Genomic DNA, 42,593 nt, shown 5'->3' on the forward strand with positions numbered 1-42,593 from the left:
GTCGACCGGCGGCCCGGCGGGTGGCGCAACGGGCGCGACCGGCGCGACCGGCGCTCACTCGGGCGACCCGCTGGGAGGCCCGACCATCTGACCTCCCGCACGACACCTCGACTGGCCGCCGGCACCTCGCCGGCGGCCAGTCGGCATTGAGGGGTGGAGACCAGCCTGCGCATTCAGCTCCACGAGCCAGCTCCCGGCAGCTCGACCCATTGCGCTCTCAGGCACTCTCCCGCAGCGTCGACCCGAGAAGTCGACAGCCCTCACCGGCCGGGCCGACCAGGATCTCGCCCAGTGCCACCAAGGCTGCCGCGTGCTCCGGCCCCAATCGACACACGAACTCCGGCCACACCTCCGGCGAGAGCAGAGCAGCGGCCACACACGCCGGATCGACGAACCAGCCCTCCGAATCGTGGCCGAGCAGGGACATGATCAGGTCCACCACCATCGCGTCGAGCTCGTCGGGAAGCGGCTCGATCTCGCGGCCGTCCTCGTCGTACTCCGCGTGTCTCAGGTAGTCGTCCCCGACCAGCGCGTCACGCCACACCTCCTCTGCCATGTCGGTGACGATCGGCGCGTTCTGCCCCGGCGTGAGCAGGCCGATCGTCCACGCATCCCCACTGCGCTTGATCACCTCGAGCCACTCCTCCGGACGAGCAGCCACCTCCTCGGCCACCTCCTCACGCACCCCGCCGGGCGGCGTGCTGAACAGCCGCACGCCCTCACACGTGACGATCCGGCCGATCACGTGGCCGTCGTACATTCGACTGCTTGCGGCGCCCAGGTTGATCGTCGTGACCTCCGAACCGCTGCTCAGGTCGGTCCACCGGAGCTCGTGCTCGGTCTCGAAGGCCAGGCGGTAGCCACCCATCGGCGCATCGCTCCAGGAACTGAGGTCGCCCGCACGCTCGGCGACCGCGGGACGACGTCCGAGGAACTCCGCCAGCCCGCCGAGGTCATGGACGGCGAGCTGGTGCGCGATCCAGTCACGATCACCGATCCTCGTGCGCAGGCTCATCGGCGTGCTCCGCGGCGACTCTCCCCTCGCTTCGACGGTCAGGTCGACGGCCCGAACCGTTCGTTCCAGCGAGCTTCGCGTCATCTGGCTGCCGGACTGCTGGACCGTCCATCGCGCGTAGACCCACGGGGGCAGCACCGAGGCGAAGAGGTGGAGCTGGATGAGTCGGTCGAGGCGCCATGGTGCCCACATGAACTCGCCGTCCGGGCCGCAGGGCGTGTCGACCATGATGTCGATGGCACCCGCGGCATCACCCGCGGCCTCGCGCTCGTTCGCTGCGTCGATCGCGGCGACGTACGGCTCGAGCTCGTCGCGCTGAGCGGAGGGAGCACGCACCCGGGCGGTCCGGCTGTTCTTGCTGGGACGGTTTCGACGGCGGCCGTTTCGGCCTCGGGACTTGTGCATGCCCACGAGTGAACGCCCTCGGGCTCGGCCGCCGCCAGCCCCCATTTTCAATCTGTGGATAACCCCTCACTGCGCGGGTGGAGACGTCGCTGCCCACGGGTGATCGATCGGAAGTAGTCCTCCTGGGATTGATGCACCGCGAAGTCGATCGGCCCCACCGTCGGCGCGACATCGGGCGCATCCGGCGGACACACGTGCACCCGCTGCCAACGACGCAGGCGGTCCCAGGAGTCGTCGAGGTACGTCGCCGCACAGTGCAGGCAGACGCCCTCCCGACGCCCGTCGTCTTCGACGAGGATCGTCGCCTCGAGGCGATAGGTGAGCGGATCGACGTGCCCCGTGGTCTCGGCCAGGGGCTGTCGGTCACGCGGCAGGATCAGCGCGCACGTGCACACGTCGCGGTCGATCGACTGCCACACGAGGGGTCGATGGATGCCGGCCCGTCGGTCGGCCAGGATCGCCTCGAGCGTCGCCCGTTCGGCGTCGATCTCCTCCCCCTCCACGAGCATGCTCACCTCGAGCAGCGCGAGGTAGTGCGCACCAAGGCCCACCACCAAGGCGTCGTACGCCGATCCGTGGACGCGGTAGTCGCGTGGTCGTGCCATCTGTCTCTCCCGTCGTCAGGAGCAGCCTTTTGGGCTGCCCCGCCTTGACCGCGTGCGCGGCCCGGGTCTTCTCCGGAGGGCACCGTGTCGGGAGACGCGGTTGCCGGTCGGCCACGTCCGGAGGCGTGCGGCCGACGAACCATCACCACGAATGGCGATGCTCTGGACCCGTTCGACACCGTCGTGGTGCCGACGAGCAAGAGCATGCACGAGACCACCGACAAGCTCCACCGAAGCGTGCTGGTCTAGACCGATTCGTCCCGAATGTCAGTGCTCCCGTGCACAGTCCGTGACGTTCGAAGCTGCACCAACTTTCAACACGGGGGTCGAGATGTTCGACAACGTCGCGCCACACGGCGCAGAGCAACAGCCCGCACAGGTCGACGAGGCTCAAGAACCGCCACCCGTCCGGGTCTGCCGCACGTGCAGCGTGCAGTCCCAGACGGTCGGAGACTTCTGCCCACACTGCGGCAAGAGCTACCTACACGCGCGTCGCATGCCCAGTCGCCGCGCACTCACCATCGCTGGTGTCGCGCTCCTGCTCGTGGCGGGCGCCGTCACGGGGATTGCCGTCAAGGTCAGTCATGATCGTTCGGAGGAAAGGGCCGCCGCAGTTGCTGACAAGCGTGACGCTGAGGCCGCGGCCGCACAGAAGGAAGCCGAGGCCCGCGAGCATTAGGAGGCCGAAGCCGCTGCCTTGGAGGAGGCTGATCAGGCGGAACGCGGAGCGCGCGCTGAGTTGATCAAGCAGATGCAGGCCTCGATCACCAAGGATGCCAAGAAGCGTGTGGACGAGGGGGTGTTGGAGGGCCCGATCTTCTACACCTCATGCGATCCGCTCGGTGGAGGGTCAGTCGATGATCTGACCGCGTTGACCACGACATTTGAGTGCATCGGGGTGAATGAGAAGTTGAAGGCCGGTCAGGTCAGAGGTTGGGCCTTCTCGGCCACGATGAACTGGGACGAAGGCTCGTGGACCTGGAGTCTGGGCAGCTGACCACCTCGAGCGCCCTGCCATCCGGGCGCACTGCCTGACCATGAACACGGAACCCGCCGACGGGGGTGCGGCGGGTTCCGGCATGTTGGGGCGCACGGGCGCATGACCCAACAGGTCTCCCGGCTTCGAGCGGGTCGGACGGCAGTCCCACCACACCAGCCAGACCGACTGATGCGGGGTGCTCTCACTTCTTCTTGGAGAAACGGATGTCGCCGTCGGGTTGTCGTTCGTGGTGGTAGGCAGGGTCGTGGATGCGGTGGTGATGGTGGCAGCAGAGCAGGATGCCGTTCTTGACGGTTGTCTTGCCGCCCTGAGACCACTCAACGAGGTGGTGGACTTCGCACCACTCGGCTGACGCGTCGCACCCGGCCGCCCGACACTTCTTGTCGCGCAGCCGGATCACCTTGCGTTGGACCGGGGTGTGCAGCCGGGAGGCCCGGCCCACATCGAGGACCTGCCCGGCGGCGCCGAGGACCATCGGGATGATGGTGGCGTTGCACGCCAGGCGGCGGGCGGTGGCCGCGGTGATCGGGGTGTCGGCGTCGTAGCCGAGGCCGCCTGAGGCGAGTTCGGTGCGCAGCTGGTCCAGGGTGATCGTCACGACCACCGTGGTCGCGTCGCCGCCGTGGTCGGGCAAACGACCCGGGTCGACGCGCTCCAGCAGGTCTCCCATCGCCCGGGCCATCAACGTGGCGTAGGGAACCCGGCGGCCATCGGACTCCGCGGCCTGCTTGCGGGGCTGGGCGAACGCCTCCAGGTAGCGCTTGAGCCGCTTGGCCACGGCATCCGGGAGCCGCCCACTGATCCGGGTGGTGCCGTCACCTTGAGGCCGCAGGGAGAACTTCGCCTTCTCCGCGGCGTGCTTCTCCTCATCGGCCAACCGCTTCGCCTCACGCTCCTCCGCGGAGTCCGGGTCGACCACGTCGGCCAGGTGTCGACCCAGCTTTCGCAACCCGGCGGGGTCGAGTCGCTTCGCCTCCGTCAACAAGGTCCGCTCGGCCTCCACCAGCTGGGCCGCAGACAGCTCGTCACGGACCTCGTCCAGGGCGTTCGCGATCGCACGTGCCTGTTCCAGGGTGACCTCGCCGGCGCCCAGCGCTGCGGCGACCGCGTGCCAGCGTTCGGCGAGCAGCTTGGCCAACGCCTGGTCGGCGCGAGCCTCCCGCTTGTCCAGGTTCTGGTCATGGCTCAACCACGACGCCGGGTCCTTCGCGCCCGCGTCGTCGGCCACGTCACCGGCGGTGGCCAGCACCGCCAACCGCACCGCAGCCAGCCGGGCCTCCGCAGCCACCAGGCCCCGCAACAGCTCACGCTTCTGCGGCATCGGCACATACAGCGGCTCGAACCCGGCCAGTTCGTCGATCGCAGCGCACACCGAACTCAGACTGTCGGTCATCGGGTGCATCATCACGATCAAGCCTTCCGTTCGCAGGTGTGTATTCACTGCGACGCCGGAGGCCCCTCGGGGCTATTACTCACCGTGATGCATCTGACCCATCAAACTTCGCCCGCGAACCCCTCACGAGGCCGGCCACTTCGATTGATGAACTGCTAACAAACGTACACTCATTTGAATAGAGGCGCAATACCATTCTCTGAATTTGTTTGGGTTGGTGGCCACCCTGGACGACACGATCACCACGTTCACGCGACTGATGGACGAGGAGTCAGATTGAACGCCGCACGCCGATTGCCCAAGCTGGCCTGGGATGCGCTGCTTTTCGAGATCGCTGTATGTCGCTCACTCTGACGGTGGATCGCGCGCCGCCCCGACATCCCTGCGGGAGCCGCGCCAGTCCGCTACGCGCAGCTCGTCGGCCGATGCTGTGGCTGTGGATCTTCGGCTCCGCCGTCGAGGTCGTCGAGGTCGTCGTGGTCGACGTGATGGTCCACCGATGGCTGCCGGGGCTGAGGATCCCACTGTTGATCATCGGCATCTGGGGCTTTCTCTGGACGCTCGACATGTACGCCGCCTATCGCGTACGACACGTGGTGATGGACACTCACCTGACCTTGCGCGGCGGCCTGCGGCCCCAGGTCGTCGTACCCCTCGAGGCCGTCGACGTCGCACGCACCGCCGAGCACGAACTGCCCGGCATCACCAAGACCCTGCACAGCGAGGACGGGCTGCTGCTCCTGGGCGTGAGCAGCAGGACGAATGTGGAGCTCGTGCTCCACGGTGCCGTCGCCCTCGCCACGTCGCAAGGCGAGATGACCGCTGACCGGGTTGGGCTCTGGGCGGACGAACCGCGCGAGGTCGCGCGGATGCTGGGTCAGCGACTGCCCACCTCTCACGGCATTCCGGGTGACCGAGGTGACCAGTCTCTGCCGACAGTTCAGTCCTGAGGCTTCAAGCGATAGCTGAGGAACACGTTGCCGAGGGACGACGTACCGGAGTCGACGAGCTCGAGACGGGTGAGCGGCACGGTCTCGTCGAAGAGGCGGCGTCCTTCACCGGTGATGGCGGGGTGCATGGTGAGGGTGAGTACGTCGATCGCGCCGGCGGTGAACAACGACCGCACGGTGTCGACGCCACCCGCGACGGAGATGTCGCCGCCCTCGCCCTGCTTGAGCTGGTTGACGTAGTCGACGGGGTCGCCGGAGACGTGGGTGGAGTTCCAGTCGAGGTCGTCGCCGAGCGTCGTACTGATGACGTGCTTGGGGATCGGGTTGATGAACGAGCCGAACGGGTCGTCGGCGCCGACGGCGTCGCTCTGCCAGAACTCGCGCCACTCCTCCCAGAGCTTGCGGCCGATGACCAGGTCGGAGACCGGGGCGAGGGCGGCGCCCATGCGCTCGCCCTCCTCCTGGCCGAAGGCGTCGAACTGGAACTGGTCGGGCGCCTCACTGACGCCGTTGACCGAATAGAACATGTGGGCGGTGACATTGCGGGACATGGTCGAGCCTTCCGTCGCGGTTTGATGTCAGTCTTGACCATGTCGTACGACGAAACTCATCGCCACTACATTGTGGTGGTCGAGCGGGGCGAGGAACGAGTCCGAAAAGTCGAGACAACGACTCGAGCTCAGCAGCGGGCGATGCTCGATGGATAAATGCCACCGCCGAGGCCGCGGCCATCCAGCTCACCGATGCCGACGGAGAGCTGATAGCCCGGTCGCCACAGCAGGGCCTTCGTGGCCGAGACCCGGCCACGGGCCGCCTTGACCCTGACCTGCGCCGTGTTGCCGTTGCGCGAACGGTAGAGCCCGCCGATGTGGGTGTGCGTGGCCCGCCTGTTGTCGAGGCGGACCTTGATCCGGTATCCACCGGTCACCCGGACCTTGCACACCTGCGTCCTGCCGCCGTGGACGGAGGCCCCGGAGGTCCAGGCCGCGTTGGCCGGCGAGCCGACCAACGTGATGGACGCGGCGACGACGGGTGCGAGGGCTGCGATGGCGATCGTGCGGATCGTGGTGCGGGTGTGCTGTGAGGTCATGCGTCGCATTCTCCCCCGCACGGCGCCGGTGAAACTCAGCGCTTCCAGCGGACGACGCCACTCCTGGCGTCGAGCATGATCGAGACCGACGTCGCCGTGCCGCCCTGGGGGACCACGAAGACAACGCTCCCCTTCAGCGACCTGCCCGCCTTCAACCGCGGCTTGGCAGGCAACGCCGCTCTCCTGTCGACGTCCGCGAAGCGTCGGTCGGGTTGGACCAGCCCGGTCGAGGTCTCGAGTGAGACCTCCATCGCCCCTGCCGGCTGCCACCGCGTCGTCCCGGTGTTCTCGATCGTGACGCGTACGGCGACCAGTCGCTTGCCCTTGGCCAACTTCCCGCCTTGTGCCCGTCGTACGTCGACCACGGAGCGAACCGTGATCGCCAGGTCCGGCCTGGTGCCGGCGCCTGTGACGGCAACTCGGTCGCCAACGTCGTGCTGGCCGTTCCCGAGCTCACTGGTGAAGACACCCGTCAACTGATCGCCGAGCCAGGGTGCAGCACGCGGAACACCGAACACGAGTGCGAGGGCGAGCGGCACCAGGATGAGTGCCCGCATGGCGGCGCGCCTCCGGCGTGATCGTCGCCGCGGCCGGTGGGCCATGCCGGTCGGCGGCAGCACGACGCCGGTCAGGTCTCCGCCGCGGATGACCGCGCGACGAGGGTCAGTCGCCGGAGGAAGCGTCACGGCGGCCTGCCGGGCAAATCTCGTGACGGCATCGGGGTGCAGTGTCGGGGGTCGCGACGCCAACATGTCGACGAGGTTCGCGGTGGAGCAGACCATGACGTCACCCGCCCAACCCTCGACCGACTCTTCCCGCACGAAGCACAGCGCACCCGTGACGGGGACGCCGCCCAGGGCCTCAGAGACCGCCAGCGCAGCGTCCGCCGCGCCCGTCACGGCACTCTCGCGGCTGCGGCCGTTCTGCTTGAGGGCGTCATCGCGTACGACGACCGTGCCCGACCAGTTCTTGCTGTCGATCGCGAAGACGCCACCCGGCCCGAGGGCCACATGGTCGATGTTGGCTCGCGGACGACCCGGCCAGGCGACGTCGTGTATCACGACCCAGCCCGCTGCCAGCAGGGGTTCGAGCACATCGGCCGTGGCGCTCTCGCCATCGGCGCCGCGCTCGTAGTTCTCGGCCTCTCGTCTGTGGCGCGCGGCCTTCTCGTACTGCCGGCGTGCTTGGTCGCGCGCGGACTCCCCAGCCATCACACCCCCACGGTGCTTCGTTGCCAGGAGGCTACGACGAGTCAGTCACCAATGGGCCAGAACACGAGAATCCACAGGCTGGCCGCCGGGTTGCCCAGTCCGACAGGCACCGAGAAGCGACATCGCAGAATCATCGGGCAGTCGAACACCAGTCGCGTGCAGAATCGACAGTGAGGCCACTCAACCCTCGAGACAACGGGCTGGTTCTTAGCCAATGCAGCTGTGCCTCGGCACGCACCAGCGTTCAGCCTCGACCCGTGCCAACGTCCGCTGCCCTACGGTATGAACGAGCCAGTTTCAGCCTCCGCCTGTGTCCCGCAGGCGCGTCACCCCGCTGCAAGGAGCCGAAGACGTGAGCATGAACCTGAGTCGCCTGGAACACATCAAGGTGAGAGATGTGTGGGCCCATGAGGCACACGACTTCACGCAGTGGATGCTGGAGAACGCTGACGTTCTGTCAGATGTCCTTGGAATGCAGCTCGAATTGACCGCAGCGGAACACAAGGTCGGCGGATTTGCTCTGGACCTCATCGAAAGGATCTCGCCTCCGATTCGGTCGTCATCGTCGAGAACCAGTTGGAGCAAACCGACCACGGTCACCTTGGCCAGCTTCTGACCTACGCAGGCGGAACCGACCCTAGAACCATCGTCTGGTGTGCACCGAGTTTTCGAGAGGAGCATCGAGCCGCGATTGACTGGTTGAACGACCACACGGATGAAGACACCCGCTTTTTTGGAGTGGAGATCGGAGCTGTTCGAATCGGCAACAGCCTTCCAGCACCACTGTTCAAATTGGTGGCCAAGCCGAACGACTGGACCAAACAGGTCCACGTGGAAAAGGCATCGAAACTTAGCGGCAAGGCCGCTGCCTACCTTGACTTCTGGGCTGAATTTCTCCAGCGCGTTCACTCACAGCACCCGTCGTGGACCACCAGCAGCGCATCCAGTCGCCAGTCCTGGATCACGCTCCCCTACGGGAAATCCAATATTTGGTACGGAGTCCTCTTCAGTCAGACCGGTCCTGCAATCGAGCTGTACTTCGGATCGAGCAGCGCAGAACAGAACATGGCCGAGTACAACAAGTTCCTGCCGTACAAAGATGTGCTGGAGGAGAGGTTCGGGGAGCCGCTCGTCTTCGAGCCGCTCCCCGATAAGAAGGCGTGCCGCATCCGCTATCACCGCGCAGCCGGCGGAGATGTGCTCGAGTTCGAGAATCGCGAGGCATTCCTGACTTGGTTCATCGAGTCCATGGAACGCCTCCGAGGCGCCACACAGCACGTCAAGTCGTTGATCGCAGCCAAGATCTGACCTCGACCCACCCTGCCGGCAATTTGGTGCGTGTCCCGTTCGAACGAACCGGGGCCAACCCATCCCAAAGCCTGGCAAGCTTCGAGGCGTGCCGCACAACCAAGAGCTCTCCGATGGACTCCACGAGGCGATCGTCACCGCACGCTTGAACGCAGCGATCGGCTCAGAGCCGACGAGGGAGACCGAAGTCAGCAAGGTTGACGACGCCGATTCCTCACACGTCCTCACCCAACACATCGCGGCCGCGGTTCACCATCGCCTGGAATCCATCAAAGATGTCGACGCTCGTCTGTCGGTAGCCAACGAGCTGCTGCGCGCGATCGAGGCGCCAGAGGATCCGGTGATCAACCCCCTTCAGCAACTGCATGCCGTGCGGCCAGCACCTGGCCCTGGGCAGATCCTGCGTCTGCAGCACCGGCCCAAGACTCCAATGAACGACTCAGCACTCCTCACTAATGCGAAGGGCGAGCCGTCGCTGGCCTCGGAGCTTCGAGCAGAACTCGACTCCGCCGACCACGTCGACCTGCTCTGCGCTTTCGTCATGTGGCACGGGCTTCGTCTGATCGAGAACGAGCTCGCCACCGCGCGGGACGCCGGCGTACCGATCCGCGTGGTGACCACGACGTACATCGGTGGCACCGAACGCCGGGCACTCGACCGACTCGTCAACGACTTCGGCGCAGAGGTGAAGGTTCAGTACGACGCGAAGCGCACCCGGCTGCACGCAAAAGCCTGGCTGTTCGGACGGAACACCGGCCTGGACACGGCGTACGTCGGGTCTTCCAACCTGACCACCTCCGCCATGCTCGAAGGAGTCGAGTGGAACGTCCGCCTTAGTGCGCGCGCTACGCCGAGCCTCATCGAGAAGTTTCGCGCCACGTTTGAGTCGTACTGGAACAGCCCGGAGTTCGAGCGTTACGACCCAGCGGCAGATGGTGACCGGCTGGACGACGCACTACTCGAGGCCAAGGGCGTCAGGGCATCTGGACGAGCAACGATCAGCATCTCGGGGCTCGAAGTCCGTCCGTACCCCTACCAGCAAGAGATGCTCGACATGATCGAAGTCGAGCGGGTCCTCCACGATCGCCACCGCAATCTTGTGGTCGCCGCGACCGGTACCGGCAAGACCGTCATCGCTGCCTTGGACTACCGAAAGATGTGCGAGCAGGCCGGTGGCAGTCAACCGAGGCTGCTCTTCGTCGCCCACCGCAAGGAGATCCTCGAGCAGTCGATGCGCACTTACCGTGAGGTGATCAGCGACGGGAGCTTCGGCGAGCTGTACGTCGGTGGCCAGCGCCCCGAACGCTGGAGACATGTGTTCGCAAGCGTTCAGTCGTTCACGAGTTACGGCATCGCAAACATCCCGGCCGACGCCTTCGACGTCGTGGTGATCGACGAGTTTCACCACGCAGAGGCCAAGACATACCGCCGCATCCTCGAGCACCTGACGCCACGCGAACTTCTCGGCCTCACGGCTACTCCCGAGCGTGGGGATGGCACCGACGTGCGGTCCTTCTTCGACGGTCGCACCGCAGCGGAGCTTCGCCTGTGGGATGCCCTCGGCGCAGACCTGCTGTGCCCGTTCCACTACTTCGGCATCGCTGACGGCACCGACCTGCGTGCCATCACGTGGTCGCGCGGCAAGTACGACGAGTCGCAACTCGCCGACGTCTTCACGGGCAACGACGCGCGTGCGCGCATCATCCTGAAGCAGGTGCGCGCCAAGGTCGGGGATGTCAGTCAGATGCGGGCCCTCGGTTTCTGCGTCAACGTGGCTCACGCGACGTACATGACCCAGGTGTTCAACGAGGCCGGCATCCCGGCACTCCTCGTGACCGGCGAGACCGCTTCTGATGATCGTGCCCAGGCGCTGCGCGATCTCCGGCAGCGCAGCGTGAACGTGCTCTTCACGGTGGACGTCTTCAATGAGGGTCTCGACATCCCCGACGTCGACACGGTTCTGTTCCTCCGTCCGACGGAGAGCTCCACGATCTTCATGCAGCAGCTGGGCCGCGGCCTTCGCCGCACGCACACCAAAGCCGTGCTGACCGTCCTCGACTTCGTGGGCTATCACCGCAAGGAGTTCCAGTTCTCCAAGCGCTTCACAGCCCTCACCGGCGTGCACGGGAAGCAGCTCGAGAAGGCCGTCAAGGACGACTTCCCCTTCCTGCCCTCGGGCTGTCAGATCCGCCTGGACCGACAGAGCCAGGAGATCGTTCTGGAGAACCTGCGCTCGCAGATCGCCAACCGCTGGGCGCAGATCGTGGCTCAGCTGAAGCTCACCGGTGACGCGACGCTGCCGGAGTTCTTGGAGAAGTCCGGGCTCGAGCTGAGTGACATCCTGCGACGTGGTAGTCACTCGTGGACCAAGCTGCGGCAGGACTCCGAGCTGCCCACGCTCCCCGGCTCGGTCCTCGAGCTACAACTGCTAAAACGCGTCCGCGCCTTCGCGCACGTCGATGACCCGCTGCGGGTCAGCGCCTACCGGGCCATGCTTGCTCCTGACGCTCCGCCGTACGACGAACTCTCGCCGCAAGAACAGAAACTGGCGCGGATGCTCTACTACTCGATGTGGTCTGACGGTGGTGGCCACGCTTCCTACGCGGCAGGCCTCGAAGGCCTGCGGTCGGAGCCAGCTGCCAGGGCCGAGATCTCGACAGTGGTGGGCCTCTCGTTCGAAGCTGCTCGTCACGTCCCGGTGCCGCTGGGGACGCCGGAGATCCCGTTGCGCGTGCACGCCCGCTATCAACGCGAAGAGATCCTCGCTGCACTCGACTTCCCACGGAAGCCGAACAGTTTCCGTGAGGGCGTTTGGTACTCACCGGACCACAACGTCGACTCGTTCTTCGTAACGCTGAAGAAGTCTGAGGCCGACTACTCCCCCACCACGATGTACGCCGACTACCCGATCAGCCGGGACCTCTTCCACTGGGAGTCGCAATCCACGACCTCGGTCTCATCGCCGACCGGTCAGCGCTATCTCTCTGGCAGCAGCACGGTCTTCCTGTTCGTGCGACACGAGCAGAAGGACGAGTTCGGCACGTCGCCGTACCTCTTCCTCGGCCCGGCGACGTACGTCAGCCACACAGGCGATCGGCCCATCGCGATCACCTGGAAGCTCGCCCACGAGATGCCGATGGACTTCTTCAACCACGCCAGCGCGGTGGCTCAGTAGCGGGCGCGCGGCCAGGTACGTCGCGCCACAGCCGAGCAATTGGAAAGCGGCGATCACGCTGGCGTTTGACGCCTAGCCTCAACGCTCGAGCCTCTTTGGGAGGGAGCCGAGTTGTCTGAGACCTTGACCTGTCCGGTGTGTACGGCGTCTGTCGCTGCCACATCGTCCATGTGCCGCTCCTGCCACCTCCCGATCAAGGACGTGTCGGCCAACCAGAAGCTGGCTCGCCGACCCACTAAGCGGCGGATCGTCGGCAAGTGGCTGTGGACGCGCCTTCTGGGCGCAGCCTTCTACGCAGCGACCGTTGCGTGGTGTGCCATGCAGATGCCCGCGAGCTTGACCTTCGTGGTTCCCGGTGCTGTTGGGGGCGGGTTCCTCCACATCGTGAAGGGACGGCCCTGGCTCGGCCTGCTCCTATTCCTCATCATCGTCGTGCTCGTTCCGATCATCTTCTGGCCCTCCATGCTCACCGGCGCGATGGGTCGACTGACCGACGTGTGACATCACACGGCCGGGCTGCACGCCCTGCCCGGAGCCGGGTCACTCCACCCGGTAGAGCCGGTTGATCGACTGGGTCACCCCGACACCGTGCGCGTCGACGGCCTTGACCTTGAGGGAGACCGCGCCGCCGGCGGCCGGGAGGTTGTCGACGGTGGCTGTCAGGTTCTTCCGCCGAAGTACGACGGGAAGCCGCTCCCAGGTCTCACCCTCGTCGTAGGACACCCACGCCTTGGCCGAGGTGAGGCGACCCATCTCGTAGCCCGGGTTGGGCTCGAAGCCGATGCGCACCGGGTAGCGCCGGTCCGCCGACGCCGTGTTGGTGAGGTCGACGTCAAGGTCGTAGTCCGGGAACAGCAGCGGCAGGGTCTGCGGTTCGGCGGAGTCGCGGGACCGGAACGTCCAGCGAGTCTCCGACGTGTGCGGCGTCGTCCAGGTGGAGAAGCTGCGCAGGTAGTGGCGCAGGTCGTAGACGAGCTCGTAGTCCCGCTCGCCGGCCGGCACGTTCCAGACACCCTCGCCGAACCAGCTGCTCTCGCCGAGCGACTCCCCGTCGGCGAACAGCTCCACGCCGGTGGCCGGCCCGGTCAGCATGTCCCAGGAGTAGTGCCCGTCCTGGCTGTCGGACCACTGCGCGAAGTCGGACCAGATCACGTTGCCGGTGCGGGCGGCGGTCTCGTAGCGACCGCGCGTCGCCGACGACGGGACACCCGGGCGCAGACCCGTCTCGAACCAGGTCTCGACGGTCCTGCTCCCGCGGGTGCGCGCCTCGGTGGCGGAGGCCATCGGTGTGCCGTGGAACCAGCGGGTGCCGTCGGGGTGGACGACGGTCTGACGCAGCCGGACGTCCGGGTTCGCGGTCAGGTAGTGGGTGAGGCGACCGGGTGCCGCCAGCTCCTCGATGTCGCCGACCGGGACGTACCCGCCGCTGATCGAGCGGAAGGCGTCGAGGTAGGTGACGTACTCATCGGCTTCACCGGGCACGTGGTACTCCTCGTCGACGGTTGCCAGCTGCTTGCGCTTGACGACGTGCTGCTGACTGCCCTTCACGCGCTGGGCGTGCGGGAACACCAGGTCGTAGAGGTACGGCTGGTCGGCGCCCTCCGGGGAGGCGAGGCGCCAGGTCTCGACCACCTCGAACTCACCGTTCTTCACCTTGGGCGTCTCCTCGAGGTAGACGTTCTCGACGGTGTCGCCGAACAGACGGGTGTTGGTGAGAACCCAGTCGTCGGAGCTGCGCGCGTAGGACAGGCTGCCGCTGTGCAGGACGGTCGGGAGGTCGGTGCGCACACTGGCGCGACGCGCCTCCCGGGCGTCGAGAACCACCGTCTGGTCATCGACCAGGGTCAGCTCGGGCCGGGTCATCATCGCGATGCTGGCCGGCTGGGTGCTGTCGGCGTGCGGGGTCAGCACGGCCGAGGCGAGCGAGTAGCGCCCGGCCCTGAGGTGCAGGGTGACGTCCGCTCCGCGCATGGGCATCCGCTGGGCGACGATGCTGTCCAGGTCGAAGACGTCCAGAGATGTGCCGTTGGCCGCGGCGTTCCCGTCGCGGTTGAGCACCCGGAACGTCACGTCGATGTGCTTGGCCTCGGCATACGCGCCGATCGGGGTGACCACGGTCCGGCCGTCGTCGGTCGTCGCCAGGAGCCGGATGCTGATCGCGCCGTAGTCGCCGTACGACAGGCCCGCCGACGGGTCGAACCGCAACGGCAGTACGGCGGTCGCGCCGGCCGGCACGGTCAGCTCGTCGACCCCGGTCTCGACCGCACCCGGCGGCAGCGCCTTGCCGGTCTCGCCACGGGCGTCGACCGCGAACGTGAGGGTGCGCGGCGTCCCGGACGTGTTGGTGTAGCTGATCTCCTCGGTGACCGCCTGGTCGGCCGTGTGCGGCCAGGCGAACGTGCCCAGGTCGACCGTGGACGGTCCGGACACGGTGGTCTCGACGGCGTTCGCCACGTCGAGGGTTCCGGCGCCGCGCTCGTAGATGTCGCCCGGGGACTCGGCACGCACCGAGCTCTGCAGCACGGCCTTGATCTGCTCGCCGTCCCACTCCGGGTGCTGACCGGACAGGATGGCGGCGGCGCCGGCCACGTGCGGTGAGGCCATCGACGTACCGTTCATGTCCCGGTAGGCGCTCACGCCGCGACCACCGGCCCGGGCGGCGGTGATGTTGACGCCGGGGGCCACGATGTCGGGCTTGATCCCGTGCGTCCCGAGCACCGGCCCGATGCCGGAGAAGTACGCCGTCGACGAGTCCAGGTCGATCGCACCGACGGTCAGTGCGGCGTCGGCGCACCCCGGGCTGGTGATGGTCTCGGACGGTCCGCCGAGATTGCCGGCCGCGATCACGAACAGGGTGTCCGAGGAGGCCGAGAGGTTGTCGACGGCCTGGGCCATCGGGTCGTCGCAGGTGGTCGGCTCGGACTGGCCGATGCTCATGTTGACGACGTCGGCGCCCTGGTCCGTGGCCCACTCCATGCCGGCCACAATCCACGAGATCTCGCCGTACCCCTGGTTGCTGAGCACCTTGCCGACCAGCAGCTCGGCGCCGGGAGCGACCCCGGTGTGGGAGCCCTCCGAGGCGGCCCCGGAGCCGGCCACGGTCGAGGCGACGTGGGTGCCGTGCCCCGTGCCGTCACCGGCGTCTGCGTCGGTCGTGAAGTTCTCCGTCGCGACGATGGTTCCGGCGAAGTCGGGGTGGGCGGCGTCGATGCCGCCGTCCAGGACGGCGACCTTGGCACCGGTGCCGTCGAAACCGGCCGCCCAGGCCGAAGGCGCTCCGACGAACGGCACGCTCTGGTCGAGAGTGGCGTGCACCTTGGCGTCGAGCCACAGCTTGTCGACGTCCCGGCCGATGGTGCGCCGCGTCGAGCTCAGCTCGGACCACACCTGGTCGGCCCGTTGCTTGTCCACGTGCAGTGCGTCGGCGTGGATCGACGGCAGGGTCGCCACCTTGGCGCTGCCCGCGGGTGCCGTCGGGTGCGAGCGCAACCGGGCGTCGTACGACACGATGACGGGGATGGCGTCGACCGAGGCGTCGTCGTAGCCCTGCTCGACCAGCCCGCTGACGTTGAACAGCTGCCGGTCCACGCGGTCGGCAGCGAGGGCGTCCTCCGCGGAGCCCGGGATGACGTAGACGTCGTCGCCCTCGGTGCGCACCTCGTAGCCGAGAGGGTCGTCGCTGACCACCCGCGCGCTGGGCGTCTCGCCGGCGGCATAGGTGAGGACGACGACGTCGCCCGTGATCAGCGTGACCGAGTACTGGCCCGGCGCGGGGGAACCCTCGTCGGCGGAGCCGCCCGGCGTCGCGGCACCGGCCACCGCGTCGGCCGACGACGACACTGCCGGAGCACCGGCCGGGGCACCGGCCACCGCGGGGACGGCGGCGCACAGTGCCGCGACCAGCGTGGCGACGGTCAGGGATGCCGCGGGGGTACGACGCAAACCGGCCATGGGAAATTCTCACTCTCGTCGGGCACTGGGGAAGCCCTCGTAAATCTGCCACAGGTATGGACCGGATAGAGTGTCGTGAACACGACATGACCGGTATTCGTCAGGTCCCGACGAGCCGTCATCGCAGAAGGAGAGGGCATCGTGCTGGACGTGCTCGGACTCAACGACGACGAGGAACTGGTCTACCGCTCCCTGGTGCAACTCCCCTCGGCCGACTCCCGGGAGCTCGCGCGGCGACTGAAGCTGCGCAAGGCCGACGCCGCGCGCCTGCTGACCGCGCTCGAGCGCAACGGTTTGGCGGCAAGGTCCAGCGAGAGCGCCGAGCGGTACGTCGCGTCGCCGCCCTCGGTCGCGCTGGCGGCACTGCTGGCCAGCCGGCAGGACGACCTGCGGCACGCGGAGACCGAGATCGCCGGGCTGGCGGAGACCTACCGGCGACGCGAGTCCGACCGCACCGTCGGACAGGCCATCGACGTGGTCCACGGGGCCAAGGCGGTCGGCCAGCGGTTCCTGCAGCTGCAGGCGGCGGCCCGCGAAGAGGTCCTGGGCTTCATCAAGTCCGAGGTGGCCGTGGTGTCCGGCGGCGAGAACACGTCGGAGGAGCGCGCCGTCGAGCGCGGTGTCGCCTACCGCGTCGTGGTGGAGCAGTCGTCGCTCAAGCAGCCCGGTTTCCTCGACGCCGCCGAGGAGGCCATCGCCGCCGGCGAACAGGTGTACGTCGCGCCCTCCGTGCCGATTCGCATGATCATCGTCGACCGCCGGATCGCGCTCGTGCCGCTGATGTCGCACACGGAGTCGGCAATCGGGGCACTCCTTATCCACAACAGCGGCCTGCTCGATGCGCTCCTCGCCCTGTTCGAGAGGGTCTGGCGTGACTCAGTGCCGCTGGTCCTGGCCGGCTCCGGCGTGGTGACGTCCCCGTCCAACGGCCTCTCCGAGATCGACGCGCGGGTGATGGGACTGCTGCTGGCCGGCCTCACCGACGGCGCCATCGCGAGCCAGCTCGACCTGTCCAGTCGCACCGTGCAGCGGCGGGTGCGGTGCCTCATGGACGCCGCCGGTGTCGAGACCCGCCTCCAGCTCGGCTTCCAGGCCGCGACACGCGGCTGGGCGCAACCAGCCGTTTGAGCCAGTCCCTGCAGTCGACCCGGCCCGAGCCAACGGCGACCATCGCGGCTGCCGCGTCACGCGGGCCGAAGGCGAACTCGACGACGATTCGATAAGTGCCGAGATCGCGACTGACCGGCCCCGTTCGCTCGGGCTGAGTGGTCATCTCGACCAGCTGGATCGGCGGAACCACCAGGAACAACAATGGAAGGGCACGAATGCCCTTCCAGTTCCAAGGTATACGGCAACAGGGGGCTTGCCGCAAGGCCCCTGTCACCCCTCACAATCAACGCTCGAGTCGCATTCAGCCGAGCAATCGCGGGGGAGATCTTGAAGCACGTGGACGTTGTGGTGGTGGGCGCTGGGCCGACCGGGCTCATGCTCGCCGGGGAGCTCGGCCGTGAGGGGATCCGCACGCTGCTGCTCGAGCGCCGGCCGGAGCCGTCGCAGGCGGCCAAGGCGGGCGGGCTCGCCGGGCAGATCCTGCAGCTGCTGCACTACCGTGGCGAGTTGCTGCGATTCCGGGCAGCGAGCCCGATGGCCGATGCCCCCGAGCCGCCGCCGCGGTTCCCGTTCGGTGGGCTGCACCTCGACTTCACCGACCTCGACGACTCTCCGATGCGGGCGCTGCTGCTCCCCCAGCCCCAGCTCGAGGCGCTGCTGGCCGAGCGCGCCACCGAGCGCGGGGTCGACGTACGTCGTGGGCACGAGGTGATCGGACTGCGTCAGACCGAACGAGCGGTGACCGTCGAGGTGAAGGGCACGGACGGCCCGTACGAGGTGTCCGCCGACTACGTGATCGGCTGCGACGGTGGCCGGAGCCGGGTCCGCGACCTGGCCGGCATCCCGTTCCCCGGCACGGCCTTCCCCGAGATCGAGCGGCTGGCCTCGGTCACCGTGCCCGAGGGTGTGACCGTGCTCGACGACGGGAGCCTCGACGTCGACGGGGTCGGCGGGATCCCGTTCGGCTACACCGCCACCGAGCGCGGTGTCTTCGCCTGCAACGGCATGGGCGAGACGATGGGCGTCTACACCGCCGAGGTCGAGCCGACCCAATACGACGACGACGCGCCCATGACCATCGCCGAGCTCGGTGCGAGCGTGAAACGCGTGCTCGGCATCGACCTGCCGCTGGGTGAGCCACGCCGGATGACGCGGTTCGGCTACTCCGCGAAGCAGGCCGATTCCTACCGCGACGGCCGGGTCTTCCTGGCCGGCGACGCGGCGCACCTGTTCCCCTCGGGCGGGGTCGCAGTCAACGCCGGCATGCTCGATGCGGCCAACCTCGCGTGGAAGCTCGCCGGCAGCATCCAGGGCTGGGCGCCGCCCGGGCTGCTCGACACGTACGACGCCGAGCGGCGCGCGGCCGCCGAACGCACGCTGCTGCACACGCGTGCCCAAGTGGCGCTGCGCAGCGGGCACGGGCCGGGCGGCGACGCCCTGCGCACGCTCTTCCAGGAGCTGGCCACCGACGAGCAGGCACTGCGCCGACTCGGTGCGCTCATGGCCGGTCTCGATGTGGGCACGGTGCCCGGCTCGCACCCGCTGGTGGGCACCTTGCTCCACGACCGTGCACTGAACGTCGATCACCTGGACCCCCGTTTCGCCGGGCTGCTGAGCGGGGGCCACCCGGTGCTGCTCGACCTTGCCGACCGGGCAGACCTGCGAAAGGTTGCCGGTGAGTGGACCGACCGCGTCGAGGTCGTCAGTGAGTCGATCGACGAGCGGCCTGCCGACGTAGTGCTGGTCATGCCGGACGGGCACATCGCCTGGGCGGCCGCGGTCGACGAACCCGCCGAGACCGCACAGGCCGCGCTGCGCGAGGCACTGGCCACGTGGGCCGGGGCGCCCCCGGCCTGACGCAGACGGACCGACGTTCGCGGAAAAGCTGACCGGAGCCGCTGGACACCGCTTCTCCCCGAGAGTGGCAGGAATTGGGTAATTCTGTCGTTTCGCTCATGAGTGTCGGTGGGGCTACGTACGCTCCGGAACTGTCCGGGTCGTCGGCGCGATGCCGCGTCGCCCGGTCCAGCTCACAGGGGGATCCATCATGAAACCCGCAGCAATCCTGGCCGCCGCGATGACGGCAAGCTTGATGTTCGCCTACCCGGCGCCCGCCACCAGCGACGATGATGCGACCACGACGCGAGAGGCGCAGCAGGAAGCCTCGCAGAAGGCCGACGCTGTTTCCGGTGGTCCCACGCTTCGCTCGACGGGCGCGGCCACTGCCGACCTGTCGGCGGCATTGGCCGAGCGCGGCCCCCTCTCCGCACGAGGATCCACCGCAGTCGTGCCAACCACCGTCCCGAGCATCACGTCGCCGACCTCGTCGTCCGTGGCCACCGACACTGTCGCCGTGTCGGCAACCAGCACCGCGGCGACCGTCCGGTTCAGCCTCCGCGGCGGTGACGCGCTGGATGTGCCGGTTCTCGACGGAATCGCCACGGCCAACCTCCCGACCTGGGGCCTGGGCGGGTCGAGCGCGCTGAGCGCCTTTGACTGCGCAGATGCAGTGTGCAACGCCACGGGTGCCCAGGTTGACTTCACCGTCACCAATTCTCCCATCGCCTTCACCGCGCCCACGAACTTGGGCACAGTTGGCACCAGCTTTGTGGCCCGGGTCGACAACACGGGCGGCACGGTGAAGTTCTCGTGGCCAACAGGCCCAGCGGGCAGAGTCTCCGCTGCGCCCTACCAGGCATCGGTCTCGACAGCGAGCCTCAGAAACGGAACCTGGCAACTGACCGCCGTCCAGTGCACACCCAACGGAACTGTGTGCGAGGGACCAGAGACCACAGTGAGCGTCCGGGTCCACAACACCTTGGCGCCACGGATCACCCGGATCGCCCCGGGCCGGTTCTCGCCGAACGGCGACCGCTCAAGGGACAAGACCAAGGTCACTTACCGGCTTGAGTCGACGCAGACGGTGGCGATGCGGGTGCTGAACCGCAACGGAGTCGTCCTCCGCGGACCTGTCAGGCTTGGCGCCCACCGGGCCGGCACTCACTCATGGACGTACGACGGGCGGAGGCAGGACCGCCGTTTTCTCAGCAACGGCAACTACACCGTTCAGATCGACACCACCGGCGTGGTGTCCGGCACCACGGTGCGCGGGAAGGCCCAGGCACTTGTTGTGGTTGACCGCACCAAGCCGACGGGCACCCGAGTGGCGTCCACCGGCACCGTGTTCCCGATCAAGGATCGGTACCGCGACTCCACGCTCTTGCGAGTCCGCGTCTCCGAACAACTCGCGAACCTGACCGCGCGGGTCCACGACAGTCGCGGTCGATTGGTACGCAGCCTCAACGCCGGCCCGCGTGCCGCCGGCTTGCGCGGAGTGACGTGGAACGGACGCACCGGCTCGGGGAAGGTCGTCCCCGCAGGCACCTACACGTTCAGGTTCACGATGGCAGATCGCGCCGGCAACCGCGCCACGACCGTCCGCGCCCGGGTTGCCGTCTCACCGAAGAGGCTGGTCCGAAAGATCGGTTCGCGGACCCTCACACCCAAGGCTTCACTCATCGGTGCCATCATCGGCGATTGCTCCGAGGTCACGTATCCGGCTCGCTCCTCGTGGCCCGGATCCTTCTCCTACCTGAGCAACTACTACGCCTGCTACGACCCCTACGACGCAGACCTGCTCGCGCTCACCCGACACACGGTGACGCTGCCGCGCGCCACTCGCTACGGCGCCATCAGGGTTGATGCCTATGGCGGCAGGTCCCTTGCCGACTATCCCGATGTCGCAGCGGTGCTGTACGAGTCCCGATCAGGCAGTTACCCCTACGGGTTCGACCTTTCTCCGACGGTCGGTTGGCACCGAGGCCCAACCCGTCCGGCCGAGAGTCTGGTGAACGGGAACCGTCAGTTCCGGTGGGTGGCTGGCACCACCAACGGCAACTTCTACGACATGCGTTGGTTCAAGGTGACGTACTCGTACTTCGTGCTGTCCTGAGGCCGTAGACCTCATCCCAGCAGAGGCACGGTGAGAGTCGCCACCAGCTCCCCCGTCACCGGCAGCCGCTGGACCACCCAGAACGTCCCGACCACGATCACCGCCACGGCCACCGCGCCGAGGACCTGCCGCTGCGCGCGCGTTCGTCGTACGACCAGGACCAGCGGGAACACCAGCAGGATCAGGCAGAGCTGGGCGACCTCGATGCCCAGGTTGAAGGAGAGCAGCGACCAGACCAGGTCCCACGAGCCCGGCTCGGAGATGCCCAGGGCCGAGGCGAAGCCGAGACCGTGCAGCAGGCCGAAGCCGAACGCGACGGGCAGCTGCCAGCGACCTGAGCCGTGGGATCCACCCACCAGGCCGAGCACGGCCACGACCACGATCGAGAGCGCGATGATCGGCTCCACCACAGCGGCCGGCACGTTGACCACACCCAACGATCCGAGCGCGAACGTGACGCTGTGCGCCACGGTGAACGCGGTTGCGGCCAGCAGGACCTCGCGCCAGCCGCGCACCCCCAGCAAGAGGGCGAGGAGGAACAGCAGGTGGTCCGGGCCGAGCAGCAGGTGCTCGGCGCCCAGCACACCGAAGTCCCACAGCTCTCCCGCCTTGCTGGACGAGGAGGGCGTCACGGACTCCGACGGAGCCGAGGTGATGTCGACGCTCGGGCTGCCGGGATCCAGCGCCACCGCACCGCTGTGCCCGTCGACGTCGTAGCGCACCATCGTCTTCGTGCTGTGCACGAAGTTCTCCTCGTCGGGGAACAGCGAGGAGTAGAACGCGTGCTTGGCCTCACCGGAGGTCGGGCACGCGTAGTCGATCGTCAGCCGGGCGAACGCCGTGTCGTTGCGTTCGATGATCGAGCCGGTCGTGTCGGCGCGACCTACGCACCGCTGGTCGCCGTTGGCGACCTGGAACCGCTCGATCGCATAGCCCGCGACCGCGTCGAAGTTCTTGGTCAGCTCACGCTCCTGCACGGCCCGGTCGGTGGCGCCGTACGCATCGGCGTACAACCACGCCGACTTCATCAGCAGGTCGTACTCGAGGTCGAGCACCACCCGCACGTCGTCACCCCCGGCGACGTCGACACCCGAGACGTCGGCGTACGCCGTGGAGGTGGCGTCGTGCGCCACCGCCGGCGGGGCGAAGAGCCACCCCGCCAGCGGGACGAACAGAACGAGCAGGAGCAGGCGCGTCATTCGCTCAGGAACTCCAGGCCCTTGAGCGCCTTGGACGGACGACCCTTCGCATCGGCGGTCGCGAAGACCTGCGGCGCCGAGGTGTTCACGCCGCCACCGGGCGACGTGGAGGTGACGATCCAGGCGTACGCCGTGTCGCGCTTGAGGTCCTTCCAGGTGACCGAGGCGACCTGGCCCGAGGGCACCGTGACCTCGTCGATCACCTGCGTCGGCTCATAGAGGCCCAACGACTCGGTCGCGAAGCTGGTCGTGCGCGAGGTCAGCTCCACCGGGAGCACCATCGTGTCCTCGCGCCCGTCGTAGCGCTGGTTCGTGTCGAACTCCGTGGCGCCGAAGTCGTCGAGCAGCGGCGAGTAGGTGTCGACCGACATCTCCCCGCGGTCCACGTCGAACTGCAGCATCCGGAAGTAGCTCGCCCCGAACCGCAGCCCCTGGTCGGGCTCGTAGCCACCGATCTCGGTCAGCCCCAGCAGTGATGCCGGCGTCTCGTAGAACTGGTAGTCGGCCAGCAGCTCGACCACGTTGTTGCCGACCACACCGACGTCGGGCTTCACGTTGGTCGCGACACCGTGCTCGTGACCGGCCAGGATCAGGAACACGTTGGGGTTCTGCGCCACGATCGTGTTGTAGAGCAAGGATCCGTCCGGCGCGGAGAACGTGCCGTCGCGGCCGTCGGGGTTCGACGAAGGCTTCAGGTAGTCGTGCGAGAGCAGGATGCCGTTGCGGTTCGGGTAGCGCTTGAACGTCGCGTCCGCCCACTCGGCCTCCTCGCGGGTCACCCCGTAGGAGAGCCCGACGACCACGAAGTCCTCCCCGCCCGCGGAGAACAGGTCGAAGTGGTTCTGGTTGTCGCCGGCCTTCCACGGGCCGCCGTACGACGCGTTCTCCCACGCGCTCGACGCCGCCTCATAGCGGTCGGGACCGTAGTACTGGTTGTAGATCGAGTCCGGCCCGTCCTCGCGGCCGGCCTGGTTGTCGTGGTTGCCGGCGATCACACCGTTGGGGATACCGGCGTCGTCCAGCACCTTCTGGTGGCCCGACGAGACCTCGAACTCACCGACGATCTGCTGCTTCATCTCCTCGGTGGCCGGCGGGCGCGTGTTGTTCTCGATGATGTCGCCGGTGTGCGCGACGTAGGCGATCTTGCGGGACTCCGCGTTGTCGCGCACCCAGCGGGCCACGTCGCCGTACGCCTTCGACCAGACGGCCCGCTCCTCGGCGGTCTCCTGCTCGACCGCACCTTCGGAGAGGTACTGCGTGTCGGTGTAGTGCACCATCGAGAAGTCGTACGTCGACGGGTCGTCGAAGCCGGTCTTGTCACTGGCGTCGAGGTCATCGGCGAACGGGTCCTCACCGGTGACCATCACGTGCACGGTGTTCCTCTCGACGTACTCACGACCCACGTCGGCGGTGAGCAGCGTGTTCCCGGCGACCTCGCCGCGCGAGGAGTCGAGCGGATCCCACGTCTTCGTGCGCAGGTTCCACGCGCGCAGCGTCACGACGCGGGTCGGGTCGGTGACCCCCTCCCAACGCAGCACCGGCGCCTTCGCGTGGCCCTTCACCTTCACGTCGAAGCGTTGGAAGGTCACACCGCCACTGGCGACCGAGTCGAGCGAGCGGTCGTCGCCCGGCTCCAGAACCCGGGTGTCGACCCTCTGCTCACCGCGCACGCTGAGCGTCGTGGGCACCTGGTCGGCCTCGCCCTGCCACCCCTGGTTCGGGGTGAGGATCTCGGCCTGGGAGAACGTCGCGGTGACCCGGCCACCGTCGGGCTCACCCACCGTGGCCTTCAGCTCGACGGAGCTGCCCAGGTCGTTGTCGCCGGAGGTGGGTGACAGGGCGGTGGCGTCGTCGGGGATGCCGGCCGAGGAGAAGACCACGGTGCGCTCGGCCTCGTTGCCGAGCGAGTCGCTCGCGGTCAGTGCGATCGTGTGCTGGCCCGCGGAGAGGCCCGGGCCGACCAGCTCGCCGGGGGCGACGGCCTTGCCGTCGAGGGTCACCGTCGGCTCGCCGAGCACGCCCGAGGCGTCAGTCACCTCGAGCGCGAGCGGCACGGAGGTCGTGATCCGCTCACCCTTGGTCGGCGTACTGCTGCTGATCTCGGGGGCGGTGTTGTCGGTGACCAGGGTGCGGGTCGCGGCCTGACCGGTACCGCTGCTCGAGGCGATGGTGTGGTTGCCGTCGGCCAGCTCGGTGGTGTCGAGCTCCGCGCGCAGGCCCTGGGCCGTGGCGCCGTCGACCTGGAAGGTCAGCACGGCCTCGCGAGGCTTGCTGGACGAGCCGCAGTTGCCGTCGCCGAGGTCGTACTTCGGCGCCACGTCGACCGCGGTGGCGGTGCCGGTCGCGGGAGCGAGCTTCAGCGCGGAGATGGTGAAGTCGTCGCGGTTGTCACCACAGCTTCCGGGGTAGGTGCCGGTCACGAAACGGATCTCGTTGCGGCCCGGCTGGAGCCATTCGTTGGGGATCACCAGCGGGACGGTCTCGCTGACCCAGTCGCCGCCGACGTCGACCATCATGCCGTTGACCAACAGGTAGTTCTTGTAGCGCGCCTCGATCGAGTTCGACGCCACCGTGAAGGTGAACGTCGCGTCGCCGGCGCCCAGCGTCGGCGTCGTCGTGAGCGGCTTGCCGTCGACGGTGAGGTCGGCGACCGTCGCCTCGCCACCGACCGGCACGTTCGCGAAGACCTTCTCGGTGCCGTTGGTCAGGTGACCGTCCTCGGGGGTGATCGAGGGGGCACCGGCCGGCGCGTTGTTGACCGTCACCGTGTGGGTGGTCGACTCACCGGCCGCGGTCGTGGCGGTGAGATCGTGGCTGCCGTTCTCGAGCGTCGTGGTGTCGAGCTCGGCGGCCAGGCCGGTGGTGCGCGTCGGGTCACCGGTGACGAAGAAGCTCAGACTGGCCTCGGTCACGCGTGCAGTGTTGGTGCCGCAGGATCCGTCACCGAAGGAGTAGTTCCACTCGTTCTCCTCGCCGTCCGCGGTCTCGCCGAGCAGTTCGAGACGGATGTTGGAGAGGTCGAAGTCGTCGTAGTTGCTGCCGCAGCTGGTCTCGATCGCGCCGACCTTGAACTCGATCGTGTTCTCGCCCTGCTTGAGCCACTCGTTGGGCACGGTCTCGACGGCGGTCTCGCTGACGTGGTCGCCGAGCTCGATCCGGTGCTCGCCGTTGATCAGCACATGGCTGCCGTAGCGGGCCTCGATCGAGTTGCTGGCCACCTCGAAGCTGAGCTCCGAGGTGCCGTGCGTCGCCTCGGCCTCCAGCTCCGCGCCGTCGACCTCGAGGGTCTCGACGTTGTCGTCGGCGGCCGTCGGGGCGGCGGCGACCTGTGCCGTGCCGGCCAGGTAGGCACCGCTGTCGGGGGTGAGCTCGGGCGCCCCACCGACAGCGGGCTGCGTCTTGTCGACCAGGGCGCTGGCCGGAGCGAGCGTGGGGAACACGGCGCTCGAGAGCGGGAGCGCGGTCAGCGCCAGGGCGGCGGTGAGAGTGGCGAACTTCGTGAGTGGCCGGAGTGGGATCCGGCCGGGCGCGCTCGTGCGCATCGGGCACCAGTCTTCCGAGTCAGGAGTGATGACCTGACGCTTTCGGCACTCGGTGAACGCACGGGGTCAGCACGGAGTCAGCACGGGGTCAGCACGGGGAACGTCGGGCGTGAGCCACACGAACCTGCACGTTCTGCTCGTCGAACTGGCAGCCGTTGCGGTGTGGCACCCGGCGATGAGCGGTTCATCCACAGGCTCCGACGAGAGCCTCGACCCCCGGATCGACACCCGGTCCCACGCTCTCGAGGCCAAGCTCGATGCCCGCGACGAACGCTTCACCACCATCGAGACCAAGATCGACCAGGGCTTCGACCGCCTGAGCTGACCGACCGGCGCGGGTCAGCGTGCGACGTACCACGCCCGGACGATCGTCTGGTCCAGCGTCGAGCCGGCGGCATCGCCGGCGTGCAGTCGGAGCGAGACATGGCCGGTGCCGCGTGGCAGCTCGACGTGCCACCGTCCACCGGTGTGCTCGATCGTCCGGGCCGCGCGCCAGGAGCGCCCGTCGTCGTACGACGCCTCGACGGCGACGTCGTCGATCGGTGCGGTCGCGGCACCTTCTGCATGGCCCAGCCGCAGGTCGAACACGACCGGCCGCGGACCGCGCGCGTGCACCCGGTTGCGCAGGTCGACGTCGACGTCGTAGTCGACCAGGATCACCGGCTGGGTCACCACCGCACCCGTCGGGACGGTGGTCGAGGGGAAGCCCCAGACCGACTCAGTGCGCGTGGAGAGCTCCGTCCACGGCTGCGGGTTGTCGGCAGCGAAGGACACCTCGACCCGTGAATCACCGGCAGGCAGCACGGCGATGCCGGACGGCTGGTTGTCGGTCTCCCCCACCAGCACCCCGTCGGCGCGGATCTGCAGGAGCGTGCTCATCCCGCTGCCGGTGGAGTACGACGTGCCGTGGTTGCCGTCGGCGTCCACGAAACCGTCGATCGCCACCCGCATCTGGTCACCGGAGCGCTCCATCGGACGGAACCTGCTCGGCGCCGAGGTGACCGGAGCGGTGCCGACCGGCTTGGCGATCCGTTCGGCCGACTCGTAGGCCGTCAGCTCGGGGTCGCTGAGCGACATCCGCAGCACGGGCGGGTGCGGGAAGAGCGCGTTGTACGTCGTCTGCGGTGTCACCGTCGCGTAGGTCCAGCGGGTGTCCGGGTCGGGCATCCGGTACTCCACGCGGGTCCTGGCGCCACCGGTGAACGGGAACATCGTCGAGATCGCGAAGGTGTCCTCGGGCTGGTACTGGTAGGCCGCCTCCGAGAACGTCGAGTCGATCGTCGGCTGGCCGTGGACCTCACGCACCTGGCTGGCCAGGTCACGGCTGCGGACCACGTGGGTGAGGTCCTCCGGGATGGCACCGTGCTCCTTGAGCACCAGGTCGTAGAGGTAGGGGCTGGCGCTCTCACCGCGCACCGCGACCCGCCCCCGGGCGGCCTTCAACGCCTCGCCCTCGGCGCGATCCAGCCGCAGGGTCGGGACCCGCAGCCTGGTGCCGGTGCCGTTCGGGTCGTCGCTGTCGCCCGGCCCGTCGTTGTGCACGACCACGAGTGCCGCGCCCGCCTCCGCGGCGGCGTTGGACTGTTCGGCGACCGAGAGGTCGTCCGTGCGCTCGGCCACCGCGATGGCGCCACGCAGGTTCCGGCCGGCCAGGTCGTCTGCCGTGGCGTGGCCGACGTCGACGACTCGCAGTCGGTCGCGGCCGTCGTACAGCGGGAAGTCGGTGATCTCGTCGGAGAACCAGACCTGGTCGTAGTACTCCGGGTGCAGCGCTCGGCCTCGGACCGAGAGCTCGATGTCGGGCGCCTGGAGCCGCATCCGGGTCAACGCCTCGAAGGTGCCCTGGGCCAGCGGCGCCGTGGGCTGCATGAAGAACCGCTGGTCGAGCAGGGCCGAGGGCCGGTACTGCCGGACGATCTTCCGCCCGTTCGCCGCGGTGCGCGAGTAGCCGAGCTGCATCGCGCCGTCCGAGTTGACCTTGGTGCGGTGGTCGGGCGTGCGGACCTCGACCGGCTTCGCCAGCCGGGCGTCGAAGGTGACGTCGCGGGAGTCCTGGATCGTCATCTCCGGGTCACCGACGAGTGACAGGTTCTGCGTGGTGCGCTCGCGAGCAGTGCCGGGGCGGTCGGCCGGCATGGTGGTGACGAAGGCCATCACCGAGTAGGTGCCCGGTGGGACCAGCGCGCAGGAGCTGTCCTCGAACGATTTCGTGCTGCACGTCGCGTCCGGGTCGCCGGGGAGCCGCCGTACCACCTGGGTGGCGCCGGTGACCACGTCGTAGACGGTGACGTCGGCGCTCGCGGCCCGGCCGTCTCGAGCGATCGCGTCGAAGTTGAGCTCGACCAGGTCGGCGGCCCTGGTCCGCCTCGACGTCCGCGCGGTGCCGTCGACCACGGTGGGCTCACCCGAGCCGTCGGCAGTCTGCAGGGTGGTTCCGTTGTCGTCGGTGTTGACGAGCAGCCCCGGTGCCGTGCCGTCCTGGCTGCGCAGGGGCTCGACGACCTGCTGCCCGCCGTTGCCGAGCGGGGTCAGCCGGACCCGGTCGCCCTGGCCAACCCCGACGACCTCGCTGCCGGACACGGACCCGGCCCCGGTGAGCAGGTCGGGCCCGGCGCTCGTCGCCCCCGTCGCTCCCGTCGCTCCCGTCGCTCCCGTTGCTCCGGTAGCTCCGGTCGAGACGGAGAGCGCGGCGGCCAGCACGGCGCTGAGGGCAGCAGCACTGAGCAGCCGAGGAGAACGGCGTCGGATCATCTGGGGCTCCCGGGAGGTGTGGCGGTGGTGTCCTCCTTTCGTAGTGCACCCGCAGCCCGCCCGGACAGACCTGGCCGTGGCGGGGTACGGACATGTCGTGTCCACGCCACCAGAATCAAACAAACTGGTTTGATGTATTCTCGAGGGTATGGCGCGAGGAACGAGATCCTCACCACCGGTCGCGGTGCCGGCCTTTCTGCGCCTGGGCGGCCACCCGGTCCGCTGGCAGCTGCTCACCGAGCTGTCCCGCAGCGACCGCCAGGTGCGCGAGCTCACCGCGTCCGTCGGCCAGGCGCAGAGCCTGACCTCCTACCACCTCAAGCAGCTGCGCGACGGCGGACTGGTCACGGTGCGACGCAGCTCGGCCGACGGCCGGGACGCCTACTACAGCCTCGACCTGGACGCCTGCCGCGACCTGTTCATCGCCGCCGGCGGCGCGCTCCACCCCGGGCTGACGCCTGTCTCGGCCGTGCCGCTCACGGAGCCCGCCGGGCGCGCCCACCGCAGGCCGATCAGCGTGCTGTTCCTGTGCACCGGCAACAGCTCCCGCTCGCAGATCGCTGAGGCCCTGTTGCAAGACCTCGGCGGTGACCGCGTCGAGGTCTTCAGTGCCGGCAGCCATCCCAAGCCGATCCACCCGTACGCCGTCCGCGTGATGCGCAAGCGCGGCCTCGACCTGGACGACCGGCGCAGCAAGCACGTCGACGAGTTCACCGGCCGGCGCCTCGACCACGTGATCAGTCTCTGCGACCGGGTCCGCGAGGTGTGCCCCGACTTCCCGGGGCCGCCCACGGTGGCGCACTGGAGCATCGCCGACCCTGCCGACGAGGGCTGGCCGGCCTTCGTGCGCACGGCACAGGAGCTGGAGACCAGGGTCCGATTCCTGCTGTCGGTCCTCGAGCACGCACCCACCGAGTGAGAAAGGGAACCGTCATGTCCGACACGACACCCACCACGGACGTCGCCGACCTGGTCAGCGTCCGCTACATGGTCGACGACGTCGAGAAGTCGATCGCGTTCTACACCGAGCACTTCGGCTTCGCCGTACGCACGAGCTTCGCGCCGGCCTTCGCCGACGTGATCCGCGGCAACCTGCGGCTGCTGCTGAGCGGACCGACCAGCTCCGCCGGGCGACCGATGCCCGACGGGGCGCAGCCCGGACCCGGTGGCTGGAACCGGATCCACCTGATCGTCGACGACCTCGCCGCCGAGGTGGACCGGTGTCGGGACGCCGGAGTCGCCTTCCGCAACGAGATCGTCACCGGCCCCGGTGGCCAGCAGATCCTGGTCGAGGACCCCTCCGGCAACGTGATCGAGCTGTTCCAGCCCGCCGCCCGGTGACTCGACGTCCGAGAGACGGCCGGCGCCACACCTCCCAGGGTGGACGCCGACCGCCGGTCACGGATGGGATCAGCGGACGCTGACCGCGCGGATCACCTCATGCTCGACGGCGTTGCCGGCGTGGTCGGAGGCGATGACGCGCAGGGACACGAAGTCGGCCTTCCTGGGCACGCTCGGCTTCCCGGTCCAGGAACCACCCTTGCCGTTCAGCGTGACCTTCGACCAGGTCGCACCGTCGTCGTAGGACACCTTCAGGCCGGCCTCCTTCATCGTGCCGGCACCCTCGACCCCGACCGGCGCGAGCTCGTTCGAGGTCCGCTGAGGCCTCGAGCCGTGCTCGTCGCCCGGGCCTCAGTCGTCGAAGAGGGAGCGGACGTCGTCGGCGTCGATGCCCTGGCCCATGGCGGCGTCACCCTCGAACACCGAGGCGAAGAGGGCGGCCTTGCGCTCCTTGAGCTCCATCACCTTCTCCTCGATGGTGCCGGTGGCCACCAGCCGGTAGACCATCACCGGCCGCTGCTGCCCGATGCGATGCGCCCGGTCGACGGCCTGGGCCTCGCTGGCCGGGTTCCACCAGGGGTCGAGAACGAAGACGTAGTCGGCCTCGGTCAGGGTCAGCCCGACTCCGCCGGCCTTGAGGCTGATCAGGAAGGCGTCGGCATCACCGTTCTTGAAGCCGTCGATCTCGGCACGGCGATCGCGCGTGGCGCCGTCGAGGTAGCGGCAGGTGATGCCCTGTTCCTCGAGTCGAGCGCGGGCGCGCTTGAGGAACCCGGTGAACTGGCTGAACACCAACGCCCGGTGGCCCTCAGCGGTGACCTCGACCAGGTGGTCGACCAGGGCGTCGAGCTTGGCCGACCCCAACGACTCGTGCTCCGGATCGACGAGTGCGGCGTCGAGGCTGAGCTGACGCAGCTTGGTCAGGGAGCTGAAGATCGCCACCCGGTTGCGGTCGAAGTCGTCGACCAGCCCCAGGATCGCCTGCCGCTCGCGCTGCAGGTGGGTGTCGTAGACGCGTTGGTGCTTCGCCCCGAGCGCGACCTCGAGCACCTGCTCCTGCTTGGCGGGGAGATCCGCCGCGACGAGATCCTTGGTGCGGCGCAGGATGAACGGGCGGATGCGGGTGCGGAAACGGTCGAGCGCCGCCTGGTCGCCGTGCTTCTCGACGGGCTTGACCACCAGGTCGCCGAACCGCCGCGGCCACGGGTAGAGGCCGGGCGCGACCACTGAGAGCAGCGCCCACAGCTCCATCAACCTGTTCTCGAACGGAGTGCCGGTCACCGCGAGCCGGAACGGTACGTCGAGCTTGCGGACCGCCTGATACGTCTTGCCCTGGTGGTTCTTGATCGCCTGCGCCTCGTCGAGGACGAGGCCACCCCACGGGAGGGCGGCGTACGCCTCGGCCTCGAGGCGGAACAGCGTGTAGGAGGTGACCACGAGGTCGGCGCCGGCCACCGCCTCGGCCAGCGAGCAGCCGCGGCGGGCGGCCGAGGCGTCGATGATGCGTACGTCGAGCCCGGGCGTGTGGGTGGCGGCCTCGTGCGCCCACGCCGTCATGACGCTGGTGGGCGCGACAACGAGGAACGGGTCGGCCCCGGAGGCGCGGGCATGGCCGATCAGGGCGAGGGTCTGTAGGGTCTTGCCGAGGCCCATGTCGTCGGCGAGGATGCCGCCCAACCCGGCCTGCCACAGCTGCACGAGCCAACGGAAGCCGTCGTGCTGATAGCTGCGCAGCTCGCTCTTGAGCCCGATCGGCTCGACGTCGGGCAGCCCCTCGAGCCGCGTCAACGCCTTGGCTGCGGCCACCCACTGCTCGGCCTGGGCGTCGACGACCCCGAGCTCGGCCAGCTCGGCCCACAGCCCCAGGTCGTGGCGACCGACCCGGACGCCTTCGGACTCCTTGTCCTGGAGCTCGGCGGCCGCGGCGACCAGCCTGGCCAGCCGCCCGAACTCGGGCCGGTCGAGGGCGATGTGCAGACCGCTGGGCAGGATCAGTCGCTCCTGTCCGGCGGTCAGCGCCGCCAGCACGAACGGCAGCGGGACCTGCTCGCCGTCGACCTGGATGACCACCTCGAGGTCGAGCCAGTCGGTGCGGTCGTCCTCGGGGTCTCCGCCCTGCGCGGGCTCGGAGAGCGCGAACTCGATCTCGGGCTCACCGACGGCCTCGCGATAGTCGGGGCGCGTGCCCTCCTCGAGGATCTCGACCTGACCGCTCTCGCGCAGCGCGGGCAGCACCGCCTCGGCGAACATCAGCACCCACAGGTCGTCGAGCGCCTGGCGCGGCGCGAGCGCGTCGTCGGGCCCGTGCAGGAGGTTGCGCGAGACGTCGTCGAGGGCCAGCTCGTCGAGCAGGCGGGCCTCGGCGCCGGTACGTCGTACGCCGCGGGCCGGGTCAGCGCTGTCGAGGGCGAAGACCAGCTCCTCCTCGTTGCGCTGATAGACGAAAGCCCACACCAGCCCCACCTCGGTCGCCGTACGCCAGTCGACGGTCAACCGTAGGCGCGGTGGCACCTCGTCGGGCAGCGGGATCGAGCCGTCGGAGGACGTGACCGGCAGGCTGTTTCGCAGGCGCGGGAGGTAGTCGCGCACGAACGACGCACTTTCCGGAGCGGGGACGTCGATCAGTCCGCCCTTCTCCTGCAGCCGACGCAACGCCTCGGGAACGCGGCGGGCCAGCGGCGCGAGCAACAGCCGCTGCATCGGAACCTGGGCGGTGGAGTTCGGCTGGGTGGGCACGGTGAGCGAGACACCGTGGGGTTGTCGGCCGACGAACTGCACGGACTCTCCGGACAGGTGCTGGTCGCCCAGCCACACGCCCAGCGCCAGCCGACTCCCCTGCTCGGTCTCGACCAGGTCGGCGGTCAGGTCGAGCGGCTCGTCGAGCACCTCGATCGAGGAGAGGCGCCCGTGCGGGACGAACGGAAGGTCGACCTCGATCGCGCGCCGCAACAACGGCCACAGCTGCGGACCGACACTGCGCAGCGACGCGCCGTCGCGCACGCCGTTGGGCCCGAACGCGGTCGCCAACGCGCTGAGCACGGCCACCTGCTCGGGATCGAGCTCGCTGCGCAGGTGGGCGTAGTGCAGCTGCTGCCAGTCGATGCCGGTCTTGATCCAGTTCCTGCGGGCACCTTGTTGCAGCGGCCGCAGGGTCACGGCCGGCGGCAGGTGCGCGGCGTACCGACTGCGGGAGGGGCGCGGCAGGTTGAACCGCAGCGCGAGTCCCAGCCGGCGTGCGGGTTCAGGCCGAGCCTGCTCCAACTCACCGAGCACGGCGTCGAGGTCGCGCTGCCAGGCCGGCGTCGCGGGCAACGGAGGCATCGCACGCTCGGACTCACGCACGACGAGCAGCAGAGCGGCCGCGTGCTTGCAGCCGAAGGAGACCGGGCAGCTGCACTCGGCGTCGATGTGCGGGTTCGCGACCGGCGGCTCGAGCAGGACGGAGACGGAGTACGGCGCGGCACGGTTGCCGGCGACCCGGCCGACGATCTCGATCGCCTCACCCATCTCGCCGATCTCGAAGCCCAGCACCATGCCCCGCGCGGCATAGCTGCGGCCTCGGGACAGAGCACCCACGTCGAACGCCCGGGACAGGGCAGGTTCGGTGATCGCGCCCAACATCTGGTGCAACGTGTGTCTCCGCTTCCCGACCCCTCGAGTCCTTCGTGGCGCCAACGGTACGGCCCCGGGCCCACGCGCGCACGACCGTCCGCCGCGCCTGTGGATGAACCGCTCACGCACGCAGGGCTTGTGCGCGGCACCCATCTGGAGTTTCGTGGGAGCATGGCCGAGCGGCAGCCGCACAAGGACTCCCGACCACTGGATCCGCCCGCGCCCGACCGGATCCGCAACGTCGTCCTGGTCGGGCCGTCCTCGGCGGGCAAGACCACCCTGCTGGAGGGCTTGCTGAAGGAAGCCGGCGCGATCACCCGGGTGGGCGCCGTCGAGGACGGCACCACGGTCTCCGACTTCGAGGAGGGTGAGCACGAGCACGGCCGCTCGATGTCGCTTGCCGTGGCGCCGGTGCTGTACGACGGCACGAAGCTCAACTTCCTCGACACCCCCGGCTATGCCGATTTCGTGGGTGAGCTGCGCGCGGGACTGCGTGCCGCCGACTGTGCGCTGTTCGTGGTCGCGGCGAACGAACAGGTCGACCGCGGCACGGTGCAGCTGTGGCGCGAGTGCGACCGGGTCGGCATGCCCCGTGCCCTCGTCGTCACCAAGCTGGACCACGCCCGCGCTGACGTGGATGCCGTCGTACGCGCGGCGCAGCAGGCGTTCGGCGACAAGGTGCTGCCGGTCCACCTCCATCAGGGTGACCGGCTTGTGGGGCTGATCTCCGGGGACACGGACGACGAGCGGGCCCAGCAGCTGCGCGGGGAGCTCATCGAGGGCGTGATCGAGGAGTCCGAGGACGAGTCGCTGATGGATCGCTACCTCGCCGGCGAGAAGATCGACGAGGACGTGCTGGTCGCCGACCTCGAGAAGGCAGTGGCCAGGGCCGCGCTCTTTCCGGTCATTCCAGTGGGCGCGACGACGGGCGTCGGCCCGCGCGAACTGCTGGACCTGTGCGTGCGCGCGTTCCCCTCCCCCGCCGAGCACCCCGCACGCGAGGCCTTCACCCCGGCCGGCAAGAAGGCGGACGCCCTGACCTGTGACCCGTCGGCCCCACTGGTCGCCGAGGTGATCAAGACGACCAGTGACCCCTACCTGGGCCGGGTCAGCCTGATCCGGGTGTTCTCCGGGTCGTTCGACGCCGACGCCGACGTGCACGTCTCCGGTCACTTCTCGTCGTTCTTCGGGTCTGCGACCAGCCACGCCGACCATGACGACGACGAACGGATCGGTGGGCTGTCCTACCCGTTCGGCAAGCAGCTGGTCACCGCGCGCAAGGTGGTGGCCGGCGACATCGCCGCGATCGGCCGGCTCACCAGCGCAGAGACCGGAGACACGCTGTCGTCCGTGGAACAACCGCGGGTCCTCGAGCCCTGGCAGCTTCCCGAACCCCTGCTGCCGGTGGCGATCGAGGCAGCCACGAAGTCTGACGAGGACAAGCTTCCCGCCGCACTGGCCCGGCTGGCCGCCGAGGACCCCTCGCTGAAGGTCGAGAACAACACCGAGACCCGCCAGCTGGTGCTGTGGGTGCTGGGCGAGGCGCACGCCGACGCGGCCCTCGACCGGCTGCAGCGGCGGTTCGGCGTCACGGTCGAGCAGCGCGACCTGGTCGTGCCGCTGCGTGAGGCGTTCACCGTCGCTGCCAAGGGTCACGGTCGCCACGTGAAACAGTCCGGCGGCCACGGGCAGTACGCCATCTGCGACATCGAGGTGGAGCCGTTGCCGGAGCCTGTGGGCTTCGAGTTCGTCGACAAGGTGGTCGGGGGCGCCGTACCCCGGCAGTTCATCGGCAGCGTCGAGAAGGGCGTCCGGGCGCAGATGGAGGGCGGAGTCCGCAACGGCTACCCGGTGGTCGGGCTGCGGGTGACCCTCACCGACGGGAAGTCGCACAGCGTCGACTCGTCCGACGCGGCGTTCCAGAGCGCCGGCGCGCTCGCACTGCGCGAGGCCGCGGAGGACGGCCGGGTCGCCATGCTGGAGCCGTACGACGAGGTCTCGGTCTCGGTGCCGGACGACTTCGTGGGCGCGGTGATGAGCGACCTGTCCGCACGTCACGGCCGGGTGCTCGGCACGGACAAGGTGGGCGACGACGGCACCCTGATCCGGGCACTGGTGCCGCAGCGCGAGCTGGCCCGCTACGCGATCGAGCTGCGGTCGACCACCCACGGCACCGGCAGCTTCACCCGCACCTTCGCGCACCACGAGCCGATGGCCGAGGAGCACGCCCGCGACGTCACGCCGCGCACGTGAGGGTCGCTGCGCCGTGCAGGATGGAGGCATGAATGTGTACCTCGCCTGGACCTCGGCGGCCCCCGAGGACCTGGCCGGACCGTGGCACGAAGCGCGACGGATCGCTCCCGGCCTGCTGCTCCTGGAGAGTTCCGAGACGCTCTCGGTCGTCTATCACGCCCTGAAGTGGGCACTGCCCCAGGAGGCGTCGCTCATCGTGTCTCCTGTGCACCAGACGCCGAAGTCGCGTGGGATGGCACCCGGCACCACGTCATGGTTGCGGAGCCGCACCACGTCAGGCGGCGACCGGGCGGAACGGTGAGTCAGCCGATCGCCTGACCTGGGGAGGGGAACGCTTACGGGGCTGAGCTTCGCCCCGACATCGGCAGGTCTCCAACGCCGATCACGGGATAGAAGCGCTTCGTCGACTCGACGAGGTGCTCGAGCCATGGTGGCAGTACGGCGCCAGCTTCAGCGGCTCGGAGGACGGACGCTCGGGTGATGTGACGGGTGCGCGCGTCACGGAGGTAGCGGAACCGCTGCCGACCGGTCCCCACGCCGTTGCGACCCGACTGGCCACGTGGGATGAGGTCGTAGAGTTCCGTGCCACGGAGGCCGGGAATGACATCGCTCCAGTCCCTTCCCACGCTCGTCAACTTGCGAAACTCCTGGGCACGCACTTCCTTGTAGGGCTCCAGAAACGGCACGAGTTGGCTGAGCACCTGGCCATCACGCCCCGAGGCATAGAGCTCGTAGTAGTGCTTCTGATAGTCCTTGTTCCACTTCGCGATCTGCGCATTCGGAATCCCCAGGCACGTCACCAGGTCCTGGAGATCATCAATGCCAGCGTGGGAGTCGAGGCAGATCGCCCATCGCGGCAATGTGCCGCAGCAGGTGTATGCATCCAACGCGGCTCCCTGCAGGAAGCGGATTACGTGCTCCCGAGTTGACCCTGCGATGACCTCAGGAACACGCTTCTCCGAGGCTCGACCACCGCAACCCAAGAGGGTCAGGAACTCGACCAGGCGCTTGCTGGCCACGACGAATCCGGGGCACTTGTCTGCTCGGTGAACGATGCGTCCTGGCAACCCGAATGTGGCGAAGCATGCTCGTTGGACCTGCTCCAGGACCCTGTCGACTGAGTTGGTGATGACGACAGTCCAGTTGGACAGGTTGGTGTGGCCCTCCGAGAAGTACGCCCCGAGGAACAAGGCCAGTTCGTCGGTGAGGTGTTCCGGAATGGTGATGGCCTGCTCGTTGCCCCGCGGTCGACGCTCAGGTGGTCGGGGAAGAACCGCCTCTGTTGTTGCCCATTCGGCTCCATAGGTGACGCCGAGGAAATCGCCGGGTCTCGCCGAACTGGCCGCCATCTTGAGCGGCGGCTCATCGCCACGGGATGAGATCAGCAGCAGCCCATCAGCCGGATACTGCCGTGTCCCGCGGCCTCGAACCACCAAGTTCACGATCTTGTTCACGCGCGTGCTCGCTCATCCCGACCCCGGGTTGGCTACGTGTTGACATCCCATCACGGCCCACCGACAACCAGAACGGGCCCGACACCCGGGGGTGTCGAGCCCGTTCAGTGGTTCAGTTGATCAGCTGCAGCCGGAGGTGCTTCCGCAGCCCTCGCACACGTGGCACGAGCCGGCAGGACGCATCTTGGTGCCGCAGGTGAAGCAGAGCGGGCTGTCGATCGCCGTACCGCTGATCTTCTCGAGGAGCTCGGCGGTGGTGTGGGCTCCCTGGGGGGCCTCGACCACGGTCGCCTCGATCGGGGTCTCGACAGGCTCGACCACCGAGGAGGAGGTCTCAACCACCGTGGACTCCGACACGAGCTCGCCGGCGGACCCGGTCTCCTCGGCCGGCTCGTAGGACCCGGTCTCGAGGTGACGCTGACGCTCGTCGGCCGAGTAGATGCCGAGCGCGGAGCGGTCCTCGAAGGACAGGTAGTCCAGGGCCAGGCGACGGAAGATGTAGTCCATGATCGACTGCGCCATCCGCACGTCGGGGTCGTCGGTCATGCCGGCCGGCTCGAAGCGCAGGTTGGTGAACTTCGAGACGTAGGTCTCGAGCGGGACGCCGTACTGCAGGCCGATCGAGACAGCGATCGAGAAGGCGTCCATCACACCGGCCAGGGTCGAGCCCTGCTTGCCCAGCTTGAGGAAGACCTCGCCGAGCTCGCCGTCGTCATGGGCACCCGAGGTCATGTAGCCCTCGGCACCGCCGACAGTGAACGACGTGGTGCGCGAGACGCGCGACTTCGGGAGGCGCTTGCGGGTCGGGGCGTAGACGACCTTCTCCACGACCTTGGTCTCGACCGGAGCTTCGACCTCGGACTTGTTGGAGTCAGACCCCTTGTTCTCGCCCTTGCCGGAGGACAGCGGCTGGCCGACCTTGCAGTTGTCCCTGTACACGGCCAAAGCCTTGATACCGAGCTTCCAGCCCTGCAGGTAGACGTCCTCGATCTCCTCGACCGTTGCCTCCTCCGGGAGGTTCACGGTCTTGCTCACGGCACCACTCAAGAACGGCTGTGCGGCGGCCATCATGCGCACGTGACCCATCGGCTTGAGGGCGCGCTCACCCATCGCGCAGTCGAAGACCTCGTAGTGCTCGGTGCGCAGGCCGGGCGCGTCGATGACGTGACCGTGCTCGGCGATGTAGGCGACGATCGCCTCGACCTGCTCCGGCTGGTAGCCGAGCTTCTTCAGCGCCCGCGGGATCGTCTGGTTGACGATCTGCATCGAGCCGCCGCCGACGAGCTTCTTGAACTTGACCAGCGAGAAGTCGGGCTCGATGCCGGTGGTGTCGCAGTCCATCATGAAGCCGATGGTGCCGGTCGGTGCGAGCACCGAGGCCTGCGCGTTGCGGAAGCCGTTGGCCTCACCGGTGGCGAGCACGTCGGCCCACGCCTGGGTGGCGAGCTTGTGCACCGCGAGGTCCTCGGTGTGCAGGGTGCGCACCGTGTCGTTGGCGGCCTGGTGCTTGCGCATGACCCGCTTGTGCGCGTCGGAGTTGCGGGCATAGCCGGCGTACGGGCCGACGATGCCGGCCAGCTCGGCCGAGCGCTTGTACGACGTGCCGGTCATCAGCGACGTGATCGCGGCAGCCATCGAGCGACCGCCGTCGGAGTCGTAGCCGAGACCCATCGCCATCAGCAGGGCGCCGAGGTTGGCGTAGCCGATGCCGAGCTGGCGGTAGTTGCGGGTGGTCTCGCCGATCGGCTCGGTCGGGAAGTCGGCGAAGCAGATCGAGATGTCCATCGCAGTGATGATCAGCTCGGTGGCCTTCTGGAACAGCTCACCGTCGAAGGTGTCGTCGTCGCGCAGGAACTTCAGCAGGTTCAACGAGGCCAGGTTGCACGAGGAGTTGTCGAGCGACATGTATTCCGAGCAGGGGTTGGACGCGGTGATCCGGCCGGTCTCGGGGTTGGTGTGCCAGTCGTTGATCGTGTCGTCGTACTGCAGACCCGGGTCGGCGCAGGACCAGGCGGCCTCGGAGATCTTGCGGAACAGGCCACGGGCGTCGACGGTCTCGATGACCTCGCCGGTGCCGCGGGACTTCAGGCCGAACTCGGTGCCGTCCTCGACCGCGCGCATGAACTCGTCGGTGACCCGCACCGAGTTGTTGGCGTTCTGGTACTGGACGGAGGTGATGTCCTTGCCGCCGAGGTCCATGTCGAAGCCGGCGTCGCGAAGGGCACGGATCTTGTGCTCCTCGTTCATCTTGGTCTCGACGAACTCCTCGATGTCGGGGTGGTCGACGTCGAGCACGACCATCTTGGCCGCACGACGCGTGGCGCCGCCGGACTTGATGGTGCCGGCCGAGGCGTCGGCGCCGCGCATGAACGAGACCGGGCCGGAGGCCGTACCGCCGGAGGAGAGGAGCTCCTTCGAGCTACGGATGCGGGAGAGGTTGAGGCCGGCGCCGGAGCCGCCCTTGAAGATGAAGCCCTCTTCCTTGTACCAGTTGAGGATCGAGTCCATCGAGTCATCCACGGAGAGGATGAAGCAGGCCGAGACCTGCTGCGGGGACGGCGTACCGACGTTGAACCAGACGGGAGAGTTGAACGAGAAGTACTGGTGCACCAGCAACCAGGTGAGCTCGTGCTCGAAGAGCTCGGCGTCGGCCTCGGTCGCGAAGTAGCCGTGCTCCTGGCCGGCGTCGGTGTAGGTGTTCACGACCCGGTCGATGAGCTGCTTGAGGCTCCACTCGCGGGCGTCGGTGCCGACGGCGCCGCGGAAGTACTTGGTGGTGACGATCGTGGAGGCGTTGACGCTCCAGAAGTCGGGGTATTCGACGCCGCGCTGCTCGAAGACGGACTCGCCGGTCTTCCAGTTCGTCTGGACGACGTCGCGGCGCTCCCACGTGAGCTCGTCGTAGGGGTGAACGCCCTCGGTGCTGAAGACCCGCTCGATCTTCAGACCCTTGCCCGCGCCCTGCTTCTTTGCAGAATCGCTGCTGACCGTCTCCGTCATTTCTCCTCTTTCCCGAACTCCGGCTGGTGTCTTCTCTGGTGCTGGTGGTGCTGATGCTTCCGGTGGTGCCGGTGTCGCAGATGCTCGACGCCCGTTGTTGCCCGAAGATGTGCGCCCGGCACGCAGCTTCCCCACTACGTGCCGGGCGGTCTGTGGTCAGCCCGTGGGCTGAGGTTGTTTCGCAGTTGCTGCGAAACCGCTGGTGACGCCGGCAGAACGCTCGGCGCGCAGCATGGAGATCTCGGCCTCGAAGTCCTCGGCCGACTCGAACGCGCGGTAGACGCTGGCGAACCGCAGGTAGGCGACCTCGTCGAGCTCACGGAGCGGGCCGAGGATGGCCAGACCGATCTCGTTGGCGGGCACTTCGGCAGATCCGCCGCTGCGCAGCGCATCTTCGACCGCCTGGCCCAGACAGGCCAGCTGGTCGGCGGTGACCGGACGACCCTTGCAGGCCTTGCGGACACCGGAGACGGCCTTCTCGCGGTTGAACGGCTCACTCGCACCCGAGCGCTTGAGCACCGTCAACTGCATCTGCTCGACGGTGGTGAAGCGCTTGTTGCACGACGGGCAGGTGCGACGCCGGCGGATCGATCCACCGTCGTCGGCGACCCGGGAGTCGAGCACGCGAGTGTCGGTGCTGCGGCAGTTGGGGCAGTGCATGTGCGGCAGCCTCCTTCGCGGCTCGTTCTCTGGCGGGACCTGTGGGTGCGGGTTGTGCTCGTGCGTTCACACTCGTGCGTTCAACCAATGTCGACCACTGTGGGGACGCCACGAAGGCCCCTGCTCGGGGGCCTGGTGCAGCGGTGCCGTTGTGGACGACGGATCGTTTCCTGTGGACAACCAGCGGTTGATTGTGGGTTCAGCACCCTGCCCCTGTGGACTACATGTGGAGAACCACAACCGTGTAACTACTAGATGTAGTGGTAACCGTACGTCGGCTCCCGGGCCGATGCAAGCCCTGTGATCTGAACTTCTCGGGTCTCCTGCATAACCGCAGGTCAGCGCCGAATCTTCCCGCGACACGCCGTGCGCGACACGCTGGAGTGGGTGCGGACCCGACGGCCGACGGTGCAGGGTTTCACGCAGATGCTGCGTGAAACCCTGCAGCGTCGGCCGGTCCGGGGTGAGTTCGCAGGAGTACGCCCACCGCGCAGGCATCGCCACAGGCAATCGGGCGCCCTGTCCACCCGCGTGCCCACAGCAGTCGCGTCAGCGCTGCCGCCAACCGACAGGGATCGAGGATCTGTCGCCACCGAACGCGCACAGTCACCTGCCGATCGACCAGGGCATCGATGTCCCGGTCGAGGTCATCCCAGCCGTCTTCTGTCCATTCGTGCCCCAGACGCCCGTCGAGCTCGACGTTGACCGCGAACTCCGGGTAGGACACATCGCGAAAGACCACTGCCTTCTCACGCCGCGCTCGACGTTGCCGGCTCGCCGTGGGCAGCCCGTGCCGACGCTCGACGTCGCGCAGATACCGATGCTCGAGCGCCGAGAACGCACCGGAGGAGACGTCGACGAGAAGTCTGAGCAGGAGTTGTCGCCGGGCCAGTCGAGGCCGTCGCTTCAGCGCATCGAGCAGCCGGTCAGGCGTCGTACGCCTGGACTGCACGGCGTCGGAGAGAACGCTCACCGCACCCGCGTCGTCGGGGGCCTGCGAGGCCACGTCGAGCACGGCGTGCTCCACACGGATGCGCGGCGGGCTGAGATGCATCAGCGCGACGCCGTCGAAGTCGCGCACTCGCCGCACCCGAACTTCCGGGATCTGGCCAGGGCTCCGTCGCGCATCGACGCCACCTCGATGCGACTGGTCGCGGGCCGGCCCAGAAACCGCGGCAGCCGCAGACCGTGTGCGACCAGTGCCGTGGGTCCCGCCACGACGGCCGGCCAGAACCGAAGCACGGCTCCCCAGCCCTGCTGCTCCCACGTGGGCGGACCGTTGTGGTCGATGAACACCCCCGTGTGCAACCGGTGGAGGACCTGACGGCGCAGCAGTCGCGCGAGGTCGCGATCGTTGCCGCCACAGGCGAGCACCTGTTGGCGGGAGATCACTCCCGCCTGCTGTGTGAGCAGTGCTCTGATCGCTTCGGAGTCCACGCAGTCAGCCTCCCGCCCATCGACGACCACGACAACCACCGATGAGCGCCCCTGTGGACAACCGATCGCGGCACCCATCGCGGTCTCGATCTGGACCGACTCACGACCGGGCGGGCGGACGGGCGGACGGGCGGGCGACCGGGCGGGCGACCGGGCGGGCGACCGGGCGGGCGACCGGG

At 68.3% G+C, this 42,593-nt stretch carries 32 protein-coding genes and 1 pseudogene; 15 read left to right on the forward strand and 18 right to left on the reverse strand.

Annotated elements, in window-relative coordinates:
- Window positions 1-217: 217 nt before the first annotated feature.
- Both NJ4_RS11750 and NJ4_RS11755 read right to left on the reverse strand, forming a co-directional pair.
- Complete coding sequence (locus tag NJ4_RS11750; protein ID WP_157551098.1) at window positions 218-1,420, reverse strand: hypothetical protein; 1,203 nt, start codon at window positions 1,418-1,420, stop codon at window positions 218-220.
- Window positions 1,421-1,467: 47 nt separating this feature from the next.
- Window positions 1,468-2,025, reverse strand: coding sequence for a hypothetical protein (locus tag NJ4_RS11755; RefSeq protein ID WP_067434866.1), 558 nt, complete (start codon window positions 2,023-2,025; stop codon window positions 1,468-1,470).
- Window positions 2,026-2,314: 289 nt separating this feature from the next.
- Here NJ4_RS11755 and NJ4_RS25665 point away from each other — a divergent pair, with 289 nt between their 5' ends.
- Window positions 2,315-2,704, forward strand: coding sequence for a hypothetical protein (locus tag NJ4_RS25665; RefSeq protein WP_157551100.1), 390 nt, complete (start codon window positions 2,315-2,317; stop codon window positions 2,702-2,704).
- An 18-nt stretch (window positions 2,705-2,722) separates the two neighbouring features.
- Entirely contained in the window at window positions 2,723-3,022 is a 300-nt protein-coding gene (locus NJ4_RS11765; protein WP_157551102.1) for a hypothetical protein, read from the forward strand.
- Window positions 3,023-3,206: 184 nt separating this feature from the next.
- Here NJ4_RS11765 and NJ4_RS11770 read toward each other — a convergent pair whose 3' ends face one another.
- Entirely contained in the window at window positions 3,207-4,418 is a 1,212-nt protein-coding gene (locus NJ4_RS11770; protein WP_169799248.1) for an HNH endonuclease signature motif containing protein, read from the reverse strand.
- A gap of 425 nt (window positions 4,419-4,843) precedes the next feature.
- Between NJ4_RS11770 and NJ4_RS11775 the strand changes: the two genes are divergently transcribed.
- On the forward strand, window positions 4,844-5,368 hold the full coding sequence (locus NJ4_RS11775; RefSeq protein ID WP_067434878.1) for a hypothetical protein: 525 nt from the start codon (window positions 4,844-4,846) through the stop codon (window positions 5,366-5,368).
- Here the strand turns inward: NJ4_RS11775 and NJ4_RS11780 are convergent.
- The 3 genes from NJ4_RS11780 to NJ4_RS26410 all read right to left on the reverse strand — a co-directional run bounded on the left by NJ4_RS11780 (window position 5,359) and on the right by NJ4_RS26410 (window position 7,669).
- On the reverse strand, window positions 5,359-5,919 hold the full coding sequence (locus NJ4_RS11780) for a dihydrofolate reductase family protein (RefSeq protein ID WP_067434881.1): 561 nt from the start codon (window positions 5,917-5,919) through the stop codon (window positions 5,359-5,361). The two genes, NJ4_RS11775 and NJ4_RS11780, sit on opposite strands and share 10 nt — an antisense overlap.
- A 128-nt stretch (window positions 5,920-6,047) precedes the next feature.
- Window positions 6,048-6,458: a hypothetical protein gene (locus NJ4_RS11785; RefSeq protein ID WP_067434884.1), complete on the reverse strand. Its 411-nt coding sequence runs from the start codon at window positions 6,456-6,458 to the stop codon at window positions 6,048-6,050.
- A 35-nt stretch (window positions 6,459-6,493) separates the two neighbouring features.
- Entirely contained in the window at window positions 6,494-7,669 is a 1,176-nt protein-coding gene (locus tag NJ4_RS26410) for an NERD domain-containing protein (RefSeq protein WP_067434887.1), read from the reverse strand.
- 352 nt (window positions 7,670-8,021) lie between these two features.
- Between NJ4_RS26410 and NJ4_RS25965 the strand changes: the two genes are divergently transcribed.
- Together NJ4_RS25965 and NJ4_RS25165 are read left to right on the forward strand one after the other, a co-directional pair.
- Complete coding sequence (locus tag NJ4_RS25965) at window positions 8,022-8,285, forward strand: hypothetical protein (protein ID WP_067434890.1); 264 nt, start codon at window positions 8,022-8,024, stop codon at window positions 8,283-8,285.
- Complete coding sequence (locus tag NJ4_RS25165; protein ID WP_169799249.1) at window positions 8,246-8,977, forward strand: DUF4268 domain-containing protein; 732 nt, start codon at window positions 8,246-8,248, stop codon at window positions 8,975-8,977. Before NJ4_RS25965 ends, NJ4_RS25165 begins: the two co-directional genes overlap by 40 nt.
- A gap of 214 nt (window positions 8,978-9,191) precedes the next feature.
- Here the strand turns inward: NJ4_RS25165 and NJ4_RS26680 are convergent, their stop codons facing one another.
- Entirely contained in the window at window positions 9,192-9,392 is a 201-nt protein-coding gene (locus NJ4_RS26680) for a hypothetical protein (protein ID WP_245644542.1), read from the reverse strand.
- A gap of 15 nt (window positions 9,393-9,407) precedes the next feature.
- Between NJ4_RS26680 and NJ4_RS11805 the strand changes: the two genes are divergently transcribed.
- On the forward strand, window positions 9,408-12,152 hold the full coding sequence (locus tag NJ4_RS11805) for a DUF3427 domain-containing protein (protein ID WP_245644543.1): 2,745 nt from the start codon (window positions 9,408-9,410) through the stop codon (window positions 12,150-12,152).
- 201 nt (window positions 12,153-12,353) lie between these two features.
- Entirely contained in the window at window positions 12,354-12,653 is a 300-nt protein-coding gene (locus NJ4_RS11810; RefSeq protein WP_067434896.1) for a hypothetical protein, read from the forward strand.
- Window positions 12,654-12,692: 39 nt separating this feature from the next.
- Here NJ4_RS11810 and NJ4_RS11815 read toward each other — a convergent pair whose 3' ends face one another.
- The gene (locus tag NJ4_RS11815) at window positions 12,693-16,103 is read right to left on the reverse strand and encodes a S8 family peptidase (protein ID WP_067434899.1); all 3,411 of its coding nucleotides are present in this window, start codon (window positions 16,101-16,103) and stop codon (window positions 12,693-12,695) included.
- A gap of 141 nt (window positions 16,104-16,244) precedes the next feature.
- Here NJ4_RS11815 and NJ4_RS11820 point away from each other — a divergent pair, with 141 nt between their 5' ends.
- The 3 genes from NJ4_RS11820 (at window position 16,245) to NJ4_RS11830 (ending at window position 21,165) form a co-directional block, all read left to right on the forward strand.
- Window positions 16,245-17,231 carry a helix-turn-helix domain-containing protein gene (locus NJ4_RS11820; protein ID WP_067434902.1) on the forward strand — a complete coding sequence of 329 codons (987 nt, stop codon included), beginning with the start codon at window positions 16,245-16,247 and terminating at the stop codon, window positions 17,229-17,231.
- 318 nt (window positions 17,232-17,549) lie between these two features.
- Window positions 17,550-19,070: an FAD-dependent oxidoreductase gene (locus NJ4_RS11825; protein ID WP_245644544.1), complete on the forward strand. Its 1,521-nt coding sequence runs from the start codon at window positions 17,550-17,552 to the stop codon at window positions 19,068-19,070.
- 190 nt (window positions 19,071-19,260) lie between these two features.
- Complete coding sequence (locus tag NJ4_RS11830; RefSeq protein WP_169799250.1) at window positions 19,261-21,165, forward strand: FlgD immunoglobulin-like domain containing protein; 1,905 nt, start codon at window positions 19,261-19,263, stop codon at window positions 21,163-21,165.
- 11 nt (window positions 21,166-21,176) lie between these two features.
- Here the strand turns inward: NJ4_RS11830 and NJ4_RS11835 are convergent, their stop codons facing one another.
- Together NJ4_RS11835 and NJ4_RS11840 are read right to left on the reverse strand one after the other, a co-directional pair.
- The gene (locus tag NJ4_RS11835) at window positions 21,177-22,364 is read right to left on the reverse strand and encodes a HupE/UreJ family protein (RefSeq protein ID WP_067434909.1); all 1,188 of its coding nucleotides are present in this window, start codon (window positions 22,362-22,364) and stop codon (window positions 21,177-21,179) included.
- Complete coding sequence (locus NJ4_RS11840) at window positions 22,361-25,906, reverse strand: metallophosphoesterase (protein ID WP_067434912.1); 3,546 nt, start codon at window positions 25,904-25,906, stop codon at window positions 22,361-22,363. Before NJ4_RS11840 ends, NJ4_RS11835 begins: the two co-directional genes overlap by 4 nt.
- Window positions 25,907-26,015: 109 nt before the next feature.
- On the opposite strand from NJ4_RS11840, the gene NJ4_RS11845 reads away from it, so the two are divergent.
- On the forward strand, window positions 26,016-26,231 hold the full coding sequence (locus NJ4_RS11845) for a hypothetical protein (RefSeq protein ID WP_067434915.1): 216 nt from the start codon (window positions 26,016-26,018) through the stop codon (window positions 26,229-26,231).
- Between the two features lie 14 nt (window positions 26,232-26,245).
- Here NJ4_RS11845 and NJ4_RS26935 read toward each other — a convergent pair whose 3' ends face one another.
- Entirely contained in the window at window positions 26,246-28,657 is a 2,412-nt protein-coding gene (locus tag NJ4_RS26935) for a PA domain-containing protein (RefSeq protein WP_067434918.1), read from the reverse strand.
- A 148-nt stretch (window positions 28,658-28,805) separates the two neighbouring features.
- Between NJ4_RS26935 and NJ4_RS11855 the strand changes: the two genes are divergently transcribed.
- Window positions 28,806-29,576: an arsenate reductase/protein-tyrosine-phosphatase family protein gene (locus NJ4_RS11855; RefSeq protein ID WP_067434921.1), complete on the forward strand. Its 771-nt coding sequence runs from the start codon at window positions 28,806-28,808 to the stop codon at window positions 29,574-29,576.
- 14 nt (window positions 29,577-29,590) lie between these two features.
- Window positions 29,591-29,998, forward strand: coding sequence for a VOC family protein (locus tag NJ4_RS11860; RefSeq protein WP_067434924.1), 408 nt, complete (start codon window positions 29,591-29,593; stop codon window positions 29,996-29,998).
- Window positions 29,999-30,067: 69 nt separating this feature from the next.
- Here the strand turns inward: NJ4_RS11860 and NJ4_RS11865 are convergent, their stop codons facing one another.
- Window positions 30,068-30,268, reverse strand: coding sequence for a hypothetical protein (locus NJ4_RS11865; RefSeq protein ID WP_067434927.1), 201 nt, complete (start codon window positions 30,266-30,268; stop codon window positions 30,068-30,070).
- Between the two features lie 81 nt (window positions 30,269-30,349).
- Window positions 30,350-33,619, reverse strand: coding sequence for a DEAD/DEAH box helicase (locus NJ4_RS11870; RefSeq protein ID WP_067434930.1), 3,270 nt, complete (start codon window positions 33,617-33,619; stop codon window positions 30,350-30,352).
- A gap of 162 nt (window positions 33,620-33,781) precedes the next feature.
- Here NJ4_RS11870 and NJ4_RS11875 point away from each other — a divergent pair, with 162 nt between their 5' ends.
- Both NJ4_RS11875 and NJ4_RS11880 read left to right on the forward strand, forming a co-directional pair.
- Complete coding sequence (locus NJ4_RS11875; protein WP_067434957.1) at window positions 33,782-35,863, forward strand: elongation factor G-like protein EF-G2; 2,082 nt, start codon at window positions 33,782-33,784, stop codon at window positions 35,861-35,863.
- Between the two features lie 28 nt (window positions 35,864-35,891).
- Complete coding sequence (locus tag NJ4_RS11880; RefSeq protein WP_067434933.1) at window positions 35,892-36,164, forward strand: hypothetical protein; 273 nt, start codon at window positions 35,892-35,894, stop codon at window positions 36,162-36,164.
- A gap of 34 nt (window positions 36,165-36,198) precedes the next feature.
- On the opposite strand, the gene NJ4_RS11885 is transcribed toward NJ4_RS11880, so the two are convergent.
- The 5 genes and pseudogenes from NJ4_RS11885 to NJ4_RS11905 form a co-directional block, all read right to left on the reverse strand.
- Window positions 36,199-37,317, reverse strand: coding sequence for a hypothetical protein (locus NJ4_RS11885; protein WP_067434936.1), 1,119 nt, complete (start codon window positions 37,315-37,317; stop codon window positions 36,199-36,201).
- A gap of 120 nt (window positions 37,318-37,437) precedes the next feature.
- Window positions 37,438-40,317, reverse strand: a complete 2,880-nt coding sequence (locus NJ4_RS11890) for a vitamin B12-dependent ribonucleotide reductase (RefSeq protein WP_067434939.1) — start codon at window positions 40,315-40,317, stop codon at window positions 37,438-37,440.
- Between the two features lie 156 nt (window positions 40,318-40,473).
- Complete coding sequence (gene nrdR / locus NJ4_RS11895; protein ID WP_067434942.1) at window positions 40,474-40,977, reverse strand: transcriptional regulator NrdR; 504 nt, start codon at window positions 40,975-40,977, stop codon at window positions 40,474-40,476.
- A 418-nt stretch (window positions 40,978-41,395) separates the two neighbouring features.
- Window positions 41,396-42,058, reverse strand: coding sequence for a hypothetical protein (locus NJ4_RS11900; RefSeq protein WP_067434945.1), 663 nt, complete (start codon window positions 42,056-42,058; stop codon window positions 41,396-41,398).
- Window positions 42,031-42,593, reverse strand: a pseudogene (locus NJ4_RS11905) (type IV toxin-antitoxin system AbiEi family antitoxin domain-containing protein); the annotation flags it as partial. The gene NJ4_RS11900 and the pseudogene NJ4_RS11905, both read right to left, overlap by 28 nt.

Origin of the sequence: Nocardioides jensenii JCM 1364 = NBRC 14755 (assembly GCF_001552535.1) — a bacterium.
Taxonomy (GTDB): Bacteria; Actinomycetota; Actinomycetes; order Propionibacteriales; family Nocardioidaceae; genus Nocardioides; species Nocardioides jensenii.

Coding starts and splice junctions, on each gene's coding strand:
- NJ4_RS11755 (WP_067434866.1), bottom strand. CDS start 2,025: ATGGCACGACCACGCGACTACCGCGTCCACGGATCGGCGTACGACGCC.
- NJ4_RS26935 (WP_067434918.1), bottom strand. CDS start 28,657: ATGATCCGACGCCGTTCTCCTCGGCTGCTCAGTGCTGCTGCCCTCAGC.
- NJ4_RS11840 (WP_067434912.1), bottom strand. CDS start 25,906: ATGCGCACGAGCGCGCCCGGCCGGATCCCACTCCGGCCACTCACGAAG.
- NJ4_RS11880 (WP_067434933.1), top strand. CDS start 35,892: ATGAATGTGTACCTCGCCTGGACCTCGGCGGCCCCCGAGGACCTGGCC.
- NJ4_RS11830 (WP_169799250.1), top strand. CDS start 19,261: ATGAAACCCGCAGCAATCCTGGCCGCCGCGATGACGGCAAGCTTGATG.
- NJ4_RS11855 (WP_067434921.1), top strand. CDS start 28,806: ATGGCGCGAGGAACGAGATCCTCACCACCGGTCGCGGTGCCGGCCTTT.
- NJ4_RS26410 (WP_067434887.1), bottom strand. CDS start 7,669: ATGGCTGGGGAGTCCGCGCGCGACCAAGCACGCCGGCAGTACGAGAAG.
- NJ4_RS11805 (WP_245644543.1), top strand. CDS start 9,408: ATGAACGACTCAGCACTCCTCACTAATGCGAAGGGCGAGCCGTCGCTG.
- NJ4_RS11780 (WP_067434881.1), bottom strand. CDS start 5,919: ATGTCCCGCAATGTCACCGCCCACATGTTCTATTCGGTCAACGGCGTC.
- NJ4_RS11870 (WP_067434930.1), bottom strand. CDS start 33,619: ATGTTGGGCGCGATCACCGAACCTGCCCTGTCCCGGGCGTTCGACGTG.
- NJ4_RS11865 (WP_067434927.1), bottom strand. CDS start 30,268: ATGAAGGAGGCCGGCCTGAAGGTGTCCTACGACGACGGTGCGACCTGG.
- NJ4_RS11890 (WP_067434939.1), bottom strand. CDS start 40,317: ATGACGGAGACGGTCAGCAGCGATTCTGCAAAGAAGCAGGGCGCGGGC.
- NJ4_RS11785 (WP_067434884.1), bottom strand. CDS start 6,458: ATGACCTCACAGCACACCCGCACCACGATCCGCACGATCGCCATCGCA.
- NJ4_RS11775 (WP_067434878.1), top strand. CDS start 4,844: ATGCTGTGGCTGTGGATCTTCGGCTCCGCCGTCGAGGTCGTCGAGGTC.
- NJ4_RS11860 (WP_067434924.1), top strand. CDS start 29,591: ATGTCCGACACGACACCCACCACGGACGTCGCCGACCTGGTCAGCGTC.
- NJ4_RS11875 (WP_067434957.1), top strand. CDS start 33,782: ATGGCCGAGCGGCAGCCGCACAAGGACTCCCGACCACTGGATCCGCCC.
- NJ4_RS11750 (WP_157551098.1), bottom strand. CDS start 1,420: ATGCACAAGTCCCGAGGCCGAAACGGCCGCCGTCGAAACCGTCCCAGC.
- NJ4_RS11815 (WP_067434899.1), bottom strand. CDS start 16,103: ATGGCCGGTTTGCGTCGTACCCCCGCGGCATCCCTGACCGTCGCCACG.
- NJ4_RS11835 (WP_067434909.1), bottom strand. CDS start 22,364: ATGACGCGCCTGCTCCTGCTCGTTCTGTTCGTCCCGCTGGCGGGGTGG.
- nrdR (WP_067434942.1), bottom strand. CDS start 40,977: ATGCACTGCCCCAACTGCCGCAGCACCGACACTCGCGTGCTCGACTCC.
- NJ4_RS11770 (WP_169799248.1), bottom strand. CDS start 4,418: ATGACCGACAGTCTGAGTTCGGTGTGCGCTGCGATCGACGAACTGGCC.